Here is a 53538-nt window from a genome sequence, read left to right as displayed (position 1 = left end):
TGATCAGCGCGTCCTCGATGTCGTCGAGCTGCGCTTCTTCCAGCGTGGTCTTGCCGACGATGCCGGACAGGTTCTCGCTCAGGCGTTCGGTGGTCTTGCGAAAACCGCCGAACAGGCGGTCGGACCAGTCGCGTTCAGCCCCCAGAGTTTCAGGGTTCTGGCCGTCGGTACTCATGCTTCCAGTATTCCTTCGACTACCCTTGCGGGCGTGACGCGGACCAGCGTGCCGGCCGGAACGGATTCGGGCACGCGGACTTTCGCGTAGTTCTGCGCATGGCCGGTGCCGCCTCTTTCGGCAAGCACCGATAGCGGCTGGCCGATGAGACCGGCAAGCCAGCGTGCGCGGGTTTCGGCAATCGCCTCGCGCAGCTGCGCGGCGCGGCGGCGGATGGTGGCACCGTCCACCGCGGGCATGCGCGCGGCGGGGGTGCCGGGGCGCGGCGAATAAGGGAAGACATGGCCATGCACCACATCGAGTGCGCGCACGATGGACAGGTTTGCGGCGTGGGCCTCCTCGCTCTCGGTCGGGAAACCGGCGATGAGGTCGGCGCCGATCGCGATGTCCGGGCGGCGGGCCTTGAGGTTGCTGACCAGCGTCACGGCCTCGGCGCGGCTGTGGCGCCGCTTCATGCGCTTAAGGATCAGGTCGTCGCCGTGCTGGAGCGAGAGGTGGACATGCGGCATCAGCCGCGCTTCGCTGGCCAGCAGCTCGAACAGCCGGGCATCCACTTCCGCGCCGTCGATCGAGGAGAGGCGCAGGCGCGGCAGGGCAGGGAAGCGGGCGAGGATCGCCTCGCAGAGCGAGCCCAGGCGCGGCGCGCCGTCGAGGTCGCCGCCCCACGAGGTGAGGTCGACGCCGGTCAGCACGACTTCCTGTACGCCCTTGTCGGCATGGACGGCGATGTCGGCCAGCACTTCGGCGATGGTGCAGGAGCGGCTGGGGCCGCGCCCTTGCGGGATCACGCAGAAGGTGCAGGCATGGTCGCAGCCGTTCTGCACTTGCACGAAACCACGCGTATAGGCGCGGTGCTGGCGCACGGGCGGCGCGGCCGGCACGTTCCAGGCCCGCGGGTCCAGCTTGGCGGCATTGGCGACGATACCGTCCACTTCCGGCATCGCGCAGAGCATCTCGCGCTCGACTTCCGCCGCGCAGCCGGTGACGATGAGGCGCGCATCCGGCCGTTCCTTGCGCGCGCGGCGGATCGTCTGCCGCGTCTGGCGCACCGCTTCTGCCGTGACCGCGCAGGAATTGACGACCACGAGATCCCCAGCGGCTTCGGCCGCGCCGCCAAGCAGGCCGCGCAGGGTTTCGCTTTCGGAGATATTGAGGCGGCAGCCGAGCGAGTGGACTTCGACGGTCAAGCGGGGACCTTGTCCGGGATGCCGTAGTCGGCGGTTTCGAACGAGCCGCGGAACGATTCGGTGGCGGGGCCGGTCATCACGATCACATCGTCGCCGCGCCATTCGATGGTGAGCGGGCCGCCGGGCAGGGTTACGGTGACCTTGCGGTCGACAAGGCCGCGCTTCATCGCGCCGATGGCCGTTGCGCAGGCACCGGTGCCGCAGGCACGGGTAAGCCCGGCGCCGCGCTCCCAGACGCGCAGCGTGATGGCATCGCGCGCGGTCACGGCGGCAACATTGACGTTTACCCGCTCGGGGAAGATCGGGTCGTTCTCGACCAGCGGGCCGAGGCGGGCCATGTCGATGCGGTAGGGATCCTCGACGAAGAAGATCGCATGCGGATTGCCGACGTTGACGGCGATGGGATTGACCAGCTCCTCCCAGGCGACCGGCATGGCGTGGGTGTCCATCGCATAGCCGAGCGGGATGTCCTGCCAGCCGAAGCGCGGCTTGCCCATCTCGACGGAAATGCCGGTGTCGGTGGGGGTGGTCGAGACGATGCCGCCGAGCGTCTCGATCGTGGCGGGGCGTCCATGAAGCAGGCCGACCGCACGTGTGGCATTGCCGCAGGCTTCCACCTGGCTGCCGTCGGCATTGAAGATCAGCATCTGGAAGTCGCCGAGGTCGGACGGGGCCAGCACGATCAGCTGGTCGCAGCCGATGCCGGTGTGGCGGTCCGCCAGCGCCGCGGCAAAGGCCGCGTCGATCGGCGGCAGCGCGCCGGTGCGTCCATCGAGCACGACAAAGTCGTTGCCGAGCCCATGCATCTTGGTGAAGTCGATCCGCATGGGCGCGATGTATGCGTTCGGCGCCCTCAGGTCCAGTCTTGAGGGCGCTATCCGACGCTGGTCCTGGGCACTTGCTGGGCGATCGAGAACACTTCCTGCGCCACGTCGCCGTTGGCAACGATGCCGATCGTGCCGAGCCATTCGGCCAGCTCCGCGGCGGGGCGAGGGCGCCCGTAAAGATAGCCCTGGCCCTTGATCTTGTCGTACTTGAGCAAATGTTCGAGCACGTCGCCGGTCTCGATGCCCTCGGCGGTGATCGGCAGGTCCATGCCCTTGCCGAGCATGGCGATGGCATGGACGATGGCGGCGCTGTCCTTGTTCTCGGCAATGCTGGACACGAACGAGCGGTCGATCTTGATGCGGTCGAACGGCAGGCTGCGCAGCTGCGCTAGCGAGCTGTAGCCGGTGCCGAAATCGTCGAGGCTGATCGTGATCCCCTGGTTCTTGAGGCTGGTGATCAGCGAGCGGACTTGCGCCAGGTTCTGGTGCAGGCACGATTCGGTGATCTCGATTTCCAGCCGGTGCGGCGGGAAATTGGCTTCCAGCAGGATCTTGAGCAGCTTCTGCGCAAACCAGGGATCGCGCAGCTGGATCGGCGAGATGTTGACCGCCAGCGTCAGTTTCTGGTCCCAGGCCTTGGCGTCTTCCAGGGCCTGGGCGATCACGCTTTCGGAAAGCTCGGCGATCACGCCGATTTCCTCGGCGATGGGGATGAAGATGTCGGGCGAGACGATGCCGAACTGGGGGGAATCCCAGCGCGCGAGCATCTCGAAGCCGGTCAGTTCACCGGTCTGCAGGTCGATCTGCTGCTCGTAGAACGGCACGAATTCGCCGCGCGCCACGCCCTTGCGGATGCCGTATTCGAGTTCGTTGCGGAAACGCATCTCATCGGCCATCGGGGCTTCGAACCAGAAGTAGCTGTTCCGGCCCTGGCGCTTGGAGTGGTACATGGCGATGTCCGCCATCTCGAGCAGGGTGCGGGCGTCGGGCAGGGTGCCGCCGCGCGCGAGGCTGTCGCTGCGGGCGAGGCCGATCGAGGCGGTGACCTCGATGCTGATGGCGTTGATCGTCGCGCTCTGGGCGATGGCTTCGACCAGCGAGGCGGCGATGCCGTCGATGCGGTCTGCCCGGTTGCGGTCGAACTCCACGGCAACGGCGAACTCGTCGCCGCCGATGCGGCTGACCAGCGCCTGCGAGGGCAGGCAGCCGGTGATGCGTTTGGCGCATTCCTGGAGCAGCCGGTCGCCGGTGTTGTGGCCGTTGAAGTCGTTGACCTGCTTGAAATTGTCGAGGTCGATCATGATCAGCGTCACCGCGCGGTCGCCGGTGAGCGCGGCCTGGCGGACCATCGTGTCGACGGCGTCGTTGAAGCTGCGGCGGTTGAGGAAGCCGGTCAGCGGATCGGTTTCGGCCAGGCGCCGGGCCTGGCGCTCGGCCTTCTTGCGCAGCTGGATCTCTTCGCAGAGCTGGCGATAGCGGCTCCACCCGAAGATGATGATCGCCACGTTGAGCAGGAAGGCGTTGAGGATGAAATTGTCGGGGCCGGGGCCGTGGCCGAGCAGTGACTTGACGACGTCGGGGCCCACTTCGCTGCCGGTGGCGATGAAGAGAAGGATCGCGGCCGTGACGATGCCGAGTGCGATGATGTCGATCTGGCGGTCGCCATCGAAATCATCGCCGGCGTTATCCGGCTGTGCGACCAATGCAATCTTCACGGGATGTGTCCCCCCAGAACGGCTACCCATGGCCGGGGGATATCCGGTGGGGTTGAAGTTTTGGTTAAATTTTTCAACCCCGACGATCAGACAAAAGTCGTAAAACGGCGATGCCTCGCTGAAAGTTCCCGGTCATCTCCGTTTTGCGTCCCCCGGAGCCGGAGGGGCCCGGGGGACGTCCTGGCGACGTTCCCCTGGGGCACCGGTTTCAGGCCTTGAGGCCGATCTCGCGCAGGCGTTCCTGCAGATAGTCGTCAGCGGTGATGCTCACCGGGTAACGGTCCGGGTTTTCCGGAGTGATGCACTGTTCCAGCGTCTTGAACGGGAAGTCGCTGCGCAAGTGCAGGAAGAAGGGCATCGAGTAACGGCTGTGCGCGGCGCGTGCGCCTTCGGGATTGCGGACGCGGTGCGTGGTCGAGGGCAGCACGTGGTTGGTCAGGCGCTGCAGCATGTCGCCGATGTTGATGACCACGGCGCCTTCGGGCGGGGCGACCGACAGCCACTCGCCGTTTTTGCCGAGCAGTTCGAGCCCGGCTTCCTGGGCACCGAGCAGCAGGGTGATGAGGTTGATGTCCTCATGCGCGCCGGCGCGGATGGCGCCGCCCGCGCCTTCGCCCACCGGCGGGTAGTGCAGCAGGCGCATGACCGAGTTGCCGTCGTCGATCGCCGGATCGAACCAGCGTGCGTCGAGGCCGAGGTCGACCGCGATGGCGGAGAGGATTTCGGCGCCGGCCTTGTCGAACTGGGCGTAAAGTTCGGTGAAGGTCTCCTGGAAGCCTTCGATCTCGTTGGGCCAGATGTTCGGCGGCATCGAGGCGGCCAGCGGCGAGCCTGCGGGCAGGTCGCGGCCGACGTGCCAGAATTCCTTGAGGTCTTTCTCGGTCGCGCCCTTGGCGACTTCGGTGCGGAACGGGGTGTAGCCCCGCGCGCCGCCCTGGCCGGCGATGAAGTACTGGCGCTTCGTCTCGTCGGGCAGCGCGAAGAAGCGGGCGGTCAGGTCCCAGGCGCGGTCGATCAGCGCCTGGTCGATGCCATGGTCGCGGACCATGGCAAAACCGAAGGTGCGGAAGCTCTCGCCGATGCGCGCGGCAAATTCGGCGCGGTCGGATTCGAGGCTGAGGACGGGAATCTGGGCAAGGTTCATCATGGTCTTCCAAACAGGATTCGGTCGAAGTGCTTGAAGATCAACGACTGGCACGGGCCGAATCACTGGTGTTGTCTTCGCGGCTGCTATTGCTATGTCGCCCCATAAAAGTTTCTGTCCCAAATCAAAATTCGAAAGGCTCGCGATGGCGAAGCGCTACTGGCTGATGAAGTCCGAACCCGATGCCTACGGCTGGGCCGACCTCGTCAAGGAAGGCGAGGGCACCTGGGACGGCGTGCGCAACCACCGTGCGGCCAACAACCTGCGCGCCATGGAAGTGGGCGACGAGGCGTTCTTCTACCATTCCAACATCGGCAAGGAGATCGTCGGCATCGCCGTGATCAGCGTGTCGGGGCTCGCCGATCCCAGCGATGCGGAGGGCAAGTGGGCGGCGGTCAAGGTCAAGCCGGTGCGAAAGCTGCGGCGTCCGGTCACGCTAGCGCAGATCAAGGCCGATCCCCGGCTTGCCGAAATGGAGATGATCCGGCTCTCGCGTCTGTCGGTGGCGGAAGTGACGGCTGAGGAATGGGACTACATCCTGGCGCTCTCCGAACGCTGAACGCGCTCGCGGCACGGTTCGGCGCAGCGGCGGCAACCGAGCCGCGGGCCAATCGCTTTTCCCTTTGTGAACGCGGCGATAGTTTGCCGCGCCAGACCAAGGAGAACAGCCATGGGACAGCTCAAGGACACCATCAAGGGCCTCGGTAACGAGATCGCCGGTAATGCCAAGCAGGTCGCGGGCGATGTCCGCAATGACCCGGCGCAGAAGGCCGAGGGCAAGGTCCAGGAAAAGAAGGGCGAGCTTCAGCAGGGCCTCGGCAAGGTCAAGGGCGCGCTTGGCGACCGTATCTGACCGGCCTATCCTTCATCGACGTTCGAAAGGGCTGCCGAAAGGCGGCCCTTTCTTTTGAGAAATCCTTGGATGTTAAAGGTTTGAAAGCGCGATTTGCGGCGCGTCCGTCCCGATTTGGGATGTCCCGTTTCGGGTGTCTGGCAAGACGGTAAACAAAGTCTTAATCTTGCCGCCATGAGACGATTGCAACGCCGCACGCTTGTGCTCACCAGCGAATCCGCCCGGCATCCGTTCCGGCGCACGCTTTCTCCCCGCGTCTGCACGGCGCCGTTTCCGGCGGATGTCGAGGCGGCTGAAAACGAGCAGGCACGCTGTGCCTGGCGGCTCAGCGGCGCTGATTGGCGCGGCTTCCTGTCCGCCTATTGCGCTTCGCTGGTCGCGATCGTGGTCTTCATCGCCTGATTGCAGGTCGGCATCAGCCCCCGCAGTCATGCGGCGCGGTCAGCCCCCGCACTCAGGCCGTGTGGGCCGACTTCTCGGCGCGGAACAACAGGTAGCCGAGCCAGGCAGAGGCGCCGCAGGCAATCGCCACGACCATCATTTGCTGCACCACCGGCAGTCCCAGCCAGGTCATCACGCCGGTCACCAATGCGCCGACCACCATCGCGCCGGAGTTGACGATATTGTTCGCGGCAATCGTCCGCGCCGTCAGCGACTTGTCGACGAAGGTCGTCAGGAAGGCATAGAGCGGCACGACAAACATGCCGCCGCAGATCGCGATGCCCAGCAGCGTGCCGAGCAAGGCCAGTGCCAGCGGCTGGACCAGGAACGTGCTGACGTTCATCAGCGGGTCCGTGGCCAGATGGCCCGGCCAGATCGCGCAGACTTCCTGGAAGGCGATCAGGAAGGCGCCCATGCCGATCACCGAGATCGGCGACCAGCGCGCCGAAACGGTGCCCTTGAGCAGGGCATTGATCGCCATTGAGCCGATCGCCACGCCCACCGAGAAGATCACCAGGAACAGGCTGGCCACTTCCTTGCTGGCATTGAGGATGTTCTTGGTCAGCGGCGGGAACTGGATGAACAGCACGGTGCCGATCGCCCAGAAGAAGCTGATCGAGCAGACCGCGAGGAACACGCGGCGATCACTGAGCGTCGTGCGCACGAGCCGGATCGAGGCGCGCAGGACATGGAAATCGAGTGGTTCGGGCGTGCACATCGGCGGGGCGGAAGGCACCTTGCGGCCGGCGACATAGCCGAGGATCGCGATGATCACGACCAGGATGGCGGCGTGGTCGACGCTGATCCAGCCGGCAACGATGGTGCCGGCCAGCACCGCGATATAGGTTCCCGCCTCGACCAGCCCGGTGCCCGAAAGCACTTCGCCTTCGCGTAGGTGCTGGGGCAGGATCGCGTACTTGATCGGCCCGAAGAAGGTCGAATGCACGCCCATCGCGAAGAGCGCGAGCAGCATCAGCGGAATCGCCAGCGCGTCGAGCGCGACATGTTGCCAGGCCAGCGCGAGGCCGGTGCCGCCCACGACCATGATCGCGATTTCGCAGGCCTTGATGACGCGGATGATCTTCGCCTTGTCGCGCATGTCGGCCAGTTGCCCGGCGAGCGCGGAGAGCAGGAAGAACGGGATCACGAAAATGCCCGAGGCCAGTGCGCTGAAACGGGCTTCGGCGGCCTCGGAGTTGTAGACCCCATAGACCACGAAAAGCACCATGGCGTTCTTGAACAGGTTGTCGTTGAACGCCCCGAGCAACTGGGTGACGAACAGCGGCAGGAAACGCCTCGCGCGGATGAGTTTGGTCGTCGTGGTCATGTCGTTGGAAAAATCGGCGGCCTCACTCTTCGTGCCGGGACACTTAATGCCACAGGGCGAGCGCACAAGCCCTGATCGGCTTTTTCTTGGGTGCGGCAGGTCCATGGCAGCGGTGACGCGGGGGGAGGAGCCCCCCGCAACAATTCGCATTCCCCCGATTTCGTCCGAAAAACCGATGGCTCTTTTGTCACTCCTCCATTCTCAAACGCGCACATCGCCGCTATGGCTATGCGGCGATGCTTACCTTGCCGAATATCCTCACGCTCTCCCGCATTGTCGCGATGCCGCTTCTGGCCTTCCTGCTGTGGTGGCCGAAATGGGAATTCGGCTATGGTCTGGCTTTCGCGCTCTACTGCCTGATGGGCATTACCGACTATTTCGACGGCTATCTCGCCCGGTCGAGCGGGGCGGTGTCCAAGCTCGGCGTGTTCCTCGATCCGATCGCCGACAAGATCATGGTCGCGGCGGTGATCCTCGTGCTGACTGCGCAGGGTGTCCTCACCGGCCCTTACGTGGGCGACATGCATGTCATCGCCGGGCTGATCATTCTCGTGCGCGAGATCGCGGTTTCGGGGCTGCGTGAATTCCTCGGCGGATTGCAGGTTTCGGTGCCGGTCAGCCGGCTCGCCAAGTGGAAGACGACGTTCCAGATGATCTCGCTCGGTGCGCTGATTCTCGGCGCCGCGATGCCGTGGTGGAACCTCGATCTCGGCGCGCTGGCGATCAATGTGCCGCACACGGTGGGTCTGACCACCTTGTGGGGCGCGGCCGTGCTGACGCTGATCACCGGCTGGGACTACCTGCGGGTCGGCCTCAAGCACATGGATTGAGCGCGGCGATCGCGCCCTGCGAACATGAGCGGCTGGCTCCTCGCGGCAGGAGCGATGGCCCGCCTCTGGTTGCAAAAAACGCTATTCGGAGTGCGCTTGTTGCGTTTGGCTCAAGCGTTTGCCTGCGTCAGGTGGCTGCGCAGTCGGGGGACATCACTATCGCAAGGATGAATCCCATCACCGCCTCTCGTCGCCTGCTTGCCGCCCAGTTCCGCAATCCGGATCCGAAGCCTCGGAAATTCGGTCGCGCGCTGGTGTTCGCGCTGGCGGCCTCGGCGGGGCTGACGGTCGCCAACATCTATTACGGCCAGCCCATGCTCGGCCTGATGGAGCGTGATGTTCCCGGCGCCGCGATCACCTACGTGCCGACCGCCACGCAGCTGGGCTATGCGGCGGGCCTCGTGCTGCTGGTTCCCCTCGGCGATCTGGTCGAGCGCAAGCGGCTGATCGTCCTCCAGTGCATTGCCCTGGCGATCGGACTGGCGCTGGTCGCCGCGGCGCCGAGCGGGGCGATGGTGCTGGCGGCATCGCTGGTGGTCGGCCTGCTCGCCTCGGTGGCGCAGCAGATCGTGCCGCTTGCGGCGAACCTCGCGCCGGAGGACAAGCGCGGCTCGGTGGTCGGAACGGTCATGGCCGGGCTGCTCTGCGGCATCCTCCTGAGCCGCACCCTGGCCGGATTCGTGGGCGCCGAGTTCGGCTGGCGGGCGATGTTCGCGCTGGCGGTGCCGCTGGCGCTGGGAACTGCCGGGCTGCTCGCCTGGCAATTGCCGCGCAGCCAGCCCAAGCCTGCGGGCATGGGCTATGGCGGGCTGCTGGTCTCGCTCTGGGGGCTGTGGCGCGAATTTCCCGCGCTGCGCCTCGCCACCTTCACTCAGTGCACCCAGTTCGGCGTGTTCAGCGTGTTCTGGACGATCCTGGCACTGCATTTGCAGGAACCGCGCTTCGGGCTCGGGTCGGAAGTGGCCGGGCTGTTCGGTATTCTCGGTGCAGCCGGGGTGCTGGCCGCGCCGATCGCGGGCCGGATCGCCGATCGCCGGGGGCCGCACATGGTGATCGTGGCGGCAAGCGCGTTCACGCTGGCTTCCTGGCTGATCTTTGCATTCTGGACCTCGATCGCCGGGCTGGTGATCGGCGTCCTGGTGCTCGACTTCGCGATCCAGGCCAGCCAGATTTCCAACCAGAGCATCATCTATGCCCTGCGTCCCGAAGCGCGCTCGCGCATCAACACCGTCTACATGGGCACGATGTTCCTGGCCGGTGCGGTGAGTTCGGGCGCGGCGACGGTGGTCTGGCACCACTGGGGCTGGAGCGGGGTGACGATGCTGGGCATCGCCATCGCTTCGGTTGGCATGGCGCTGCAGGGGCTGCGCCGCCGGGGTTAGCGCGGTTTCGGGTTCATCAGGTGGAACCACCTGACGAACCGGAAACCGCCCAGACACAAAATCCTGGAGCAATTGACCCGACGGGGTCGGATCGGAAAACGCCCTAACCGGCGCGCAGTTCGTCCGCGAGCAGCCGGAATTCTTCCGCGCGCGGCGAATTGCGGCGCCAGACCAGCGCGATCTCGCGGTTGGCGTGGGGGGAATTGAGCGGGCGGGCGACCACATTGGTGCCGTTCAGGATACCGGCATCGATGGCCATTTCCGGCAGCATCGTCAGGCCGAGCCCGTTGTCGACCATCTGCACCAGGGTGTGCAGGCTGGTGCCGATCATCGTCGCCGAAGCGCGCAGTTCCGGGCGGTTGCAGGCCGCCAGTGCGTGGTCTTTCAGACAGTGCCCGTCTTCCAGCAGCAGCAGGCGATGCTCGTCGATGATGTCGGGGCCGACTTCCTCGGGCGGGTTGCGCGGATCGTCGCTGGGGAAAGCGACGTAGAAGGCATCCAGCTCGATGGTCTCCTTCTCCACTTCGCCGGTGGCGTAGGGCAGGGCGAGCAGCACGCAGTCGGCGCGGCCGTGGTGGAGCGATTCGATGGCGGCCTGGCTGGGTTCCTCGCGCAGGAACAGCTTGAGGTTCGGGCGCTCGCGGCGCAGGCGCGGCAGCATGCGGGGTAGCAGGAACGGCGCGATCGTCGGGATCACGCTCATGCGCACTTCGCCCGAGAGCGGCTTTCCACTCGACTGCACGAGATCGGACAGTTCCTCGGTCTCGCGCAGGATGCGGTGGGCTTTTTCGACGACGGCATTGCCCAGCGGGGTGAAGCGCACCGCGCGCTTGGTGCGTTCGACCAGGGTGACGCCGAGCAGCGCCTCCAGATCGCGCAGGCCCGCCGAAAGCGTGGACTGCGAGACGAAGCAGGCATCCGCGGCACGGCCGAAATGGCCATGCTCATGAAGCGAGACAAGGTACTGAAGCTGCTTGAGCGTGGGCTGATAGACGGTCACGCGCGGGCTATCGCACGAAGAGGGGCGCTTCGCCAACCATTTGCGCGCGGTCCGTGAATTGGGGGCAGGCCGGTCACTCGGTGACCGGCACCTCCTCCGCATCTTCGACACGAGTCATCTTCAGCTTGCCGTCGACGACCGCGAAGGCGAGCTTGCCCTCGACGAGGTCGAGCGCGTCATGGCCGAAGACTTCGTAGCGCCAGCCTTCCAGGATCGGCAGGTTCTTGCGCACGCCGGCGGCCAGCAGTTCGAGGTCTTCGCTGCGCGCCAGCAGGCGGGCGGCCACGTCGATCTCGCGCGCACGGATCTTGAGCAGCAGCTTGAGCAGGTCCGCCACCAGCGAGCCTTCCTTGCCGAGCGGCGCACCGCGCGGGGCGCGCGGCGGCATCTCGTCATCGGTCAGCGGCGACGACTTGGCGATGGTGTTCATCAGGCGCTTGCCGATGTCGTTGTCCTTCCAGCCCTGCGAGAGGCCGCGCACCTTGGCAAGGTCCGACTGCTGCTTGGGCGGGTGGCTGGCGAGGTCGGCCAGTGTCTCGTCGCGGGCGATGCGGCCGCGCGGGATGTTCTTGCCCTGCGCCTCGATCTCGCGCCATTCGGCGATGGCCTTGAGGCGGCCGAGCATGGCGGCGTTGCGGCCGGCGGCCTTGATGCGCTTCCACGCCTCGGTGGGATCGTTGCGGTAGTTGGCCGGATCGGCCAGCTTTTCCATTTCCTGGTCGAGCCACTGGCCGCGGCCGGTCTTCATCAGGCGCTTGAGGATCTTGGGGAAGATCTTGGCCAGATGGGTGACGTCGCCGATGGCGTATTCGATCTGGCGTTCGGTCAGCGGGCGGCGCGACCAGTCGGTGAAGCGGGCGCCCTTGTCGATGGTCAGGCCCTGCCACGATTCGACCAGGTTCGAATAGCCGATCTGCTCCGACTGGCTGATTGCCATCATCGCGATCTGCGTGTCGAAGATCGGGTGCGGGGTACGGCCGGTGAAGTTGTAGATGATTTCGACGTCCTGGCCGCCGGCGTGGAAGACCTTGAGCACGTCCTCGTTGTCGGTCAGCAGGTCGAGCAGCGGAGACAGGTCGAGCCCGTCCGCCTTCGGATCGACGGCGGCGGCTTCCTCGGTATTGGCGATCTGCACGAGGCAGAGTTCGGGCCAATAGGTGTTCTCGCGCATGAACTCGGTATCCACCGTCACGAAATCCGATTTCGCGAGGCGTTCGCACAGAGCGGAGAGCTCTTCCGTCTTTGTAATAAGCGGGTGAATGATCATTGCGACTGCGGCGTTACGCCGAACCGGGCGGGGGATCAATCTCCCCGACCGGTCCGACTCTCAGTTTTGTCGGAGAAATCCGGCGGCGACGCTATTTTTTGCCGAACAGGCGTTCGAGCAGGCTGCTTAACAGGCTGGCCGGACGCTCTTCCTCGATGGCGATGGTCTCGCGGTCGACGAAGCGGCGGCGCAGCTGGGTGCCGGTGACGTGGATGCCCGGCGGCGGCAGGTGCAGCGCTTCCTCGTCCTCATGGGCCGGCGCCGGTTCGCGTGCGGGTTCGAGAACCGGGAGAGGGGCCGCCGCAGGCGTGGCGGTCGCCGCCATGCGCAGGCCGTCGAGCGCGGCATAGTCGGTTGCGGCGTCGGTCGCGGCCAGCTCCTCCATTTCCTCGCTTTCGAGGTCATGGTGCTGTGTTTCGGCGGGCCAGTCGTCGAAGCCGGCTGCCTCGAAATCGGCGGCGCCAAAGTCGATCCGTTCCTGTGCCTGCGGGAACTGGCGGAACACGCTGGCGGGCGGCTCGTCGGTGGACGGGGGCTGCAGGGAGGCGCCGAACAGGGGCTGCGCGGTCTCGGTCGATGCCTCTTCCTGCGCCAGCGGCGGTGCGAAAGGCGCGCGGCCGGTGTCGAAGATCGGCGCCGGGAGTTCGGTGGGCTGCAGGTCGGACGGCAGCGGGTCGGGCCGCGCAAGATCCGAAGAGGCCAGATCCGAAGAGGTCAGGTCCGCAGAGGGCAGGTGTGGGCGCGGCGCGGGCATCGCGGCAAGATGCGCGCCCAGATCCAGCGGGCGGCGCTCCAGCACGGCGCCGATCCCGCGCGCGGTGGGCGCCGGTTCGGCCGACACGAAGCCATCGCGCGCGGTCGCGGCCGGGGCCTCGAACCAGGGATAGGCCTCGTTGCTGCCCACCAGCACTGCCATGGCGCGGGGAAGTCCCTCGGCGGCAACCTTGTCGCGCACGGCCTGGTGGACCAGCACGGCAAGATAACAGGCGCCGACCACGAAGCCGCGCTGTTCCTCCGGTGTTGCGCTGCCGCTGCGGCAATGGTTCTCAAGCGCGGCGATCACGGCGTTGAGATCGTCGAGCCCGGCTACCCGCAAGGTGTCGTCGAGATCCTCGAAAGCCCCCTGCCAGGCATTGGTCGTGCCGGTATAGCCGGCGCAGAGTCCGTCGCGGTCGGCGTGGGAGAAGCCCCAGGCCTGGTCGGTATAATATGTGGTCTCGAATGCGAGGGTGGGGGCGCCGCCGAAGCCCGCCTGCATTCCGCAGACATCGATGCCGATCGCGGTGATCGGGTCGCCGGGGCTGTCGAGTTCGCCGATCCGTTCGATCAGGCGGTCCCAGCCGGTGACTTCGAGTTCCGAGGCGGCGATGAACCGGAAGCGCGCGGGCAGGGGCTGACCCTGGCCGCACAAGTAGCCGAGTTCGGCCTTGAGCGCGCGGGCGGCCTGGTCGGCGTCGCCGGCGCGCAGCATGGACTCGATCGCGAGGCGGAACTGGCTTTCCGGCCTGCCGTCGACCGTGACGTCCGCAAGCATTATCTTTCTCCATGAGACCCTTTGATGCCGGGATAGCTCCGCAATGGTTGATACCGGGTTACCGTGCCCGCCTTCTGCGCCGCCCCGCGCGGGACAAACCCGGCGAATGCAAATCCCCATCTGGAAATAATCCGGCCACTCGACTAGGGGGCACGGCTTGCAACCTGTTTCAGATCAAGAGAAGCGCGAGCCCGCCATGACTCATCCCTATCGCTCCCACACCTGCGGCGCCCTGACCGCTGCCGAGGTCGGCCAGTCCGTCCGCCTCTCGGGCTGGGTGCATCGCAAGCGCGATCACGGCGGCGTCCTCTTCGTCGATCTGCGCGATCACTACGGTATCACCCAGATCGTCACCGACAGCGACAGCCCGGCGCTGGCCGTGCTCGATTCGCTGCGCGTCGAATCGGTGGTCACCATCGAAGGCGAAGTGAAGGCCCGCAGCGCCTCGACCGTGAACCCGAACCTGCCGACCGGCGAGATCGAGGTCTATGCCCGCGCCGTGACCGTCCAGGCGAAGGCCGAGGAACTGCCGATGCCGGTGGCCGGCGAGCAGGAATATCCCGAGGACATCCGCCTGCGCTATCGCTTCCTCGACCTGCGCCGCGAGACGCTGCACGCCAACATCGTCAAGCGCACCAAGATCATCTCGGACATGCGCCGCAAGATGGAAGGCATCGGCTTCACCGAATACGCGACGCCGATCCTCACCGCCTCCTCGCCCGAAGGCGCGCGCGACTTCCTGGTGCCCAGCCGCATCCACGCGGGCAAGTTCTATGCGCTGCCGCAGGCGCCGCAGCAGTACAAGCAGCTGCTGATGGTCGCCGGTTTCGACCGCTACTTCCAGATTGCCCCCTGCTTCCGCGACGAGGACCCGCGCGCCGACCGTCTGCCGGGCGAGTTCTACCAGCTCGACCTCGAAATGAGCTTCGTGACCCAGGAAGAGATCTGGGAAACCATGGAGCCGGTGCTGCAGAGCGTCTTTGCCGACTTCGCCGAAGGCAAGCCGGTCACCCCGGCAGGCAGCTTCCGCCGCATTCCGCACGCGCAGTCGATGCTGGACTACGGTTCGGACAAGCCTGATCTGCGCAACCCGCTGATCATCAAGGACGTGACCGGGCACTTCGTCGAATCGGGCTTCGGCATCTTCGCGGGCATCGTCGCAAACGGCGGCGTGATCCGCGCGATCCCGGCTCCGGGTGCGGGCGCGGGCAGCCGCAAGTTCTTCGACGACATGAACGTCTGGGCGCGCGGCGAGGGCTATTCGGGCCTTGGCTACATCAACATCAAGGACGGCGTCCCCGGCGGCCCGATCGCCAAGAACCACGGCGAGGAAAAGACCGCGGCGCTGATCGAGGCGCTGGGCCTTGGCCCGAACGACGGCGTGTTCTTCGCCGCCGGCAAGGAAGAGCAGGCTGCCAAGCTGGCCGGTCTTGCCCGCATCCGCACCGGCGAGCAGCTGGACCTCATCGACAAGGACCGCTTCGAGCTGTGCTGGATCGTCGACTTCCCGTTCTACGAATGGGACGAGGACAACAAGAAGGTCGACTTCGCGCACAACCCGTTCTCGATGCCGCAGGGCGGCATGGAAGCGCTGGAAGGCCAGGACCCGCTGACGATCAAGGCGTACCAGTACGACCTCGTCTGCAACGGCTTCGAAATCGCCTCGGGCTCGATCCGTAACCAGTCGCCGGAACTGATGGTCAAGGCCTTCGAGATGGTCGGCCTCACCAAGGCCGACGTCGAGGAGCGCTTCGGCGGCCTCTACCGCGCCTTCCAGTACGGCGCCCCGCCGCACGGCGGCATGGCGGCCGGTGTCGACCGCATCGTGATGCTGCTCTGCGGCGCGCAGAACCTGCGTGAAGTGGCGCTGTTCCCGATGAACCAGCGCGCCGAAGACCTGCTGATGGGCGCGCCGACCCCGGCCGAGCCCAAGCAACTGCGCGAACTGCACATGCGTGTGGTCGAGCCGCAGAAGCCGGCGGCCTGACGGCAGGCTGTTTGCCGCTAAGGGAAGGCCCCGGTTTTCCGGGGTCTTTTTCGCCGAGGCGGCGCAAGAATGGGCGATATGGGCTGGAAAAGCCCGGCGCAGGTCGATAAGGACGCCTGCGATGCCTCGCGCGACGGCACCAACTTGCGCGCGAGGCTTGCCAGCGCCCCGCCCAATCATTAGGGCGGCTGGCGAGATACAATACCGACCGATTTTTGAAGGGGTCTATTCACATGAGCGATACCGCCGATCGGGTTAAGAAGATCGTCGTCGAGCACCTCGGCGTGGAAGCCGACAAGGTCACCGAAGAAGCAAGCTTCATCGACGATCTGGGCGCTGACTCGCTCGACATCGTCGAGCTGGTCATGGCGTTCGAAGAAGAATTCGGCGTCGAGATCCCGGACGATGCAGCTGAAAAGATCAGCACCGTCTCCGATGCGATCAAGTACATCGAAGAGAACAAGGGCTGATCCGGCCTGCGGTCGCAATGGCGTTTCCGGTCTCGGCCGGGACGCCTTGTGTCCACTCACGGATTGAAATCGACAGGCTCGACCTCTAAGGGGGCGGGCCTGTTGCCGTTTCTGCCGGTGGAGTTTCCAGCGGTGCAACCACGGCCTATTTGAGTTTTGGAGAGCGTGAATGCGTCGCGTCGTCGTAACCGGTCTTGGTCTGGTCACCCCGCTCGGGGCTGATGTCGAGACCACCTGGGCCAACATCCTTGCTAGCAAGAGCGGTGCGGGTCCGATCACCAAGTTCGATGCTTCGGACCAGAAGTGCCAGATCGCCTGCGAAGTGAAGCCGGCCGATCATGAGTACGGGTTCGATGCCGGCAAGCGCGTCGATCACAAGATCCAGCGCCAGGTCGATCCCTTCATCGTCTTCGGCATCGATGCCGCAGGCCAGGCGCTCGAGGACGCCGGTCTCACCGACATGAGCGAGGAAGACAAGCTCATGGCCGGTTGCTCGATCGGTTCGGGCATCGGCGGTCTGCCGGGCATCGAAAGCGAATCGCTGGTCCTGGCCGAAAAGGGGCCGGGCCGTGTCTCGCCGCACTTCGTCCATGGCCGCCTGATCAACCTGATCTCGGGCCAGGTCTCGATCAAGTACGGCCTCAAGGGTCCGAACCACGCGGTCGTCACCGCCTGCTCGACCGGCGCCCACTCGATCGGCGATGCCGCTCGCATGATCAAGGACGGCGATGCCGACATCATGCTGGCAGGCGGCGCCGAATCGACCGTCTGCCCGATCGGCATTGCCGGTTTCGCGCAGGCCCGCGCGCTCAACTGCAGCTACAACGACCGCCCCGAACAGGCGAGCCGCCCCTACGACAAGGATCGTGACGGCTTCGTCATGGGCGAGGGTGCCGGCGTTCTCGTGCTCGAGGAGTACGAACACGCCAAGGCCCGCGGCGCGAAGATCTACTGCGAAGTGATCGGCTACGGCCTTTCGGGCGATGCCTTCCACGTCACCGCTCCGCACCCGGACGGCGACGGCGCCTACCGCTCGATGCAGATGGCGCTGAAGAAGGCGGGCATGACCCCGGCCGACATCGATTACATCAACGCCCACGGCACTTCGACCATGGCCGATACCATCGAACTGGGCGCCGTGCGCCGCCTGTTCGGCGATGCCATCGGCTCGGTCTCGATGAGCTCGACCAAGTCGGCCATCGGCCACCTGCTTGGCGGTGCCGGCGCGGTCGAATCGATCTTCTGCATCCTGGCGATGCGCGACCAGATCGTGCCGCCCACGCTCAATCTCGACACCCCGGACGAGGGCACCGAGGGCGTCGACCTGGTTCCGCATGTCGCGCGCAAGCGTGAAGTGCGCGCGGTGCTGAACAACTCGTTCGGCTTCGGCGGCACCAATGCCAGCCTGGTGATGCGCAAGATCGACTGATCGCGAAAGGCTGAAGAGGCGATGATGTCGCGGCGCAACTGGTTTATCGTCGCGGCCATCGGCCTGTCGGCGGTGATCGCCCTCTGGTCCTTCGTGGGCGGCTGGTACGGTTCCGGCCCGCTCGCGAAGGACACCCATTTCATTGTTCCCAACGGGGCGAGCCTCGCCTCGGTGGCCGAGCGGCTGGAAAAACAGGGCGCGATCCGCTCTGCCAGCGGCTTTGCGCTGCGCGCCCGCGTGTTCGGCGGCGGCGGCGCGATCAAGGCGGGCGAGTTCGCCATTCCCGCGCACGCCAGTTCCTCGCGCATTCTGGCGATCATCTCCAGCGACGATGTGATCCGCCGCTTTGTCACCGTGCCGGAGGGCATGCCCTCGATCATGGTGCAGGAACGGCTGATGGCGCAGAGCGGTCTGACCGGTGACATCGCCGTGCCGGACGAGGGCTCGATCCTGCCGGACAGCTACGCCTTCGGCAAAGGCGAGGCCCGCGAGGACGTGCTGCGCCGCATGCAGGCGGCCATGCGGCGGACCCTGGCCGAACTGTGGGACAAGCGCGACGAGGGGCTGGTCGTCAAGACGCCGGAGCAGGCCGTCATTCTCGCCTCGATCGTCGAGAAGGAAACCGGCAAGCCCTCCGAGCGGACGATGGTGGCCGGGCTCTATTCCAACCGCCTGCGCATCGGCATGCCGTTGCAGGCCGATCCCACGATCATCTACCCGATCACCCGGGGCAAGCCGCTCGGTCGCCGGATCCTCCAGTCGGAGATCCGCGCGGTCAACGACTACAATACCTACTCGATGCCCGGCCTGCCCAAGTACCCGATCACCAACCCGGGCAAGGCCTCTATCGAGGCGGTGTTGCATCCGGCCAAGACCGGGGCGCTCTACATGGTTGCCGACGGGACCGGTGGCCACGCATTTGCTTCGACGCTGGCCGAGCACAACGAGAACGTAAAGAAGTGGTTCGCGATCCGCCGCGCGCGCGGCGAGATCTGAGGCTCCGTTTGAAAGCTGCCGGATTAGGGCAGTTTGGGGGCGGGCTGATGCCGTGAAATTCGCCTTTTCCGAATTTCCAGACAGTCTCTGAGCAGGCTATCGAGGGGCAGGGGGCAGTCGCCCGCTGCCCCTACGTTTTTGTCCGCAGGGCGCGTCAATGGAGCGTGCCGTCTGCCCGCTTGCGCCGGGCATAGGCAACCGAGGCGGCGGCGATTACGAGGATCATCAGCGGAAAGATCGCCGCCGCCGGCCCCTTGGCGCCGAGCATTCCGAAATCGAGGAAGCTCCAGCCGAACTGCACGATCACCCCGGCAAGCGACAGGGCAAAGAACGCCCAGGCGCTGCCGCGACGCATCAGCAGCAGGAGCGCGCCCAGGGTTCCGCTCCATACGGCGATCGCATAGGCGCCCCAGGCCCAGGCGGGCATCTGCATGAAGGCCTGCGCGGCAACCGGGTCGGTTCGGGCCAGTTCGTCGAGATCGGTGCTGGCCTGCATGAAGTAGGCGGCATCGCCCAGCAGGTTCCACAACAGGATGCCGGAGGCGATGATCCAGAACCTGCGCATGTTGCTCTCCCTGGGGGCACCACCATAGGATAGGGCGATTCTGCCGCACGGGCTGCCCGCTGACAATCCGCTCGTGGTTGGAGCGGGAATCGTCCGCTATCGAGGAGGGGGAGACGGGAGCAGGCATGAACAGAGAGGGTGAGATCCTGGCAAGCGAGCGCCGACCCGGTGCGCCGTTGCTGGTTACCGCGGAGCTGCCCGCCGACGTGCTGGGCTGGGCCGATGGCCTGCGCCGGGCGCATTATCCCCCGGAGCGCAACCGGTTGCGGGCGCATGTCACGCTGTTTCACGCCTTGCCGCCGTCCGTGGAGGCCGAACTCATGGCGATTCTCGGCGAGCTTGCGCGCTCGGCGCCGCCGCCTGCACGGATTTCAGGGCTGATGAAGCTGGAGCGCGGCACGGCGCTGGCGGTTCATAGCCCGGCGATGGAAGACCTGCATGCGCGGATCGCCGATCGCATGCACGGCCTGCTCACGGTTCAGGACAGCCGAGCGCTGCGATTGCATGTGACGGTGCAGAACAAGGTATCCTCGGCGCAGGCGCAGGCCTTGCAGGCCCGATTGCAGGCGGAACTGGCGCCCGTTTCGTTCCGGTTCCGGGGCTTCGGGCTCTACGCGTGGGAGGAGGGGCTCTGGCGGGAAATTCGCATCGTAAAATTTCGCGGCTAAAGTGCTTTTTGGGTGTTGACCGCGGGCAACCTTCCCCTTAGAGGCACGCACCTGCCCGGGGCGCTCCCCGCGGCACCATGCAGAGCCACTCATGAAGTGGTCTTGGTATGGCGGAGTAGCTCAGCTGGTTAGAGCAGCGGAATCATAATCCGCGTGTCGGGGGTTCGAGTCCCTCCTCCGCTACCACTTGTAACATACCTTCACGCTCACGCGGGGTTTCGCCGGTTGCGAGGCCTACGATGTTTTCGAGCCTTCCTTCCAGATCGATATCCATTCCGCGGCCGTTTTCCTTGGGTGTGAGGACCACGGCGTCAATCAGCGTGCGCAGTGCTGCGCGCGCGGTGCGGGCCGATTCTTCGTCACCTTCCAGATGGCGCGTGATGTTCTCCACGGCGTTGCGGTACGCTTCGGCGATTGCCGGGTGGAGGCTGATGACCTGGGCGGCGTCGGCCGATCCGATCGCCTCGCTCAGCTGATCACGCTCGGCCCGGGCGCGCTGAAGGGCTGTCACGATTTCGGGCACGTCGCCGGCGCCGGCCGCGATCGCGCCGACTAGGTTGCCGATCTGCTTTTCCAGTTCCTCGATGCGCTTGCGGTTATGCGCCGCGGCTTCATGCGCTTCGCGATCGAGGCGGGTGCGGTGCTGGTGATATGCCTTCACGACGATGCTCACCCGTTCGGGGCTCAGCAGCTCGCGGCGCAGACCGGCGAGGACGCGGGATTCCAGAACATTGCTGTCGATCGTGCGGCGGTTCTTGCAGGTGCCGGAACGCCGGGTGTTCGAGCAGCCCCACTTTTCGCTGCCGATCACGACGACAGGGCCGCCGCACTGGCCGCATTTGACCAGGCCGGATAGCAGTCGCTTCGGGCGGCGCTGCTTGTTGAAGTCCCAGTTCTCGCGGTGGCTCTTGCGCCGGCGAACAGCATCCCAGCTTTCATCATCGACAATGCGCAGGTGCGGTACGGCCTGGCGCTGCCACTGTTCTGCGGGATTGACCCGGGGAACGCGCTTTCGCGTGTCCGGATCGCGGACCATCGTGGTGCGGTTGTACACCAGCTGGCCCATGTAGATTTCGTTGCACAGGATTCCGTTGCCGCGCACGGCATCGCCGTTGATGGCGCTGACGTTCCAGCTTCCACCGGACGGGGAGGGCACGCCTTCGGCATTCAGCCGGCGCGCGATCGCGAGCGGCGATTCGCCGGCGATGTATTCGGCGTAGATCCTCCGCACGATTTCGGCCTGGTCGGGATCGATCTCGCGCAGGCCGCGTTCCGCTTCACCGCGGGCGTCCAGGCGGTGCACTTTGCGGTAGCCATAGACGATGTTGCCCGGGGTGCGGCCGGCGGCCACGCGCCCGCCCTGGCCGCGCTTGATCTTGTCGGCCAGATCCTTGCGGAACAGGCTGGCCATCGTGCCCTTGAAGCCGATTTGCAGTTCGTCCACCTGTCCTTCGGACAGGGTGAAGATCCGCGCGCCAAGAAAGCGAATGCGCTTGTGAATGCCGGCGAGATCTTCCTGATCGCGTGAGAGCCGGTCGATCGCCTCAGCCATGACTTGTTCGGCGCCGCCGCCGCGAACATGCTCGATCAGGGCATTCAGGCCCGGTCGATCGCGCACGGCGCCCGAAATCGCATAGTCTGAAAAGACGGCCGTGACCGTCCAGCCCTCGCGCTCAGCGCGTTCCGTGCAGACGCGAACCTGATCCTCGATCGAGGAGTCCTTCTGCAACTGGCTGCTGAAACGGGCGTAAATCGCCGTGCGCATTCGTATTTCCCTTGGTCCGGATAGCCATCGATTCGGCATGGTGCTGCCGCGCCAGCGAGTGCGCAATGGCGATCGCGATCGCATCGAGGGCTTCCGACCGGTTCACAGTTCCCCGGAAGCCAGCTTGTAGCGCAAGCTTTCACCCTGTTCGGTCAGCCAGTAGCTGGAGCCGATCGGCATGCTGTCGTCACGGAGAACGGGGCCATAGGTGGCGTATCCGCCAGCGATCAGGCGCTTCAGAATGCGGTGCAGGCGCTCGACGGGCAGGTCGATGTCACGCGCAATTTCGCGGGCATACGGAATTTTCTCATCATGCCAGCATGGAAGCTCGCCCACGACGCGCCGCGAATCGGGATCGTTGACGACGTGCTGCATGATGACCAGGCCGGGATCACGCATCGGCTTTCTCCGCGAATTTGCCGACCTCATTGCCCCACGCGTCCCAGCCCTTGCGGGGGGTGCGGCTGAACATTTCGAGGCAGCGGATCTTTTCGGGCTCGCCGTAAAGGCGGGCGAGGCGGTCATATTGCTCGGCTGGCTTGCGGCTGTGTTCGGTCGGCGGCTCGATGATTACCTGCCGCACGTCGTGGTTCAGCACGGGCAGGCCCTTGCCGCGGCCGAACAGCCAGCAGGCCTCCGCCTGGTTGCGCGTGTGCCTGCCCATCGACATTTTCGGCGGGGGAATGTCGCCGGTGAACATGTCGATCTGGTTGGCGAACAGCAGCTTCTGCTTCAGCCAGATGAAAAGGTCGGTCCGAAACGTGAAGCCCCAGTGCCGTGCCAGTTCAAAGGCCTGGTCAAGATGGCTGCTGATCACCCACATGGCGATCAGCGAGTTTTTCGCCATGATCTCGCCGACTTCGAGCGCTTTCAGCTCGTCCAGCGTCATCGTCGGATAGTGATCCTCGCCGCGCTTCTGCGTGGGCGTGCGATCGGTGCCGTCGTAATTGCGCGTCGCCCAGGCGGGGTCCATCAGCGCCAGCTGATAGTCTTTGCGGGGGAGGGAGGCGAAGTGATGGGTCACGCCTTGCCCGCCTTTGCGGGATCCGCGAGATGGTGAGGGAGCGGAGCCCAGCCAATGGGCTTGCCTTTGCCGGCCACGTAATGATCGTGGCTCCAGCACCAGCCTGCGAATTCCCAGCCTTTGCCTTCGCCGTCGCCCACATTGTGATCGTTGTTATGGCCGATGGTGAGTGCCAGCGGTGCATCGTCCAGGGCGCGGCAACCGTCTGTGTAATCGACCAGCAAAAGCACCGTTTCGTCGCGACGATCCCATTGCTCCATCGGTCTCATCTGGATCGATAGGCCTAGGGCTTCCCCGGCGAACAGAGCGGCATCGCGGGCGATGTACCATTTTTCCCGGCTGTAGCTTGTCGAGCCTTCCGGCACTGTTACGTCGGCAGCGGCCTTGGCGACAAGGATTGTCTCGGGGCGTTCGCCACGATTAGGTTTGTAGCGAGGTTGCTCGGGACTGATCTTTTCGTCGCGTTGGTGGAGCATCATGGCGAAGTTGGCCACGTCGACCGGATCGCCCTTGCCGACGTGATCGCGCAGCATTCCCGATAGGCGTTCGGCGCTACACTCGTCCCGGTTCTGCCATCCGCCGCGACCTTCCGCGCGCTTCATGGCAAGTTTTGCCTTCATGGCAGCCGCGAACAGGTCAACCGCTACATCGTCGGGATGTTCGGCGGGGCGGGATTGCAGGGCGGCGATGGCGGCGCGGGCTCCTGCGCGCAGTTCGGCACATTCTGCTTCGGCGCGCTCGGCCCGGTTGCGCCAGTCGGCGGCGTTGGGGCGGTCTTCCGCCATGTCCGGGCGAGTCATGCGTCCGCCCCTTCGTCTTCGGCATCTTCTTCAGCCTGGGCAGCCGCTGCGGCGGCGGCTTCCTCGTCGATCAGGCGTTCGGCTTCCTCGCGGTTGGCTTCCACCCGCTCGGTCGGCACCCGTATCAGTACGGCAACGAACGTGAAGGCTTCGTCCGATCTATCGAGTTCGACGACATTCGGGTTGTAATCAGGCCAGAAAGCGTGTCCTTCCAGCGGAGTGCCGGTGAATTTGCCCAGTTCATATATGGCCAACCGAGCCGCTCTGCGCTTCACGGCATGGCTGCGCGAATTGGCAGCGCGTTCGGCCTCCCAATCTCGCTCCGGCTGCTGTTCTTTCACGGGGATTGGTCGGAAGTGGCCGAGCTTTGCGATGCCGGTTCCGTCGATCTCGATGCCGTATACCGCGATGCACTTCTTCAACTCGGCCTTGGTGGGATCCTTGTCCGCGTAATAGCGCTGGAAGCGTTCCATGCCTTCAGGGGCCTTGGGCCAACCGCCATAGACAGTTGCCAGCATGCCGGACTTGAAGCCGTCCTTTTTCGCCTGAGGGGCAACCATCGGTTCCGCCAGCTTGCGGGCCATTTCCTCGACCAGCTTGACGTCGGTTACGCGCTGTTCGCCATCGGTGCCCATGAACAGGTCGGTGATGATATGCCCGCCGGCCGCTAGATAGGCATCCAGTCCGACGAACTTCACCAGATCGTGGTCTATCGCCAGCGAGTGGCCGTTCAGCGCATCGCGCACGATGCTGGCGTGATGCGCCTTCCATTTCGATTTCTTCTGCGCCTCGAATACCTGCAGCTGAAGCTCGTGGTCCTCAACAGCGGCGTAGGCCTTGGCGCTTTCAAGGCCGATCTCGTCAGCCCGTAGCGCTGCGAGGATCTCGGGCGCGAGGTTCGCCAGGCGCAGGCGACCTTCGACGTAACGGACAGTTTTGCCGAAGCGCTTGGCGCAGATCTCGATCGCGGCATCGCTCGGGACCTTGGGGTTGCCGCTGTGACGGGCAACGATTTCGCGGTACGCATCGAGTTCGTCAGCCGGGTTCATGGTGACCCGTTCCTTGTTCTCGATGAGGGACGTTTCGCGCGCCTGGTCGCGGCTCTCCACCTTGCATGGGGTGGGGAAAGTTGCCGGCAGTCGATCTTGCTCGACCAGCAATTGCAGTGCCTGGAAGCGTCGGCCGCCAGCGATCACCTCGAATTTTCCGGCCCATCGATCGGCGCCGTTCCATTCCTCGTGAACCTCGCCAGTGCTGAAGTGCGCGGGTACCACGATCAGGTTCTGTTTCAGGCCGTGCGTGGCGATGCTTTCGGCAAGCCCAACGGTATCGGCGTCACGCTCGGTCTGGCGCACGTTGAGGCTGGAGAGCATGAGGCGATCAAGCGGGATGCTGCTGATCTGGCCTTCGGGGAATTCGGGCGTGTCTGTGCCTTCGGACATGGGATCAGTCCTTTCGATGATAATGGGTGGGTTCGTCGGGCAGCTGCTGCCCGCTGGTGAAAATCCAGTGGCCGCCGAGCCAGCGCACCAGCGCGTAGCGATCGCCCGCGAAAACCAGCTGGTAGCGACCGTTGCGGGCATCATCGTCGATCGGGACGATGTTGAGGGCGGCGGGCCTCATCGCCGCGCCTTCCGCTCGATCTCGGAAACGGTGCTGGCGATATCCTCCACCGTTTCCCAGTCGGTCAGCACCTGGTCGGGAATGTCGATCTGGAACGTCTCTTCCAGCTCGCTGCACAGGCACAGGCGATCGCGCCAGGACAGGGCCAGATCACCGACAAGGAAGGCGCGCGGATCGATCTGGTCGGCATCGACGAAAAGCGCCAGCACGCCGGTTACGCGGTCGACCGTTTCGGGCGATGGCGGCGGGGTCACTTCTCAACCGCCGGGAAATCGTGATGCAGGACGCCATCGAGTAGGCGGCCGGCCGCCTTCTTTCCGACACGGGCCATCAGCTGATGGTCGGGAAAGACATGGCAAAGATCGCCGCGCCTCAACCTAAGGTAAGCGGGAATATCTTCTTCCAGATGGTCGCCTGCGGGCACGTACTCGCCCCACTGCTTGAACAGGAAGGGGACGCCAGCAGCCGCACACTGATCGCGCAGCGAACGCGCCCAGTCAGGGTGCATCGGGCGCGCTCGAGGCCCGCTTTCGCCTCCGGCGATCACCCAATCCAGCGTTCGCACGTCGCACGTGACGGATGCGGGTTCGCCGTCGTCGGAATAAGGGCCATGATCCGTCACGATCTGTACAGCGCGATTCCAAGGGCATTGCTCTCCGCGCGGGACTTGGGTGCTGCTGCAACGATTGCCGTACCCTTCGCCGTCGTCACATCCCTGACAGGTCAGGTCCGGGTTCAGCCAAGGCTCGATGTTCACGTCGGCGAGCAGAGGTTCCATAGACAGGAAGCGAATGCGCGGCCCGTCGGTCTGGAGCAGCTTCGGGATATCCCGGTCTGCTTCGGGCTGGTTGACGATCGTCACACCCAGCCAGACATTGCCCGGAAGCCCGCCAGCAGCCTCGGCCATCTTCGCGGCATTGCCGATGCGCTTCGTTACCAGCAGCCAGTCTAGGTGCGGCGTCTCTCGGATCAGCTGGAACAGCTCGGCGCGCCACTCAGCCGGAACCTCGTTGTCGAACACGTCGGCCAGCGAGGCGCAGAACACGCGGTAGCGCACGCCAGCGGCTTCCGCCTTTCGGTTCCATGCGCGCGGCTGCTTCCACGTCGATGCGGCGGTGTGGCGACGCTCTGCGCCAGCACCCCACATCACACCGAGGCGCACCGTGGCGAGATCCGCAGCATAGCAGTTGTCGCAGCCGGGACCGACTTTGGTGCAGCCAATCCACGGGTTGAAGGTGTGGTGCGTCCACTCGATTGCGCTGTTCTCAGCCACGGTCGTTCGCTCCGAAAGGGTGGGTGGCCGCCGCCGCCCCGCAGGGGGTGGGAAAGGCGACGGCGGCCGGAGTGCCCCGGCGCTGGTACGTGCGCCGGGAGCGGGGGGTCTGATTGGTCAGATGCCGGACCAGTGCGTGCACTTCGCGAGCGCCAAGGCGAGGAACACGACGGACCAAAGGCCAGTGATGCCCAGGGCAACGCGGTTCCACGTGCGGCGGCTGGTGAGCGGGGTGGGAACGTGTTCCCATTCGCTGTGCACTCGCCCGTGGATGCGGCGGCGGTCTTCCTCGTTCATGAGGTTGCTGCCCAGAACACGAAGAACACGGCCGCGATCGTGGGGGTGGCAAGGAACAGGTCCACCACGTCCGCGCGCATGTCTGCCGGCGCAGTGCGCCAGAGTTCGGCAAAGGCCTTCACGCTGCTTTCCTTTCGGGAGCGGCGCCGCGCGGCGGGGCGCAGGAGGCGGCCGTAAGCGGCACGTCCAGCGCGGCGGCGAGGCGGCAGAGATTGCGGGCGCGGCGGATCGCGTCGGGCGTGATGGCCCGTGCCAGTGCGGCATCGCGCGCCTTGCAGAGCGTGGGGCCCCAAACGTTCGGGCCGCAGGTGCTGCTGGCGAGCAGTATGCGCGCGTCGTCTTCCGGGATCTTGTGCCCGTAGACGGCCGGTGCGCCATTGCCCGGGTAGTGCACGATGGTGGCCCGCGCTTCCTCGATCGGCAGCACGAGTTCCGGCACTTCCGCGCGGCTGAGCAGTGCGATCGCCGTCCACGGCGCCATGAGCTGGGTCGCGTGGGCCTGCGTGATCTCGCCGATAGCGATCTTGCGAAGCGCGGCTGCCATGCGCAGGCGGTATTCCTCGGCGCCGATCTGGGCGATGGTGGGTAGCGGCTCAGTCATCGGCCTGCCCTCCGCCGGGGAGAGGGGTTTCACTCTCCCCGGCTTCGGCTACCTTCGGGGAGATACGGGAACCCGAAGGAGATAGAAGTTGGCGATCCTGAAAGAGGGCGACATGGCCGTTGCGCGCCGTGCTGACGGACGCGTCCTGCTGCGCATCACGGGAGGCGAGCGCAAGCGGGACATTATCATGGAGCCGGATGCGGCGCAGACGGTCGGCACAAAGATCGCCAATGCGGGCCTCGACCAGACGGAGATGATCGGCCGGTATCCACGCATCATCGGCACACGCGTCATCGCAAACCGCAAAGAACCGGACCTTGTCCTCGAACTGCAGCTTGAGGCATTCGGCGGACCAGTCGTCGCACGGATCGAGCCCGACCTGCTGCTGCAATTGGTCGGTGCTGCCGGTGAAGCCCTCGGCTTGCTCAAGCCAGGCGATGACATTGCCGGACGGGCCGAGGACGGCTAGGCCACGGCGGGTTAAGCGTGCCGACCTCTCCATGAGGCGGCGGGCGTTGCCGAAGTCTGTCATCGGCAGCCAGGTCAGGTTTTCGTCAACCATCGCCGTTCCCCTCAAGCGCATAGCCCGTGAGGCTGATGATTTCGATGCGCTCCTGGGCGCACTGCAGGCAGACGTTGACCGTGCCCTTCGACATCTCGACAACGGGCGGCTTATGCGCGCCCATGGCATCGGCAATGGCCATGGCGGCGTTGGTGCCGCCCAGCATCATGCCGAGGCCGATGTGCTCGCGAACGGCGGCCTGATCGATGCCGCAATACTGCACCTTGATCCGATAGAAGATCGGCGTGGGCGTCTGCAGCATGGTGCGCTGACAGAACGGGCACGCGGCCAGCGCTTCCGCAGGCAGGCGCGGCAGGGCGCCCAGAGGTTCGGCGCCGCCGGAGGGGAGCGGCTCAGTCATCGGCCTGCCCTCCGCTTGCGAGCGCGGCGGGGCTTATTTCGGCGTCGGTGGCCAGTCGCAGATTGTTCCTGGAAACGAAGTGGCGGCCGATCCAGGCGGCGGGCACGTAGTCGATTTCGACGCAGCCCGCGTAGTCGGGATCGTTTTGAACGCAGGGATTGACGACACGGGCGAGCCGTTCTTGCGGCACCCAACTATCAGGCGTCCAAAGGTTGAAGCTGTCGATCACCATCTGCCCGACCTTGAGGTCGGGCAGCGGTTCGGCGCCGCCGGTGGCGCTTTGCGCGCTCACCGGCGGTTCGCCTTCTTCGCCTTCGGCTTGCGACCCGAAGCGGCGGCAGGAAACTCGGGCTTTTCGGTGGCGCGCAGACGCGCCAGATCGACCGTGCGGTTACCGCTGGCGATCTCGCGGGGATACCGACGGTTGGTCAGCGACACGAGAACGGTGCCGTCGCCATTGTTGCGCAGGATCCGCGCGGGCTCGACGACGGGGCGGTTCTGCTGGTCGACGTCGTCGAAGAAGCAGTGGGAACCGACCTGCGGGAATTCGGTGGCGACGGCCAGCATTCGCATCTCCATCAGGCTGGATGCCTGTTGGAGTGTTTTGTTTCATAAAACGAAACTTCAGGTCAAGCGAAAATGTTTCAGAAAATGAAACTTCGCGAAAAAGCGGCGTTAGTTGAACCTTCAGCCTTGTCGGCTTAATCTAAGTGTTCATACCTATCAGGGGGATTGTAGGAAAATGGAAAATCTGGCGCCGAACGCTGTCCCGGATGGGGTTGCGATGGTGAGCTGCCCGTTCTGTGCGGAGCCGATTCGGGCGGAAGCGCGGAAGTGTCGTTACTGCGGGGAAACCGTGGATGTGTCGATGCGCAAGGCTGAGGAGGCGCTGAGGGCCAGTGCGCGTCCGGTATATGTGAGGCATGCGAAGAGCAGGGGCGCGGCAATCCTGATCGCGCTATTCCTTGGGGGCATCGGTGGCCACAAGTTTTATCTCGGGCAGGCGGGCCTGGGGATCCTCTATCTGCTGTTCTGCTGGACGTTCATTCCGAGCATCATCGCGTTGATCGAGTTGATTATTTACGCGTGCATGTCCGAAGATGATTTCCACGCGAAGTACGGCTGACAGCCCTATTCGTTTACCGCAATATCAGGCCGGGGCGTTTTAGCCTCGGCCTCTCTATGAAACGGATTGCGGCTATCGGCGGCGATCCGTATCGCGTTTTCGCGCAGTCTGCGGAGCGCAAATGCATCGTCGGGGTGCATCAGTAGCTCGAACGGATCGATGCTCAGTGCCATTGCTGCCTCGTTGACGGTATCGCGCTTGTAGGGCTGTTTGCCATTCATCAGGTGGGAGGCCTTACGCTTGTCCCAGCCAGTTCGGCGCTCAAGCTCCGCCTGCGAGGTGCGGAGCGTCTCCACCCACTGCTTCAGAAACCAGTCGTTTGCCGGTGCGCTTGCCATGGTTCGATTATAGAAACTCGACGGAGTTGCGTCGTTTGCGCAATTCGAACCTGATCCACTTGACGAAACGTTTCGAAATATGAAACAAGGCCGGCATGACGATTGCTGACCTTCGCAAAGATCTGGGCCTGTCATTGGAGGCCTTTGCTCAACTGATCGGGCTTCAATCCCGAGGGCGGATGTCCGTCATCGAGCGCGAAAATCGCTGCTCGCTGTCGGTGGCTCTCAAGATCGAGGAGCTTTCTGAAGGCCGCCTTGATGCTGGTGAGTTGAGCGATGAAGTTCGTGCTGCGCGTCATGGGTTCAATGTTGCCGCAGTGCAGCAAGGTCGGTCTACCGGACAAATCAGTGACTTGTCCGGTAGCAACGGAGGTGTCGCATGACGCCAACGTTGGCGCGGATCAAGCGCAGGGTGCGCGAAGCGGTCGAGCTATGCGGTGGGGTAGACGGTGCAGGCGCCACCGCAGGGCGGCATCGCACTACGGCTGGCGATTGGGGAAACCGTAACCATCGTGCCTTTCCGCCGGTCGATTGTGCGCTCGCGCTGGATGAGGTTTGCATTTCCCTGGGCCAAGGCGCGCCAATCCTGTCCGCTCTGGCGGCTGAATTGGACCATGTCTGTGTCCGGCTGCCCGATGGTGCAGTGCAAAGCGCAGATTTGGGCGCGGCGCTGATAGATGCCAGCGCTGAGTTTGGCGACATTGCGGCCGAGATCCGTGAGGCGACGCGTGATCACAAGGTCTGCGCGCAGGACCGGGACCGCATTTCCCTTCAGATCGATGAGGCTTTGGCTTCGTTGGTTCGGCTGCGCTTCGTCGTCAATTCGATCGAGAAGGGAGAGGGTTGATGATCGTGGGGGGAGCCCAGCGCGAAAGCGCGCGCTATCGCATCGGGCCGCTGACGACGTTCGTCGATGCGGCCGATCTGGAAGAAGAATTTGAGGACGCTCCCGCTGGTGCCCAGTTCACCTATGCCATCGGGCCGACGCTGGCGCGCAATTCCAGCCATCCCACGGTGCTGCTGGTGCGTCGCCTTCATGACGAAGGCCGGGTTCACCTGAAGCAGAAGCCGGACGGGCAGGGCACGCGCTACCTGATCGAGAAGCGTCCCGAGGATCGCTCTGCAGGCGGCGCTGCGGCGCAGATCCGGCTGAGCGATTACGAGGCCCGGCTGTTCGACATTCTGCGCGGGCTGGCCAATCGGGCGGCACCGCTGCCCAGTCTGGACCTGCTGGCCGAACAGGTTGGTTTGCCGCACCGGCAGGCCGCCGATTACCGCCTTCGCGCGCTGATCAAGCGAGGGCTCATCCTGGTGAAGCCAGTCGGCTCTGCACGCTTTGTCGAGGTGATCGACGATATGAAGAACTTCCCGACATGATGCGCCGGTCCTGCAAGGCACGCGCACTGCAGGGCTGGCGAACACGACGGCAACTTCTCCGGTTACGCACCGAAGAGCGCCGAGACGTGCTCGCCTTCCTCGCACGTAAGCGGGCGAATGCCCTGACGATCGCGGCGCGAAGCCCTGATTTTGCCGACGAGGCGCGCTGGATCGTGCGCCAGATCGAGATCCTTTCCGACGATATCCGCGCCGGCCTGCACCTGGGCGAAGCCCTGCTGGAAGCCGAGCGCCGCGCCAACGAGGAGTTGTGACGATGGCCAAGCAAAAGGTTGACCGAATCAAGTTCAACCCGCCGTTGGGGCGGATGCCGGTGCTTCAGGTGCTGCCTCCCGGCGAACTGGAGATCGACGGTAGCTATCAGCGCTCGATCGAGGCGACGGATAGCCAGGCGCTGATCAAGCGCATTGCGCAACATTGGAACTGGGATCTGTGCCAGCCTCTGGTCGTTTCCCGACGCCGCGGTGAAGTGGGCGAGCCGGATCGGTTCTTCGTGATTGACGGTCAGCACCGCCTTGCCGGTGCGCGGATGCGCGGTGACATCGGCCAGCTGCCCTGCGTGGTGCTGGAGTTCGCCACGTCGGCGGACGAGGCTGCGAGCTTCGTCCATCTCAACCAGGCGCGCCGGCCGCTCAACAAGCTGCAGCTGTTCAAGGCGGCGGTGGCGAGTGGCGACGCGCAGGCTGTCGCGATCGTGGAGGCCATGTCCGATGCCGGTCTGACCGTCGCCGCGCAGACCAACATCAACTTCTGGAAGCCGGGGATGGTGTCCAATGTGGGTGGCATCGAAAGGGCGTGGGAACGGCAGGGCGAGAAGGTGACGCGCTACGCCCTGCGGGCCTTGGCCGAGGCGTTCTCGGGCCAGATCCTGCAATACGCGGGCACCATCTTCCCCGGCATCGTGGCTGTCTGCTCTGATGAAACGCTGCGCTGCAAAGTCGGGCCCGGGAAGTTCATCTTCGAAGAGGATCGATTCGAACGGTTCGTGACCATGTTGACGCTGCGCAGCCAGGCCGACTGGCGGGGCGACATAATGCGTCTGAACGCGGATCAGCCTGACCAGCGCGTCCTCGATGCGGCATCGGCCGTGCTTCGCGAGCGGTGGTCGATGAGCATGCCGGGCGCTGCATCGCCGGCGGCGCCCGTAGCCCGTGTGGCCACGCCGTCGATCAAGCCCGTCTCGGCTCCCACGCCGAAAATCACCGTTGCTCAGGATCCCAACGCGCCGTTCGTCGGCGTGAAGTGGTGCGACCAGTGCGACATGAACATCACCCATGCCCAGCTCAAGACCTGCAAGAGCCGCTGGTGCAGCCTGAGGAAATTGGGATGACCAAGGTGCAAGACCCTCGCGCGCAGAAGACGCGCGTGCAGGCCGCGAAGCTGCGCTCTGCCCTGAAGGACGTGAACGCCATCGTGGAGGGGCGCAACACGATCCCCATTCTGGATTGCGTGCTGCTGCGCGTGGAAGATCAGCGCATCACGGTGACGGCCACCGATCTGGACCACTGCGCCATTCGGGACTGCGCCAGCGACGATCGCGATGGGCCCGATTCGGCGAAATGGCTTGCGGGCATCCGCGGCTTTGCGGTCTGCCTGCCGGCGAAGCGCCTGGAAGCGGTGCTGGGCGAGTTCGACGGCGATGCCATGGTGACCGTTGAAATCGATCCGAAGTCGGCCGGGCGGGTGATCGTGAAGGCGGGGAGGGCGCGGTTCTCGCTGCCGACGCTGCCGATCGACGATTTTCCGCTGGTCGAGCATGTCGACACCGAGTCGGAATTCGAACTGTCCTGCAGTCAGCTGTCCGACGCGCTGGCCTGCGTGGATCACGCGATCTCCAGCGAGGAAACGCGGTACTATCTGAACGGCGTGTTTCTGCACCCGGTGGGCCTTGATCTGCGGTTCGCTACTACCGATGGATCGCGCCTGGCGCGGTGGCAGCTTGATGGGCCGGTCGGGTCGACCAGCTTCCCGGGCGTGATCGTCAGCCGCAAGTCGGTAGAGGTGCTGGAAAAGCTGCTGGCGAGCGCCATCAAGGCGAAGAAGGACGACCAGGGCGAGCCGCCGCATGTTCTGATCGAAGTTGGCGGGGAAGGGCGCTGGCTGCGTTTCTCCATGCCTGCCGAGGGCGGCGGTGACGTGGAGGTCGTTGCCAAGACGATAGACGGGCAGTTCCCCGACTATGATCGCGTTATACCACCGAGCCCGCCGCATTGCGCGGTGATCGACCGTTCGGCGTTGGCGGCCGCCGTGAAGCGCGTGGCGGTGCTGGTCGATGTGAAATCGCGAGCCGTGAGGTTCGGCTTCACCGAGGGGCTGTTGACCCTATCGGTGCACACGCCCGAGCTGGGCGAGGCGGTGGAGGAACTTCCCTGCCATTACCTGGGCCCGGACTTCGAACTGGGCCTCAACAGCAAGTTCGTGCGGGAGGCTTTGGGCGCGATCGGCAGCGACAACGTGGCGCTGCGGTTCGACGCGGATGCCGGCGCCGCGGTGCGCATCGTGGGGTGGGAGGACGAGGCCGAGGCCGGCGCCTTGCTCCAGATCCTGATGCCGGTGCGGGTATGAGCGCCTATTCCGAGCTGGGCCCGCAGCTGCCGCCGCGCATGGCGGTCTATCAGCTGGCATCGGAACTGGAGCGCATGGCGCGGCTTGCGCGTGAATGCTCGACGGCGGGACGGGGCGTGGATCTCGGCCGCGCGATGAAGACGCTGGACCGCATGCGCGAAGTCCTGAGCGTGGGGGCCGGCGATGCATAGTGCGCCAACGATCGAGGATCGAAAGGCGGAGGTTCGGCGCCGGCTGACGATCGGCGCCGTGATCGAGCAGCACGTGAAGCTGACCGGTTCCGGCCGCAGCGGGCGCCGCCGCGGCAAGTGTGAGTTCCATAACAGCACGTCGCTTAGCTTTTCCGTGAAGGATGCCGATTCGGGCGATGGCTTTGGCCATTGCTTCAACTGTGGCTGGCACGGCGACATGTTCCGGTTCGTGATGGACCTGAAGGGCTGGCCGTTCATGGAAGCACTGGCCGATCTGGAGCGGCTTGCCGGCATTTGCGACCAGGGCGGCGATGAAAGGGCAGCGCGCGGCATGATTGTGCGTGAACGATCCAACCATGTGCGGGTCAAGCGCGAACGCGAACCGGTCGAGTCGATCGATATGGGGCGCTGGATCTGGAAGCACGCGCGCCGCGATGATCGGGCCGTACGGCGATACTTTATGGGGCGCGGAGTTCCGGAAGAAATGATCGGCGCGGAGCGCCTCGCGCAATTTCGCTACATGTCGGAGTGTCCGTGCTTCAGTTGGCCGCAGGGTTCCGATCCCCGCAAGGTGCTGCACGCGCCTGCGGTGATCGCGCTGGTGCGTGAGCCGCGATTGATGGGCCCGGGGCCGACCCTCGAATGGGTGCCGGTGGGTGTGCACGTTACCTATCTGAACCCGGAAGGCATCGACACGATGCGCCGGCGCGCGCCCTGGGCGAAGCCGGACGATGAAAATCCGTGGTTGCCCAAGCGCCGCATGCTGGGCCCGACCGGACGGGGATGCGTGCTGCTGGGCGACTACCGGCCGGACGCGAAGCTCTGGATCGGCGAGGGCAATGAAACCGTGCTGTCCGGCATGGCGATCGGCGCGGCCGAAGCCGACGACGTGGGCATTGCGGCCCTCAGCCTGAACAACCTGCAGGGCGACTTGCGGAAGTACCGCAACGGTGCGTGGCCCATGTTCGATGTGCGGCCGGATCCCGAAAAGCCGTGCTTTCTCATCCCCCGCCATAGCGGCGCGGTGGTTGGCCTGGTCGACTCCGACATGAGCCCTCTGCGTGGCCAAAAGGATCGGCGCACCGGCAGGCCGCTGGGCGTTCCGGTGGTCGAGCGAAAATGGGGCCCGATCGTCAACCGCGCGATCACCGGCGCCGAGCGCGCGCGGATCTGCGGCGAGCTGTTCGTGAAGGGCTGGCGCGCCGTGGGGTGCCACGCCGAAGCGGTGCGCGCGCCGGCGGGCATGGATTTCAACGATGCAATTCAGGAGGGGCTGTGAGCGATAGCCGACTGCGCGGTCTGATCGATCGTATCCGCCGCTTGTACGCCGATCGGGCGGACATCAACAAGGATATCAGCGAGGTGTTCACAGAGGGTAAGGCCCTCGGCTATGACACCAAGATCATGCGCCAGCTGCTGAAGCGGATGGGCATGAAGGCCGAGGATCGCGACGCGGCCGACGAAATGCTTGAGCGGTATGAAGCGGACGTCGGGATCGCCGGCAGCGCAACGCCGCACGTCGACATGGCGCCGCCGCCCAAGCGCGAAGCCTTCACCGCTCCGCCGAATGCCAGCAGCGAGGATCGGCTTCGCGCGATCATCAGCCAGGTGCTGACGATGCGGGCAGAGCGCGTGGAGATGACGCAGACGATCGGCCTTGAACTGAAGAAAGCAAGGGCGGCCGGGTTCGATCCGCGCAAGATCACCGAGGCCTGCATGTGGCTTGAGCGGTGCGACAAGCACGGACGCGACCAGATGCTGGCCAGTGAAGAGCTGTTCCAGATCTACCGCGAGATCGGCGACGGGCCGAAACCGGAGGTGAAGGTGGAGGGCGACAGCAAGCTGGTCGCCATGTTCGCCGGCGACCAGCAGCAGGTCGAGAAGAAAGCGCCGACGCTGAAGCAACGGCAAGTGAGCGACGCGATCGCGTACGCCCAAATCAGCAGAAAAATGAGGGGTTTGAAGTGAGTAAGCCCATGATCCCGATCGAGGTCGATGATCCGCTGGAACTCGCCTGGTTCGAGTTGAACGATTACGGCAATGCACGGCGCCTGGAAGTGCTGGCCAAGGGCATGCTGAAGTTCGTAGACGACAAATACTGGGTCGCCTTCGATGGTAAGCGCTGGTCCGAGCGAGAGGGCGGATTCCGGGCGCGCTCGATCGCGCACGAGGTCGCGCAGCATATCCATGACGAAGCCTATGCCCTGGGCCAGCTGGTTGGCAGCGTGAAGGATCCGGATGGCGAGGCCCTGAAGGAGCGATATGGGGAATGGTGTACGCCGGAGCGGGCGATTGACCGGCTCACCATGCTGCACAAATGGGCGATGAAGTCTGGCAATGCGTCGCAAACGGGAGCGATGCTGACGCAGGCTCGCGACCTTCCCTCGATGCGTGCATGGGCAGAGGACTTCGATCTCGATCCGCTGACCTATAACGTGCAGAACGGGACGCTGCGGTTCGTCCAGCGGCAAATCGATGGCAAATGGGAGGCGTTGTTCCAGGACCATCACGAGCCGGGCGACATGCTGATGCAGATCGCGAACTTCGTGTACGATCCGGATGCGAAATGCCCGATGTGGCTCGATCGCCTCAACCTCGTGCAGCCGGAGCCGGAACAAAGGGCGGTGCTGGGGCGCATGTATGGGCAGACCCTGACGGGCCTGACGGACTGCGAAGAGTTCTACGTGCACAAGGGGGCTGGCGGTGACGGCAAGACCAAGACGCACGAGGTGATCTCGCACGGGCACGGTGATTACTATCGCCATGCCAAGGTGGCCACGTTCCTGAAGCCGGCAATGCAGAAGGCAGGCAGCGAGCATCGATCCGACCTGGTGCGCCTTGCCGGCGATATCCGCATGGTCATCTGTGACGAGCCTCCGCTGCACGCGACCTGGGACGGCGAAACGCTGAAGCAGGTGACCGGTGGTGGCAACGTTACCGCGCGCGGTTCGGGAGAGCGTTCCGAAATCACCTTCAAACCGCGATGGAAGCTGTTCGTGGAGGTCAACCCGACGCCGAACATGCCGGGTGACGACAAGGGCTTCAGGCGTCGTTTCCGCCTAGTACGGTGGCCGGTGGACCTTTCCAAGACCAAGGATGGGTTCGAGCCGCCCGCGCAGCTGTTCAAGCGCTTGACCAGCGAATTGAGCGGCATCTTCAACTGGATGATCGCGGGGTGCCTGGAGTGGCTTGGCGATCGGCGCGTGCCGGTGGCGCAGATCGAGTCCGACCAGTTGGCCGACTTCTGGGCCTCGTCGAGCCCGCTGGGTGAATGGCTGGCCGAACGGTGCGAGACTGGCGACCGAGAGGCGCAAACGCTGTCGAAAGCCCTGCTGGAAGATTTCAGGGCGTGGATGGAACGCAATGACGTCGACGAAGATCAGCGCAAGAAATGGACCACGACCAAGTTCGGTCGAGATCTGTCTCAGCGGACATTCATCGGCAAGAAGGACCGGCGCGGGAACAAGGTGCGCATCGGAATTCGCTTGCGCGGTCCTGATGACCTGATGGGCGCCAATGGGACGGGAGTACCCGATAGGCCACCTGAGCAGCCGGCGCAGCCGGCTCGCGATTTCTCGGCAGATCAGCAGGGTGCTGGCGGCGGAGATCCGTGGCTTGACGACGATTTCGAGGATGAACTGGGCGAGTGAAAAGGGGCCTGAAACCAAGGTGACGGACGGTGACGGAGGGTAGGGTCTCAACCGTCCGTCTCTTGCGGGGAGGGCAGCTGTCGCTACGCTGGTTAGGACAGCGATGATGCAGGTGACTGTGCCGCGCCGGAGAGTTTGACGGTCGGTTTGACGGATGGATTTTAGCCCGACCGTCCTTCGCTGAAATGCCCGGAATTGGCGGGCTTGGTGCGTGTGACGGATGGTGACGGACGGTTGCACGCATACCCATCACATTACATGCCCACATATGCGCGTGGACCATGGACCTATGTACGCCCTTACCGTCCGTCACTTCGTTTGATTGATTTCCATGTTGAAAAATAAGGGGTGAAGAAATGACGGTGGTTACCTGGCAGCAAGCGGAAGACACCCTGACCGCTGCGTTCGAGTACCTCGGCGCGATGCGTGATGCAGAGCGGGCCTTCCTCGCTGCCGGTTCGCGCACGGCATGGCCGGAGATCCTGCGGGAGACGCGGGCAGGTGACTATGCCGACGTGGAGGCAATGCCCTCGCCGAGGCTGACCCGCCAGTGTGCGAACCTGGTGGAGGTCATGCTTACCGGAGATCGCCCACTGGCAAACGTGATCGCGGAAGGGCACCGCGCGTTGGTCGGGCGGGTGATCGTGATGCAGCGTTGGCCCGGGCCCGATGGGTTTGGGTGGGACTTGGTCTGGTCGCGCATGGGCGGCGAGCTGTACAACCTCGCGCGACGCCAGATCCTGCCGGCCACCAGCGAGGCGATGCGCAAGGCGTACTCCCGCGCAATCGGCAAGGTGGCGGTCGCGATGGAGGCGAAGGGTGTGACGCAGCGGTGATCGCTGCGTCACACGTTACGAGGTACGATTACGCCACACGCAGGTGGTGGGACCACATTACGCTGCTGGATACGACAAGGATCTTGCCGTTGTACCAGAACCGAGCCCCGTCATTCATCACCATGGCAACGGCGTGACCTTCGGTGATCACATCGCCATTCTCCAAGCGGATCGCGGTGATGACTTCATTCTGTTCGGGACCGGAAACCTCGATGCCGGTTACGGTATATTCGGTGAAACTCATGCTGAGCCTTTCCGTGAAGTTTGCGATGAAAATCGCAACGGTTTGTGGATCAGCTGGAGTACATCGTTGACGGGATCGTCAACCTCGCGCAGGGTGCGTCTTGTTCAGGGAAGACACCTTGCTTGAGTTTCGTACTCCAGCTGGCGGCTTTCGGAGGGGGTTCGTGCGTTTGTGCGGGCCCCTTTTCCGTCGCCACACCCCATAGTGCCTTTTCTGGTGCCCAAGGCAAGTGGCCCCCCCCAACTTGTACGCAGCACTTCAGCAGCGGGTTGACGGTGCTTTTTGTCGCGACGCGCGGGAAGTCCTAGTGTCCGATGCGGCGCAAGGGCTTAAAATGAGCCGTCTTAAGAAAATTTTTGCACATAAAACGGCGACGAACCGAGTCCCCATTTGCGCCGATTCGCGACAGTATTCCGCATTTGTTCCATGGTGGAGGCCAAGGTCACTCAGTCTTCAACATATGATGCTGTGCTGATTGGACAGCGCGGAGAAGGAGAATCGTGCTCAACCCTATGTCCAATCGGTCAACCCACTTCGTTGTCCAACACGAAAATAATGGGTGTCCGTTTGGACACGAAATGGGGGTAGGCCTAGGGCACGCTGGAACCGGATCGCCAGCGTGACCTCTCACCTGGGGACTGCGGGCGGCAGCGGCTTCGGCCTCTGTCGCCCGCAGTCATTTTGGAGCCACGATGGGCCGCCTTAAGTCTATGCCCTCTCGCCTCGGCTCGATGCCGTCGCGGGTGGCAGCGATGCCGAAGGTGGCCGATAGGTTCTACCAGTCCCCCGAGTGGGCAGAGGCGCGCAGGCGCCAGCCCGACAAGTGGTGCGCCGTGTGCGGCTCGACCAAGCGGCTGATCCTCGATCACAAGCAGGAACGGAAGGACGGCGGTGCCGACCTCGACCCTGCGAACCTCGAATGGCTCTGCCAGCCCCACCACAACGCCAAGACGGCCGAGGCGAGGGCGCGTCGGGCACGCGGCGGACGGTGACGCACAATCGATGCGATCTGACGCAACATTGTTACGTGGCAACGCCAAGACCGGGGGGTGGTCGAAAATCCAGAGGGCTGTCGGCCTCCTGACCGCCGCCCCCCGCATTCGGAGATTTTTTTCTCGTGTCGCAGAATTCTGACGATGTCCCGATGGTTGATGGGCTATTTGGCCCGCAGCCTGCTGTGCGGGTGCGTGGCCGTGGCCGCCCTGCGCACGCGTGGGATCGGCAGTTTTCCGTGCGTATTTGCAACTTGTTCGCATGTGGCCACACGATGGAGATGGTCGCGAGTGTCATGGGCATCTCGCAACCCACTCTGCGGAAGGTTTATTTTACAGAGGTTGCCGCTCGCGAAGTGATGGCCCTCAAGGTGAAGTCTGAGCAGCTCGCGCGCCTGACCGATGCTGCCATCGGCGGCAACGTTGCAGCGGAGAAGGCGTTGGCCGGAATGATCCAGGCTGAGCAGCTCCGCTCGGTCGGTGCGAAGATCAAGGAACGGGGGCGGGCCGAGCCTGCGCCGAGACTGGGCAAAAAGGAAGCGGCCAAGGAGGCTGCGGCGAAAGCCAGCGGCAAATACGCGAAGCGAAACCCGCCGCCCATGCTGCTAAACTGACGACATGGCCGGAGCGTTCAAGTGGTCTACCGCCTGCCTTGATTGGCGGGAGCGGATCGTTGCGCGCGAAAGCTTGGTTCCCTGTCCTCCGCTGTTCGCGGAGAAGGCCGAAGACGCGCTAGGCGCGTTCAAGTCTCTGCAGGTTGTCGATTTGCCAAAGGGGGCAAACGATCGTCATCCTACCCTGGGAGAAGTCTGCGACGAGTTCGTGTTCGATCTCGTTGCGGCCATCTTTGGTGCTGAGGATCCGGAGACCGGCAAGCGGCTGATCAAGGAGTTCATGCTCTTGATCAGCAAGAAAAATGGCAAGTCGATGATCGCCGCCGGCATCATGGTGACGGCACTTATCGTCAACTGGCGGCCGAATGCGATCTTGCAGATTTTGGCGCCGACGCTGGAAGTTGCGAACAACAGCTTCGAACCTGCGATGGGGATGGTTCGGGCGGATCCTGAATTGTCGATCGTGCTGAAGGTTGTTGAGCATCAGCGTCAGATCAAGCACCTGGGCACGGGTGCTGTGCTGAAAGTCATTGCTGCGGACAGCGACACGGTCGCAGGTGGCAAGGCGTCGATCACCTTGATCGAAGAACTCTGGCTTTTCGGGAAAAAGCCGAAGGCCGCGGCGATGCTGCGTGAGGCACTGGGGGGCGGCTCTGCTCGCCCTGAGGCGTTCACGCTATACATCACGACGCATTCTGATGAGCCGCCCAGTGGCGTGTTCAAGACAAAGCTGAGCTATTTCCGCGATGTGCGCGATGGCGTGATCGATGATCCGTCGGCAATGGCGATGCTGTACGAATGGCCGGAAAAAATGCTGGACGACGAGGCTTACCTCGATCCGGCGTTCTTCTACATCACCAACCCGCACATCGAGCGTTCGGTGACCGTAGAATGGCTGCAGGGCGAACTGAGGCGGGAACAGGTCGGGGAGGGCGAAGGCCTTCAGATCTTCCTTGCCAAGCACTTGAACGTGGAAATTGGCCTACGTCTCCGGCGGGATCGTTGGCGCGGCGCTGATTATTGGGAGCTGCGGGCCGACACGACCTTGACGCTGGCGGCACTGCTAGAGCGTTGCGAAGTCGCCGTGGTGGGTGTCGATGGCGGTGGCTTGGACGATCTGTATGGCCTGTGTGTCGCGGGGCGCGAGCGTAGCACCGGTCGATGGCTGTACTGGTTCAAGGCCTGGTGCTGGCCGGACGTTCTGAGCCGCCGGAAAGAGATCGCAACCATTCTGACCGACTATGCGAAGGATGGCGATCTTGTGATCTGCTCGGACGAGATGTTGGAAACGCTTGGTCTGGGTGAAGATGACGAAGACTATGAGCAACCGCAGGACATTCGCGAGATCGTCGCCGTCATCAAGACGGTGAAGGAAAGCGGGTTGCTACCAAAGGAAAACGCCGTGGGGCTCGACCCGCAAGGCGTCGGCGATCTGGTTGACGCACTCGCGAAAATTGGCCTTGAAGCGCCCCAGGTGGTCGCTATCGGTCAAGGCTTCCGGTTGATGTCGGCCATTGTTGGATTGGCTCGAAAATTGAAGTTCGGCGGGGCGCTCCATTGTGGTTCCCGCATGATGGCGTGGTGCGTCAGCAACGCCAAGGAAGAGCTTGGAAGGCAGACCGTGATGATCGTGAAAAATGTCCAGGGTACGGGGAAGATTGACCCGTTCATGGCTGGCCTGAACGCGACAAAGCTGCTCGAAATGAACCCTGTGGCGGCAAACGATAACCGCTCGCCTTACCACGACCGTGGCTTCCTGATCGTCTGATGGCTTGGTGGAGACAAATCCTTGGGCTGGAGCGGGATGGCTCCGGCGGTGTCATCGCGCCTACGCCGCGTGCTATGTCAGGTGGGTCGACAGAAATTACCATAACGTCTCCGCAAGATCTGGAAGAAGCGCTTCGCGGCGGTCCAATGTCCAGTTCGGGGCAGCCGGTCACGGAACGGACGGCGCTGAAGGTTGCGACTGTGTTTGCGTGCGTGCGCATTCGGACCGGCGCCATTGCGAATACGCCGCTCGGCATCAAGCGGCGCGTAGATGAGCGCACTCGCGAGGACGCGTCCGACAATCCGGTCTGGACGGTGCTGAATCGCCGCCCGAATGCCTGGCAAACGCCATCCCAGTTCAAGCGAATGATGGAAGCGCACCTGCTTCTGCGCGGAGAAGCTTATGCCGCGAAAGTGCGCGGTATCGGCGGTCGGGTGATCGGGTTGATCCCGCTCCATCCCGATCGCGTGCAAAAATGCCAGCGGGACGACAATGCGCTCGAATTTCTCTGGACGAAGAAGAACGGCGACCAAGTCCTGTTCCAGCAGCAGGATATCTTCCACCTCGTCGGTCTCTCGCTCGACGGTGTGAACGGTCTTTCTGTGCTGTCCTATGCTCGGGAGGCGATCGGCCTGTCGCTAGCGCAGGAGCAGCACGGCGGATCGGTATTCCGGAACGGCGCAAACGTAACGGGCGCGCTCACGATGCCGCAGGGCGAGTACCTGCCGGAAGACAAGCTTGAGCTGCTGCGCAGCCAGATGGATGAGTACAGGGCCGGCGGCGCCCGTGAAGGCAAGATCATCATCCTTGAGGGCGGCTTGACCTTCAAGCAGATGGCTCTGTCGGCCGAGGATGCGCAGTGGCTGGAAAGCCGCGAGTACGGCCGCACCGATGTCTGCATGTTCTTCGGCGTGATGCCGCACCTGGCCGGCGACACGATCTCGATGGGAGCCGGCGCCCAGCTCATGATCCACAACTCGTGGGGCGTTGTCGTCGGCAATCAGAACGATTTTCGTACCGCTGCCGATATCTTCGCCGGGTTCGATGGGTCGATGGCGGAGATCTACGAGGCCCGCACGGGCATGAAGCGGACTGAAATCGAAGCCCTGATGAACGCTGAGACGTTTATGGGGTCACCACCCAGAACGATCCGGACGGCGGATACCTCGTCCCGGAAGAGATGGATCGTACCATCACACGCGTTCTCGGCACCGTCTCGGCTCTTCGTGGCCTTGCCCGCGTTGTGACGATCTCGGCGCAGGAATATGCGGTGCTGGTCAGCCAGGGCGGCACGACTTCGGGCTGGGTTGGCGAAGAAGGCAAGCGCGCCGAAACGAAGGCCTCCACTCTCGCCAAGATCGTCATTAACAGCGGCGAGATCTACGCGAACCCGGCGGCCACCCAGCGCGCTCTGGACGATGCCTGGCTGGACGTTGCCCAGTGGCTGGCTGATGAAGTTGCCATCGAGTTCGCCGAGCAGGAGGGCGAGGCCTTCATTCTCGGCGATGGCAAGGACAAGCCGCGCGGCATCCTGACCTATCCCATGGTTGCGAACACCAGCTATGCATGGGGTAAGCTTGGTTTCGTCGCTTCCGGTGCGGCTGCTGGCTTCTCCACGACCGCCCCCGCTGACGCACTGATCGATCTCTACTACTCGCTGAAGAAGGGTTATCGCAACGGTGCGACGTTCCTGACCAGTGATCTGGTCCTCGGCAAGATCCGCAAGTTCAAGGACGGCGACGGCAACTACCTCTGGGCGCCGCCCACCGTGGACATGCCCGGTACGATCCTGGGCAAGCCGGTCGAAACCGATGACAACATGCCGGAACTGGCCGCCAATGCGTTCCCGGTGGCTTTCGGCAACTTCAAGCGCGCCTATCTGGTCGCCGATCGCCAGGGCGCCCGCGTCCTTCGCGATCCCTTCACCAACAAGCCGAACGTCCACTTCTACACCACGAAGCGCGTCGGCGGTGCGGTCGTGAACTATGAGGCCCTCATCCGCAGGACGCTGATCTGATGCCGGGCGCGGGCAAGCGGGACAAGCTGGTCAAGCTCCAGCGCTACACGGCGACTGAGGACGATTACGGCGAAGACAATCCGGCGACCTGGCCTGAGTTCGGTCAGGAGTGGGCCCGCATCATCTGGGGGCGTGGCTCCGAACGGCGCGAGGCGGCCCAGATGCAGGCTCAGCAGGCAGCAACGATCCAGGTGCTGGACAACAGCAACACGCGCAGCTTGCGCGCGAAGGATCGGTTCGCATGGAACGGCATGAACTTCGACATTGCCGCCTCGGGCGTGCCGGTGAACCGGGGCGAGCTTGAGTTCGTCGTGACGGCGCCGGTCTCGTGACGGTTCGGATCACCCGCGTTGGCTTTCGCGAACTGGAGCGCGCGCTGGCCGAGGAACTGCCGAAGGCCGTTGCGCGCAACGTGATGATCCGCACGGCGAAGGTCGCGATGGAGCCGGTCCGCAAGGGCATGGCGCAGCGCGCACCGAAGGATACCAGCGAACTGGCGGACGGCATGAAAACGCAGGTCGTCAAGGCCATCCTTGCGAGCGCGCTTGTTCCGCGCGTCATCTGGGGGCGCAAGGTTCCGCAGGGCACACCCCGCCCTTATCTTCAGCTTCAGGTCATCAGCGATCCGAGGCCGGAACATCTCAAGGGCTACAACCGGGCCCGGGCCACGCGCGTGCAGGCTGACTGCTACGCCGGTTCCTACGCCGAGGCGAAGGTCATGGCGGAAGGGCTGGTGCCGTTGCTCAGTACCCCGGCGACCATCGACGGCATCAAATTTGGCCACACCAAGGCCGAAGGGCCGCAGGACCTCGGCGAGGACACTGCGGACGGATTCATTCACCGGATGAGCTTGGACCTGCTCGTCTGGCATCGATCGCCATAGGTCCAGGAGAAATCGAAATGGCCGAAACGCAGGACGCCGCCGTTGGCTACGGTGGCGAATTCCACCTGGGCAACCCGACGACCTTGTACGAGTGCCAGCAGGTCACGGGCTTCGACATCCCGGGCGAGGGCGCTCGCGAGCAGACCGAGAAGACCCACCTCAAGTCGCCGGGCTGGCGCCGCGAGTATCTGAGCACCTTCTACGAGGACTCGGACTTCGAGGTGACGCTGAACAGCCGCCCGCTTTCGGACACGGACACGCTGCTTTCGACGGCGAACAAGACCGGTGATGTGCGTCCGTTCAAGGCGGTAATCCCGGAAGACGGCGTGCCTGTTGCCCAGATCACCGGTACGGCCAAGTGCATCGGCTACACGCGAGGCACTTTGTCGGCCGATGGCGTTACCGAGGCAACGGCAACGTTCCGGGTTGTCACCGTCGATGACGTCGAAGAATACGAGGAACCGACCCCGTAATGGCGAATTTCCTCAAAGGCGATCCCGCAGCAACAGATGGTCTTCTACATGGAGAGCATCGCCGATGAAGGCTCTGCGCTGATCCCGATCCTGCAGGACAATGGCAAGGCCTTGAAGGAGCTTGGCGGCCGGGCTGCAATCATCTCCGAAGATGATGCCAAGAGCCTGGAAGACTACACGGTTGCGCAGACCGCCCTTGCCAATGCCTTCACCAAGCTGAAGGTGGCGATCGCCAACACCGGCATCGTCAATCTGGTGACCGTGATGGTCAACAAGTTCGCCAGCCTGGTGGATTGGTTCTCCGAACTGCCGCAGCCGATCCAGCAGGTCGGCGTGGCGATCGGGGCATTCGTGCTGGCGCTGGGGCCGTTGCTGGTTGCTGTCGGCACGGTCATTTCGGCCTCTGCGCCGGTGATAGCTGCCTTGAAATCCATTGGTGCTTCGATGGCATCCACGGGCTCGCTTTCCGGTGCCCTGCAGGTTGCCTTTGCAGCTTTACGCGGGGCTGTCGGGGCATTGATCACGGCGCTTGGGCCGCTTGCGGTCCCCTTGGCGGTGGCCGTGGCCGCCTTCGTCCTGTTCAGGGATCAGATCACCGAGGCGCTGTCGAAAGTGTTCCAGGCCGCGAGCAGCTATCTCGGGCCGAAGCTTGAAGCGCTATTCGATCGGTTGTCGGCCGTGGTCGGAGCGATCATTTCCGGTTTCGAAGCATTTGCGCGCAGCCCCATCATCCAGTTCCTTGGCGATCTGATCGGCAAGCTGATCGAAGTGGGCGGCATCGCGGTTGTGCAGGCGATCGGTGATACCATCGATATCATCAATGGCTTGCTTGACGTCATCACGAGAACAGCCGCCGCGGTGAAAGCGATCATCAGCGGGGACTGGAAGACCGCCTGGACGCTGGCCGGCTCCTCAGTCGAAAGCTCTGTGAAGACGATCATCCGTTCCATGGCGACGCTGTTTCCACCGCTGCGCCTGCTGATCGAGCTGCTGGAGCGGGCTGGCCTGATCGAGAAGTCCAGCAAGTACGATCCGGTGGCCGGGCATCTGAAGAAGATGCAGTCGATCACGCCGGAGGAACTGGCAGCCGGGGTCGCGTCCGGATCGGGCACGAAGCCGACCACGACGAACGTCAATCCAGCGATCCCCACGAAGGGCTCGAAGGGCAATGGAGCGAAGAAGTCCGCATCATCGACCACGGCGACGGCGGCTGAGCAGCAGCGCGAATTGGACCGGCTTGCCGATGAAGAGCTGTCCGCAAAGCTGGCGCTGACGACGGATGCGGATGAGCGCGCTGACATCTCGCGCGAGCTGCTAACCAACGAGAAGATGCAGCGCATCGCGGAAATCCAGTCGAACAAGGATTTCACGGCCGAACAGAAGAAGGCCCAACTGGCCTATATCGAGCGGCTCTATGGTGGCACGTCGACCAACGATCAGATCGTGGTCGACAATGCGCTCTACACGCAGAAGCTCAACCGCGAGATTGCGGAGGAACAGGCCCGCCAGGCGAACGATATGCTCAGCCGGCAGGCCGAAACCCTGCAGGCGTGGGCCGGGCTGGCGCTCAACACCAAGGAACGCGCACGCCTTGAAGGCGAAGCGTTGCTGATCCAGCAGCAGATCCAGCGCAACCTGCTGGAACAGCAGATCGCGTCGGGTGAGATCGCGAAGGCCGACGCTGATCAGGCGCGTGCGCAGCTCGCAAGCCAGCAGGCGGCTGACCGGGAGGGCTTCGATCGCCAGAATGCGTCGCCGCTTCAGCAGTATTCTCTCGGCTTGAAAACCGCCGTGGCCAACATCAACGATGCGATGGAAGGAATCCAGGTCACTGCGATGCAGAGCCTGACGGACGGGATCGCAGGGGCCATCGCGGGTGCCCAGAAACTTGGAGATGTCTTCAAGAACGTGGCGCAGCAGATCATCGCAGACCTGGTGCGGATCCAGTTGCAGAAGGCCGTTGTTGGTGCACTGGGCAATCTGCTTGGCGGCGGCAGTGGCGGACCGCTGAGCGGTTTCAGCTTCGAAAGCTCATGGTTCAATGATCCCACGGCGGTGGTCAAACTGAGCGGAGCTTACGCGTCCGGTACCAGCAATGCTGCTCGCGGTCTTGCATTGGTAGGCGAGCGCGGGCCCGAACTGGTTAAGTTCCGTGGCGGCGAGCAGGTCTACAACAACGCAGATTCCAAGGCGTTGATGGATGGCCGGGCGGGCAATAGCGGCGGGGATATCTACTACATCGGTCCTGGTGCCGAAGAATTCTGGGGCAAGGTGAACGGTGTCGCGGCCAGTAATGCCAATCAGGCTGTGGTCACCAACAAGCAGCGCGACACGCGCCGGGCAGCGCGAAAGCTGGGCCGCTGATGATTGACCTGTCTGATCTGCGCTGCAACGGCGCGACGCCTACGTTGCTCGACTGGTCGGCACTTATGGAGCCGGCCCTCGGCGGTGTTACGCAGCGGGTAGGGCGCTTGGGCGCACGTTTCTCGATCGAGTACAGCACGCCTGTTACCTTGATCGAGTCTGAGGGAAGGCGATGGATTGCCCGCCTACAGCGCGCGCAGCGTGAGGGTGGCCGGGTCGAATTCCCACAGGTCGATTTTGACGTGGGCACGCCCGGCATGCCGACCGTCGACGGGGCGCATACCGGCGGGATGGCCTTGAACATTACCGGTGCTTCGCCGCACTATGGCGTGCGCGAGGGGCAGGCTCTCAATCTCACTGTAGCCGGGCGCATGTATCTCTATTTCGCCGCAGAAACCGCCATCCTCGATGCAGGCGGGGCGGGGACGATCGAACTGACTTCGCCCATGCGGACTTTCCTTTCTGGCGGAGAGGCCGTCGAACTTGCCAAGCCCATGGTTGAAGGATGGCTCGACGGTACTGAGCGCAGCTGGACGATAGACCTCGCCCGCACTGTCGGCCTGCAATTCACGATTACGGAACGCGCGTGATGACCGCCTTTTCCCCGGCACTGGATGCCGAACTATCGAAGGACAATGTCACGTTCTTCGGTGCGCTGACGTTCACCGTCGGTGCCGACACGGTGCGCCTGCTCGATGGGTCTGCCCACATGATGCTGAACGGCAATCTCTACACCGGCGAGGATGAAACCTACGGCACCTGGGCGAGCATGGAGGCATTCGAAGACGGCAGCGGCGACGAGGCGCCGGGTCTTTCGATCACGATCCTGCCGGCAGACGACGCGGCCGTGCTTGCGCTTTCCGGACCGGCCATGCAGGGCGAGGCGATCCAGCTGCACATCGGCGCCCGCAATGATGCGACCGGATCTGTCGTAAGTCCGTGCCCGAGATTTATGGCTTCCCGGACACCGATCTCGTCGGCCTCTGGCTTCCCACCGAAGAGGGTCTCACCCTCGGCGCCAACGTTTCCACGCTCGCCGACCTGTCGGGCAATGGCAACAACGTTTCTCTCCACCTTGGCGCGCAGGTCCCGGTGGCAACCGCCACGAGCCTGCAAACCACGGTGGCCGGTGCGGGCTTCATGTTCGACACGGACATCCCGTGGGGTCAGGAGTTCTCCATCGTCCTGGCGACGCGCTTCTCGCACGCGGTGGCCAGCGGCACTTACCCCGTCATCCATCAGTCCACGTCAGGATTCCAGTCGGGCGGCATGGGTGTCAGCAACCCCGAGACCGGCGTGACCATCAACGTGGACCACGGCGCCGCCGCGGCCAATATCCAGCCCGCGATGTTCGCAAATGCCGGTGGCGGCGTTAACTTCGGCGGCTCGCCGCGCAAAGGCGTGACGATTGACGCGGCCAGCCACAACGCATGGTTCATCACCGCATGGTCCTACAAGCCGTCGACTGACCAGTTCACGTTTCGCGCGAAAGCCTCCGGGGCCATTCTCGGCACGTCGTCGACTGACGGCCCGACCGCCGCGTACATGGAGGCGTTCGGCGGCCTGCATGCGTTCGGCCTGGGGCGGTACCTCACGAACAACGTCTCCGGCGAGTTCCACGGCACGGCCATGTACAGCACGGCGAAGGACGCCGATGGCCTAGACGCTCTCATCACCTCGATGAAGAACCACATGAATGCCGTCGGGATCGACACCGTATGATCCGCGTCGTCTGCTTGGCTTTCGCGACCGGCAGTTCGCTTTCTGGGGGCGTCCGGCATGTCTGAAGCCGGCCCCCGCCAAGCCGCCTTCGACGCAGTTAGGGCGATCTCTCGCCCCGGTCTGTTCAACGATCCGGGCAACATCCTCGCCCTCGACAACCTCCTCGACGCTTTCGGAGCACCACGCATGACTACGACCCAACAGCTTGGACCCGATGGCGAAGCGCTCATCAAGAAGTGGGAGGGGTACAAGAAAGACCTCGGTGACGGCCGCGTGCAGGCATATCCCGACCCGGCGACCGGTGGCGCCCCGTGGACGATCGGCTGGGGCAGCACGGGGCCTGACATCAAGAAGGGCACCATCTGGACGAAGGCGCAGGCACAGCAGCGATTCACGGCGCACATCGAGGAAGAGGCCGCCCCCGCTGTCCGCAAGGGCATCGGCAGCACTCCGACCACACAGCGCCAGTTCGATGCGATGGTCTCGCTGGCCTACAACATCGGCGTCACCGCCTTTCTCCAGTCCACGCTGCTGAAGAAGCATGTCGCGGGCGACTATGCCGCCGCTGCCGCGCAGTTCGGCGTCTGGAACAAGGCAGCCGGCAAGGTGATGCAGGGCCTCGTCAACCGCCGCGCCGAAGAGGCCGCGCTCTACCGCAGCAAGGCCTGAGGCATCAGGGGGCACATGGAACACTTTTCCCTTTCCGACTGGCTCACGTCGCTTGGCTACGGCCTGCTTGCCGGGATCGCCGGCGGCCTCGGCTACGTCATGCGCGAAAACGACAAGGGCAACCCGCTGAATGGCTGGCGCGCCCTGACGGAAATCGCGTCCTCCGGCCTCGTCGGTTTTCTGGTCATGCTCCTGTGCCAGGCCATGAAGATCGACCCGCTGTGGACCGGCTTCATCGTCGGCATCTTCGGATGGCTGGGAGCCAACGTCTCGATCCGGCTGCTGGAGCGCATCGTTTACGAACGCCTCGGCATCAAGCTGCGCGCGAACACCGACAAGCGCGTGGAAGCCGCGAAGGCTCAAGAGGAGGATCGCCTGTGAAGTGGCTTCTCACCCTGCTCGCCCCGTTCAAGTCCGAACTGTTCGCCATGGTGGGCGTGCTGGCCGTATGCGGCGTAGGTGCCACCGTGGCGGGCTATCTGCACATCCAGCGGCAGAACGATCAGATCGAGGCGAAAGACGCACGCATCGGCGAGTTGCTCAACACGAACAAGCAGTGGGCGGCCCATTCAGCCGAGCAGGACCGCCTCCGCGCGCTGGAGCAGCGAAACACCCTTCTCTTACAGGACAAGCTGGCCCTGATCGAGCAGCAGAACGTCGCGGCCTCGGCGCAGCTCAAGGAACTGGAGACAAGCAATGCGGAAGTTCGCGAACTCATGGGCCGTCGCCTGCCTGATGACCTGCGCCGCCTGCTCGAACAGCAGCGATAAGGTCGCCTTGGCCCCACCGCCGGTCTACCTCGGGATCCCGGCCGGGCTCATGGAGCGCTGCACGGTGCATGACGTGCCGCAGGAAACGGTGGCTTCGATCATCGAAAGCCGGAGCATCTACATCAAGGCGTTCAATCTGTGCACGGCCAAGGTCGATGCGATCAGGAAGTTTGACGCGGAAGCGCGTAGCAACGCATCCACGCGCCCTGCGAATTAGCTGGCGGTCTACCCGGAATTATTCGGAGTTTTTCACATCGCTGGGACAGGCGTGGATTGGGAAATTGTCTATGTTTTGATCTGCGGGGATTTGAATTAAATTGCAATCGATGGCAGAGCGTATTGTAAATTGCCCTTTTACGGCAGATTCCATCCAAGAACCATTGATTGGTGAGTCAATATAAGGCCACCAGAGACTTAAGTAAGATCTTGGATCATCATGGTCATCCGAGGAAGAAAGCACCCCCAAGAGAGCGCCATGTGAATCAAAAGCCGGACCGCCACTCATGCTTCCTACAGTTTTACAGTGAACCGCCACACATGGTCCTGGCAACATGCATCTATCCCTGCCCTCTAGGAACAAGTCTGTAATAATCCCCACACTGACCTTTGTGGAGATTAGCATAGGTTCATTCTCTAGTTCGGTCGCCTGTCCTGTTCCTCTCGCCCCAACGAACAATACTTCGTCGCCGATATTTGGAATGGAAATAGAGAGAAGTGCAGCTCGAATGGCATTCATTTCATTGAAGTTGAAATGCGGAATCAGTGCAAGTATAGCGAGATCACCTGGCTCTTTTATAGAAATACCTTTAACTACCCATGTTATAACCCCGCCATGCCAAACCGAATTGGCGAATATAACGCACCGCTCAGCCATAACATCGTCCAAGTGCTCCCTTATTATGTGCATGGCAGAAAGTGCTACACCAGGACCTATGAGTACCGCCGATCCGTAGGCAGTCGCCCGCCCGCCTTCAAAAATCGTGATATTCAACAAGAGGGTTCCAAGGCAGTCATAATTTAATACATCTGCATGTAGTGGTCGAGTTCCTGTAATGCCGCTAGGCTTAACTTCCTGAAACTCAAAATTAATTGCTGCCCCTCCGGCAGGCTTAACTGGCTGCCCGTGCACATAACCGCTTCGTTCGGTTCCATTTATCGGTAGGTTCATGTCGATTCCGATATTTGCTCGATGCCCAATGTTCGCGAGGCGAGATTTACGCTCCCATATGATACCGTCAACGCAACTCTCAAAATTTCCTATTAATTTGAGCTTCCAGCTTAAACTCGTACATGCCTCAATGTACTCTCCAAGCCAGAGCGCTCCTCCGCTACCATTGATCCCCCTGATAGATGCAGAAGGGATCGCCGGAGCGCCGATAAGGCTTTCAAGCTTGCCCAAAATTTCGATCTGCGGCGGCGGCGTCCACCGATGCTTAGCCTCTCCCGTGGGGGTGAGCGTCACACTGTCTATGACCGCGCGCAGCAGCTTTGCAGCCTCGCTCTGACCATCACTCGCAAGCGCATTCCTCAGCGTGTCGATGGCGGCCAGATTCGACGCCAACGCAGTCGGATGGAGGGCGATCACTGGGGCGGGCTGTTCGATGCAGGCAAGTTTATCCTTGAGAGCAACTATCTCGGCCTCGATATGGCGCAATTTCTGCTCGGCCCGTTCACCCGAAACAACTCCTGCCGCCAACAGGTCGAATGACCGCCTAGCTTCGCCATCCAGCGTTGCAATTCGTCGCTCGATACCGTCGCGCTCGGATCGTATGGTTGCAGTGAGAGCCTTGGTCTCGCGCTGATACTCGTCGATATAAGCCTGGATGACGCGAGGCGAGCGGAACTCGCCAGCTATTCGCGCTATAACGTCTGCCTCGATATCATCGAGATAATATGAGCGAGGGTTCGGACAGTCGCCCGATTCAGCGTGTCGGGTGCAGTGAATGCGCGTCCTACCTGTCCTGTCCCGCCCCTTGCTGCCCATTCCGCCGCCGCAGGCGCCACATTTAAGGAGGCCAGACAGGAGGCGCTTGGGCGCTCGCACCGCATGGCCCGGTTTATGCTCGCCAACCGCGCGATCCGATTTTACTGCCTGGACGCGGTCCCAAAGGTCATCGGATATAACCCTGATGGTTTCATCCAGGTCGGATGTCTGCCAATCCGCCGCATCGTTCGACCTCGACACGCGCCTGCCAGTGTCAGGGTCTTTGACCATCCGGACCCGATTCCAAGTCCGAACACCCCGATAGAGGCTATTAGCCAATATGCCTGACCCGCGCTTGCCGTTTCCGTTCATGGTATTTGCAGCCCAACGGTTGCCGCGTGGCGCTGCGACGCCGCGAGCGTTAAGATCAGCCGCGATCTGACGAGGCGTCTCGCCATTCGCATATCGCGTGTAAATCTCCGTAATGATTGCCGCTTCGGCCGGTATGATTTCGAGGCCGCCAGTCTCACGCGGATGGGGCTGATATCCATATGCACGGCCACCCGCACTCTTGCCATTCGATATCAGGCCAGCCATCCCACGCCGAACCTTCTTGGCGTTGTCCTCCCGATGCATCTCGGCCACGATTGCCTTCATCCCCACAGTCAAAGCGTTGGCTTCGCCGCCATGCACTTCAACCAGCTTCACGCCATGATGCTTCAGTCGCTTGTAGACGTGATGCGTATCCTCCTGGTCGCGAGAAAGCCGATCCTGATGCTCCACAATGATGGCATCATATTTTCCCGCATACGCTGCCACCAGCATGTCTTGGAGGCCGTAGCGGCCCATGATGGACGCGCCGGATTTCGCCGCGTCGTGATGCTCGCCCACGAC

The 53538-nt window shown here is 63.7% G+C and carries 66 protein-coding genes, 1 tRNA gene and 1 pseudogene (1 of these 68 only partly in view); 41 read left to right on the top strand and 27 right to left on the bottom strand.

Annotation, left to right across the window (positions count from 1 at the left end):
• The 5 genes from ftsY to OKA11_RS18895 form a co-directional block, all read right to left on the bottom strand.
• On the bottom strand, positions 1–175 hold the beginning of the coding sequence (ftsY, locus tag OKA11_RS18915; RefSeq protein WP_267223197.1) for a signal recognition particle-docking protein FtsY. The gene continues 782 nt to the left of window position 1, outside the view; the window shows 175 of its 957 coding nt (coding positions 1–175); it begins with the start codon at positions 173–175; its stop codon lies off the left edge, out of view.
• Positions 172–1362, bottom strand: coding sequence for a MiaB/RimO family radical SAM methylthiotransferase (locus OKA11_RS18910; protein ID WP_267223195.1), 1191 nt, complete (start codon positions 1360–1362; stop codon positions 172–174). Before OKA11_RS18910 ends, ftsY begins: the two co-directional genes overlap by 4 nt.
• A complete protein-coding gene (gene dapF, locus OKA11_RS18905; protein ID WP_267223193.1) occupies positions 1359–2189 on the bottom strand; it encodes a diaminopimelate epimerase in 831 nt (276 codons plus the stop codon). Before dapF ends, OKA11_RS18910 begins: the two co-directional genes overlap by 4 nt.
• Positions 2190–2236: 47 nt before the next feature.
• Positions 2237–3904, bottom strand: a complete 1668-nt coding sequence (locus tag OKA11_RS18900) for a putative bifunctional diguanylate cyclase/phosphodiesterase (RefSeq protein ID WP_267223190.1) — start codon at positions 3902–3904, stop codon at positions 2237–2239.
• A gap of 208 nt (positions 3905–4112) precedes the next feature.
• A complete protein-coding gene (locus tag OKA11_RS18895) occupies positions 4113–5048 on the bottom strand; it encodes an isopenicillin N synthase family dioxygenase (RefSeq protein WP_267223188.1) in 936 nt (311 codons plus the stop codon).
• 145 nt (positions 5049–5193) lie between these two features.
• On the opposite strand from OKA11_RS18895, the gene OKA11_RS18890 reads away from it, so the two are divergent.
• The 3 genes from OKA11_RS18890 (at position 5194) to OKA11_RS18880 (ending at position 6303) form a co-directional block, all read left to right on the top strand.
• The gene (locus tag OKA11_RS18890) at positions 5194–5607 is read left to right on the top strand and encodes an EVE domain-containing protein (RefSeq protein ID WP_267223186.1); all 414 of its coding nucleotides are present in this window, start codon (positions 5194–5196) and stop codon (positions 5605–5607) included.
• Between the two features lie 111 nt (positions 5608–5718).
• Positions 5719–5901: a CsbD family protein gene (locus OKA11_RS18885; RefSeq protein ID WP_267223184.1), complete on the top strand. Its 183-nt coding sequence runs from the start codon at positions 5719–5721 to the stop codon at positions 5899–5901.
• A 174-nt stretch (positions 5902–6075) separates the two neighbouring features.
• Complete coding sequence (locus tag OKA11_RS18880; protein WP_267223182.1) at positions 6076–6303, top strand: hypothetical protein; 228 nt, start codon at positions 6076–6078, stop codon at positions 6301–6303.
• Positions 6304–6355: 52 nt separating this feature from the next.
• Here OKA11_RS18880 and OKA11_RS18875 read toward each other — a convergent pair whose 3' ends face one another.
• Positions 6356–7669, bottom strand: a complete 1314-nt coding sequence (locus OKA11_RS18875; RefSeq protein WP_267223180.1) for an MFS transporter — start codon at positions 7667–7669, stop codon at positions 6356–6358.
• Between the two features lie 236 nt (positions 7670–7905).
• On the opposite strand from OKA11_RS18875, the gene pgsA reads away from it, so the two are divergent.
• Together pgsA and OKA11_RS18865 are read left to right on the top strand one after the other, a co-directional pair.
• Positions 7906–8499 (top strand): CDP-diacylglycerol--glycerol-3-phosphate 3-phosphatidyltransferase, encoded by a 594-nt coding sequence (gene pgsA / locus OKA11_RS18870; protein WP_267223178.1) that lies wholly within the window; start codon positions 7906–7908, stop codon positions 8497–8499.
• A gap of 167 nt (positions 8500–8666) precedes the next feature.
• Positions 8667–9881, top strand: coding sequence for an MFS transporter (locus OKA11_RS18865; RefSeq protein WP_267223176.1), 1215 nt, complete (start codon positions 8667–8669; stop codon positions 9879–9881).
• A 103-nt stretch (positions 9882–9984) separates the two neighbouring features.
• On the opposite strand, the gene OKA11_RS18860 is transcribed toward OKA11_RS18865, so the two are convergent.
• From OKA11_RS18860 to OKA11_RS18850, 3 genes are all read right to left on the bottom strand, one after another.
• On the bottom strand, positions 9985–10881 hold the full coding sequence (locus OKA11_RS18860) for a hydrogen peroxide-inducible genes activator (protein WP_267223175.1): 897 nt from the start codon (positions 10879–10881) through the stop codon (positions 9985–9987).
• A 73-nt stretch (positions 10882–10954) separates the two neighbouring features.
• Positions 10955–12148: a ribonuclease D gene (gene rnd / locus OKA11_RS18855; protein WP_267223173.1), complete on the bottom strand. Its 1194-nt coding sequence runs from the start codon at positions 12146–12148 to the stop codon at positions 10955–10957.
• Positions 12149–12239: 91 nt separating this feature from the next.
• Positions 12240–13682: a hypothetical protein gene (locus OKA11_RS18850; protein WP_267223171.1), complete on the bottom strand. Its 1443-nt coding sequence runs from the start codon at positions 13680–13682 to the stop codon at positions 12240–12242.
• A 196-nt stretch (positions 13683–13878) separates the two neighbouring features.
• Here OKA11_RS18850 and aspS point away from each other — a divergent pair, with 196 nt between their 5' ends.
• The 4 genes from aspS to mltG all read left to right on the top strand — a co-directional run bounded on the left by aspS (position 13879) and on the right by mltG (position 18564).
• Positions 13879–15669 (top strand): aspartate--tRNA ligase, encoded by a 1791-nt coding sequence (aspS, locus tag OKA11_RS18845; RefSeq protein ID WP_267223170.1) that lies wholly within the window; start codon positions 13879–13881, stop codon positions 15667–15669.
• A 233-nt stretch (positions 15670–15902) separates the two neighbouring features.
• Positions 15903–16139: an acyl carrier protein gene (locus OKA11_RS18840; protein ID WP_007013838.1), complete on the top strand. Its 237-nt coding sequence runs from the start codon at positions 15903–15905 to the stop codon at positions 16137–16139.
• A gap of 169 nt (positions 16140–16308) precedes the next feature.
• Complete coding sequence (gene fabF / locus OKA11_RS18835) at positions 16309–17568, top strand: beta-ketoacyl-ACP synthase II (RefSeq protein ID WP_267223160.1); 1260 nt, start codon at positions 16309–16311, stop codon at positions 17566–17568.
• A gap of 21 nt (positions 17569–17589) precedes the next feature.
• Positions 17590–18564: an endolytic transglycosylase MltG gene (mltG, locus tag OKA11_RS18830; protein WP_267223158.1), complete on the top strand. Its 975-nt coding sequence runs from the start codon at positions 17590–17592 to the stop codon at positions 18562–18564.
• Between the two features lie 154 nt (positions 18565–18718).
• Here mltG and OKA11_RS18825 read toward each other — a convergent pair whose 3' ends face one another.
• Positions 18719–19129 carry a sugar transporter gene (locus tag OKA11_RS18825; RefSeq protein WP_267223156.1) on the bottom strand — a complete coding sequence of 137 codons (411 nt, stop codon included), beginning with the start codon at positions 19127–19129 and terminating at the stop codon, positions 18719–18721.
• A 77-nt stretch (positions 19130–19206) separates the two neighbouring features.
• Between OKA11_RS18825 and OKA11_RS18820 the strand changes: the two genes are divergently transcribed.
• The 4 genes from OKA11_RS18820 to OKA11_RS18805 all read left to right on the top strand — a co-directional run bounded on the left by OKA11_RS18820 (position 19207) and on the right by OKA11_RS18805 (position 20653).
• On the top strand, positions 19207–19797 hold the full coding sequence (locus tag OKA11_RS18820; RefSeq protein WP_267223155.1) for a 2'-5' RNA ligase family protein: 591 nt from the start codon (positions 19207–19209) through the stop codon (positions 19795–19797).
• Positions 19798–19906: 109 nt separating this feature from the next.
• Positions 19907–19983: transfer RNA gene (locus OKA11_RS18815), tRNA-Met, on the top strand.
• Between the two features lie 184 nt (positions 19984–20167).
• Positions 20168–20353, top strand: coding sequence for a hypothetical protein (locus OKA11_RS18810; RefSeq protein ID WP_267223152.1), 186 nt, complete (start codon positions 20168–20170; stop codon positions 20351–20353).
• 57 nt (positions 20354–20410) lie between these two features.
• The gene (locus OKA11_RS18805; RefSeq protein ID WP_267223150.1) at positions 20411–20653 is read left to right on the top strand and encodes a hypothetical protein; all 243 of its coding nucleotides are present in this window, start codon (positions 20411–20413) and stop codon (positions 20651–20653) included.
• Here OKA11_RS18805 and OKA11_RS24700 read toward each other — a convergent pair.
• From OKA11_RS24700 to OKA11_RS18750, 11 genes and pseudogenes are all read right to left on the bottom strand, one after another.
• Positions 20555–21562, bottom strand: a pseudogene (locus OKA11_RS24700) (recombinase family protein); the annotation flags it as partial. The gene OKA11_RS18805 and the pseudogene OKA11_RS24700 overlap by 99 nt on opposite strands.
• 102 nt (positions 21563–21664) lie before the next feature.
• Complete coding sequence (locus OKA11_RS18795; protein WP_267223146.1) at positions 21665–21961, bottom strand: hypothetical protein; 297 nt, start codon at positions 21959–21961, stop codon at positions 21665–21667.
• Positions 21954–22586 carry an MT-A70 family methyltransferase gene (locus tag OKA11_RS18790; protein ID WP_267223145.1) on the bottom strand — a complete coding sequence of 211 codons (633 nt, stop codon included), beginning with the start codon at positions 22584–22586 and terminating at the stop codon, positions 21954–21956. Before OKA11_RS18790 ends, OKA11_RS18795 begins: the two co-directional genes overlap by 8 nt.
• The gene (locus OKA11_RS18785; RefSeq protein ID WP_267223144.1) at positions 22583–23386 is read right to left on the bottom strand and encodes a hypothetical protein; all 804 of its coding nucleotides are present in this window, start codon (positions 23384–23386) and stop codon (positions 22583–22585) included. Before OKA11_RS18785 ends, OKA11_RS18790 begins: the two co-directional genes overlap by 4 nt.
• Entirely contained in the window at positions 23383–24828 is a 1446-nt protein-coding gene (locus OKA11_RS18780; protein WP_267223142.1) for a ParB/RepB/Spo0J family partition protein, read from the bottom strand. Before OKA11_RS18780 ends, OKA11_RS18785 begins: the two co-directional genes overlap by 4 nt.
• A gap of 4 nt (positions 24829–24832) precedes the next feature.
• Positions 24833–25009 carry a hypothetical protein gene (locus OKA11_RS18775; protein WP_267223140.1) on the bottom strand — a complete coding sequence of 59 codons (177 nt, stop codon included), beginning with the start codon at positions 25007–25009 and terminating at the stop codon, positions 24833–24835.
• A complete protein-coding gene (locus OKA11_RS18770) occupies positions 25006–25263 on the bottom strand; it encodes an acyl carrier protein (RefSeq protein WP_267223138.1) in 258 nt (85 codons plus the stop codon). Before OKA11_RS18770 ends, OKA11_RS18775 begins: the two co-directional genes overlap by 4 nt.
• Positions 25260–26282 carry a phage Gp37/Gp68 family protein gene (locus OKA11_RS18765; RefSeq protein WP_267223136.1) on the bottom strand — a complete coding sequence of 341 codons (1023 nt, stop codon included), beginning with the start codon at positions 26280–26282 and terminating at the stop codon, positions 25260–25262. The genes OKA11_RS18770 and OKA11_RS18765 overlap by 4 nt, the downstream gene beginning before the upstream one ends.
• Positions 26283–26399: 117 nt before the next feature.
• The gene (locus OKA11_RS18760) at positions 26400–26579 is read right to left on the bottom strand and encodes a hypothetical protein (protein WP_267223134.1); all 180 of its coding nucleotides are present in this window, start codon (positions 26577–26579) and stop codon (positions 26400–26402) included.
• Positions 26576–26701 (bottom strand): hypothetical protein, encoded by a 126-nt coding sequence (locus tag OKA11_RS18755; protein WP_267223131.1) that lies wholly within the window; start codon positions 26699–26701, stop codon positions 26576–26578. Before OKA11_RS18755 ends, OKA11_RS18760 begins: the two co-directional genes overlap by 4 nt.
• Positions 26698–27180 (bottom strand): hypothetical protein, encoded by a 483-nt coding sequence (locus OKA11_RS18750; RefSeq protein WP_267223129.1) that lies wholly within the window; start codon positions 27178–27180, stop codon positions 26698–26700. The genes OKA11_RS18755 and OKA11_RS18750 overlap by 4 nt, the downstream gene beginning before the upstream one ends.
• Positions 27181–27268: 88 nt before the next feature.
• On the opposite strand from OKA11_RS18750, the gene OKA11_RS18745 reads away from it, so the two are divergent.
• Positions 27269–27649, top strand: coding sequence for a hypothetical protein (locus OKA11_RS18745; RefSeq protein WP_267223127.1), 381 nt, complete (start codon positions 27269–27271; stop codon positions 27647–27649).
• 85 nt (positions 27650–27734) lie between these two features.
• On the opposite strand, the gene OKA11_RS18740 is transcribed toward OKA11_RS18745, so the two are convergent.
• The 3 genes from OKA11_RS18740 to OKA11_RS18730 are packed head-to-tail and all read right to left on the bottom strand — an operon-like array spanning position 27735 to position 28670.
• Positions 27735–28103, bottom strand: a complete 369-nt coding sequence (locus OKA11_RS18740) for a hypothetical protein (protein WP_267223126.1) — start codon at positions 28101–28103, stop codon at positions 27735–27737.
• Positions 28096–28395, bottom strand: a complete 300-nt coding sequence (locus tag OKA11_RS18735; RefSeq protein ID WP_267223123.1) for a hypothetical protein — start codon at positions 28393–28395, stop codon at positions 28096–28098. The genes OKA11_RS18740 and OKA11_RS18735 overlap by 8 nt, the downstream gene beginning before the upstream one ends.
• Positions 28392–28670 carry a hypothetical protein gene (locus OKA11_RS18730; RefSeq protein ID WP_267223121.1) on the bottom strand — a complete coding sequence of 93 codons (279 nt, stop codon included), beginning with the start codon at positions 28668–28670 and terminating at the stop codon, positions 28392–28394. Before OKA11_RS18730 ends, OKA11_RS18735 begins: the two co-directional genes overlap by 4 nt.
• A 175-nt stretch (positions 28671–28845) precedes the next feature.
• Between OKA11_RS18730 and OKA11_RS18725 the strand changes: the two genes are divergently transcribed.
• Entirely contained in the window at positions 28846–29229 is a 384-nt protein-coding gene (locus OKA11_RS18725) for a TM2 domain-containing protein (RefSeq protein WP_267223119.1), read from the top strand.
• 5 nt (positions 29230–29234) lie between these two features.
• On the opposite strand, the gene OKA11_RS18720 is transcribed toward OKA11_RS18725, so the two are convergent.
• Positions 29235–29567: a helix-turn-helix domain-containing protein gene (locus OKA11_RS18720; RefSeq protein ID WP_267223117.1), complete on the bottom strand. Its 333-nt coding sequence runs from the start codon at positions 29565–29567 to the stop codon at positions 29235–29237.
• Positions 29568–29662: 95 nt separating this feature from the next.
• Between OKA11_RS18720 and OKA11_RS18715 the strand changes: the two genes are divergently transcribed.
• The 11 genes from OKA11_RS18715 to OKA11_RS18665 all read left to right on the top strand — a co-directional run bounded on the left by OKA11_RS18715 (position 29663) and on the right by OKA11_RS18665 (position 38204).
• Positions 29663–29950 (top strand): helix-turn-helix domain-containing protein, encoded by a 288-nt coding sequence (locus tag OKA11_RS18715; protein ID WP_267223114.1) that lies wholly within the window; start codon positions 29663–29665, stop codon positions 29948–29950.
• The gene (locus tag OKA11_RS18710) at positions 29947–30414 is read left to right on the top strand and encodes a phage regulatory CII family protein (RefSeq protein ID WP_267223112.1); all 468 of its coding nucleotides are present in this window, start codon (positions 29947–29949) and stop codon (positions 30412–30414) included. The genes OKA11_RS18715 and OKA11_RS18710 overlap by 4 nt, the downstream gene beginning before the upstream one ends.
• Complete coding sequence (locus OKA11_RS18705; RefSeq protein ID WP_267223110.1) at positions 30414–30944, top strand: hypothetical protein; 531 nt, start codon at positions 30414–30416, stop codon at positions 30942–30944. The genes OKA11_RS18710 and OKA11_RS18705 overlap by 1 nt, the downstream gene beginning before the upstream one ends.
• Positions 30941–31216, top strand: coding sequence for a hypothetical protein (locus OKA11_RS18700; RefSeq protein WP_267223108.1), 276 nt, complete (start codon positions 30941–30943; stop codon positions 31214–31216). Before OKA11_RS18705 ends, OKA11_RS18700 begins: the two co-directional genes overlap by 4 nt.
• A 2-nt stretch (positions 31217–31218) precedes the next feature.
• On the top strand, positions 31219–32292 hold the full coding sequence (locus tag OKA11_RS18695; protein ID WP_267223106.1) for a DUF6551 family protein: 1074 nt from the start codon (positions 31219–31221) through the stop codon (positions 32290–32292).
• A complete protein-coding gene (dnaN, locus tag OKA11_RS18690; RefSeq protein WP_267223104.1) occupies positions 32289–33527 on the top strand; it encodes a DNA polymerase III subunit beta in 1239 nt (412 codons plus the stop codon). The genes OKA11_RS18695 and dnaN overlap by 4 nt, the downstream gene beginning before the upstream one ends.
• A complete protein-coding gene (locus OKA11_RS18685) occupies positions 33524–33718 on the top strand; it encodes a hypothetical protein (RefSeq protein ID WP_267223102.1) in 195 nt (64 codons plus the stop codon). The genes dnaN and OKA11_RS18685 overlap by 4 nt, the downstream gene beginning before the upstream one ends.
• On the top strand, positions 33711–34997 hold the full coding sequence (locus OKA11_RS18680; RefSeq protein ID WP_267223099.1) for a CHC2 zinc finger domain-containing protein: 1287 nt from the start codon (positions 33711–33713) through the stop codon (positions 34995–34997). Before OKA11_RS18685 ends, OKA11_RS18680 begins: the two co-directional genes overlap by 8 nt.
• Entirely contained in the window at positions 34994–35686 is a 693-nt protein-coding gene (locus OKA11_RS18675) for a GapR family DNA-binding domain-containing protein (RefSeq protein WP_267223097.1), read from the top strand. Before OKA11_RS18680 ends, OKA11_RS18675 begins: the two co-directional genes overlap by 4 nt.
• Before the next feature lie 8 nt (positions 35687–35694).
• Entirely contained in the window at positions 35695–37368 is a 1674-nt protein-coding gene (locus OKA11_RS18670) for a DNA primase family protein (protein WP_267223094.1), read from the top strand.
• Positions 37369–37724: 356 nt separating this feature from the next.
• The gene (locus OKA11_RS18665; RefSeq protein WP_267223093.1) at positions 37725–38204 is read left to right on the top strand and encodes a hypothetical protein; all 480 of its coding nucleotides are present in this window, start codon (positions 37725–37727) and stop codon (positions 38202–38204) included.
• 28 nt (positions 38205–38232) lie between these two features.
• Here OKA11_RS18665 and OKA11_RS18660 read toward each other — a convergent pair whose 3' ends face one another.
• Positions 38233–38448 (bottom strand): hypothetical protein, encoded by a 216-nt coding sequence (locus OKA11_RS18660; protein ID WP_267223091.1) that lies wholly within the window; start codon positions 38446–38448, stop codon positions 38233–38235.
• A gap of 761 nt (positions 38449–39209) precedes the next feature.
• On the opposite strand from OKA11_RS18660, the gene OKA11_RS18655 reads away from it, so the two are divergent.
• The 15 genes from OKA11_RS18655 to lysC all read left to right on the top strand — a co-directional run bounded on the left by OKA11_RS18655 (position 39210) and on the right by lysC (position 50937).
• The gene (locus OKA11_RS18655) at positions 39210–39440 is read left to right on the top strand and encodes an HNH endonuclease signature motif containing protein (RefSeq protein WP_267223089.1); all 231 of its coding nucleotides are present in this window, start codon (positions 39210–39212) and stop codon (positions 39438–39440) included.
• A 275-nt stretch (positions 39441–39715) separates the two neighbouring features.
• On the top strand, positions 39716–40054 hold the full coding sequence (locus tag OKA11_RS18650) for a hypothetical protein (RefSeq protein WP_267223087.1): 339 nt from the start codon (positions 39716–39718) through the stop codon (positions 40052–40054).
• A 4-nt stretch (positions 40055–40058) separates the two neighbouring features.
• On the top strand, positions 40059–41822 hold the full coding sequence (locus tag OKA11_RS18645) for a terminase large subunit domain-containing protein (RefSeq protein ID WP_267223085.1): 1764 nt from the start codon (positions 40059–40061) through the stop codon (positions 41820–41822).
• Positions 41823–41968: 146 nt separating this feature from the next.
• A complete protein-coding gene (locus OKA11_RS18640) occupies positions 41969–43069 on the top strand; it encodes a phage portal protein (RefSeq protein ID WP_267223084.1) in 1101 nt (366 codons plus the stop codon).
• Positions 43003–43839: a phage major capsid protein gene (locus OKA11_RS18635; RefSeq protein WP_267223082.1), complete on the top strand. Its 837-nt coding sequence runs from the start codon at positions 43003–43005 to the stop codon at positions 43837–43839. The genes OKA11_RS18640 and OKA11_RS18635 overlap by 67 nt, the downstream gene beginning before the upstream one ends.
• Complete coding sequence (locus tag OKA11_RS18630; protein ID WP_267223080.1) at positions 43839–44171, top strand: phage head completion protein; 333 nt, start codon at positions 43839–43841, stop codon at positions 44169–44171. Before OKA11_RS18635 ends, OKA11_RS18630 begins: the two co-directional genes overlap by 1 nt.
• Positions 44168–44722, top strand: coding sequence for a hypothetical protein (locus tag OKA11_RS18625; RefSeq protein WP_267223078.1), 555 nt, complete (start codon positions 44168–44170; stop codon positions 44720–44722). The genes OKA11_RS18630 and OKA11_RS18625 overlap by 4 nt, the downstream gene beginning before the upstream one ends.
• 17 nt (positions 44723–44739) lie before the next feature.
• Positions 44740–45195 carry a phage tail protein gene (locus OKA11_RS18620; RefSeq protein ID WP_267223077.1) on the top strand — a complete coding sequence of 152 codons (456 nt, stop codon included), beginning with the start codon at positions 44740–44742 and terminating at the stop codon, positions 45193–45195.
• A 36-nt stretch (positions 45196–45231) separates the two neighbouring features.
• Entirely contained in the window at positions 45232–47559 is a 2328-nt protein-coding gene (locus OKA11_RS18615) for a phage tail tape measure protein (RefSeq protein ID WP_267223075.1), read from the top strand.
• Positions 47559–48149: a hypothetical protein gene (locus OKA11_RS18610; protein ID WP_267223073.1), complete on the top strand. Its 591-nt coding sequence runs from the start codon at positions 47559–47561 to the stop codon at positions 48147–48149. Before OKA11_RS18615 ends, OKA11_RS18610 begins: the two co-directional genes overlap by 1 nt.
• A gap of 349 nt (positions 48150–48498) precedes the next feature.
• Positions 48499–49281, top strand: coding sequence for a hypothetical protein (locus tag OKA11_RS18605; protein WP_267223071.1), 783 nt, complete (start codon positions 48499–48501; stop codon positions 49279–49281).
• Positions 49282–49467: 186 nt separating this feature from the next.
• Positions 49468–49950 (top strand): lysozyme, encoded by a 483-nt coding sequence (locus OKA11_RS18600; protein WP_267223070.1) that lies wholly within the window; start codon positions 49468–49470, stop codon positions 49948–49950.
• A 15-nt stretch (positions 49951–49965) separates the two neighbouring features.
• Positions 49966–50331 carry a phage holin family protein gene (locus OKA11_RS18595; RefSeq protein WP_267223068.1) on the top strand — a complete coding sequence of 122 codons (366 nt, stop codon included), beginning with the start codon at positions 49966–49968 and terminating at the stop codon, positions 50329–50331.
• Complete coding sequence (locus OKA11_RS18590; RefSeq protein WP_267223066.1) at positions 50328–50720, top strand: hypothetical protein; 393 nt, start codon at positions 50328–50330, stop codon at positions 50718–50720. Before OKA11_RS18595 ends, OKA11_RS18590 begins: the two co-directional genes overlap by 4 nt.
• Complete coding sequence (lysC, locus tag OKA11_RS18585; protein ID WP_267223065.1) at positions 50686–50937, top strand: Rz1-like lysis system protein LysC; 252 nt, start codon at positions 50686–50688, stop codon at positions 50935–50937. The genes OKA11_RS18590 and lysC overlap by 35 nt, the downstream gene beginning before the upstream one ends.
• 18 nt (positions 50938–50955) lie before the next feature.
• On the opposite strand, the gene OKA11_RS18580 is transcribed toward lysC, so the two are convergent.
• A partial coding sequence (locus OKA11_RS18580) for a recombinase family protein (protein ID WP_267223057.1) occupies positions 50956–53538 on the bottom strand: 2583 nt, incomplete at its 5' end.

Source organism: Novosphingobium clariflavum, assembly GCF_026420865.1.
Lineage (GTDB): Bacteria > Pseudomonadota > Alphaproteobacteria > Sphingomonadales > Sphingomonadaceae > Novosphingobium > Novosphingobium clariflavum.
This window is presented reverse-complemented; position numbering and strand designations above follow the sequence as displayed.

What these genes read in the sequence shown, in the direction of transcription:
- OKA11_RS18630 (WP_267223080.1), top strand. Translation starts at nt 43,839, where the DNA reads ATGCCGGGCGCGGGCAAGCGGGACAAGCTGGTCAAGCTCCAGCGCTAC.
- OKA11_RS18595 (WP_267223068.1), top strand. Translation starts at nt 49,966, where the DNA reads ATGGAACACTTTTCCCTTTCCGACTGGCTCACGTCGCTTGGCTACGGC.
- lysC (WP_267223065.1), top strand. Translation starts at nt 50,686, where the DNA reads ATGACCTGCGCCGCCTGCTCGAACAGCAGCGATAAGGTCGCCTTGGCC.
- mltG (WP_267223158.1), top strand. Translation starts at nt 17,590, where the DNA reads ATGATGTCGCGGCGCAACTGGTTTATCGTCGCGGCCATCGGCCTGTCG.
- dapF (WP_267223193.1), bottom strand. Translation starts at nt 2,189, where the DNA reads ATGCGGATCGACTTCACCAAGATGCATGGGCTCGGCAACGACTTTGTC.
- OKA11_RS18695 (WP_267223106.1), top strand. Translation starts at nt 31,219, where the DNA reads ATGGCCAAGCAAAAGGTTGACCGAATCAAGTTCAACCCGCCGTTGGGG.
- OKA11_RS18600 (WP_267223070.1), top strand. Translation starts at nt 49,468, where the DNA reads ATGACTACGACCCAACAGCTTGGACCCGATGGCGAAGCGCTCATCAAG.
- OKA11_RS18705 (WP_267223110.1), top strand. Translation starts at nt 30,414, where the DNA reads ATGATCGTGGGGGGAGCCCAGCGCGAAAGCGCGCGCTATCGCATCGGG.
- OKA11_RS18740 (WP_267223126.1), bottom strand. Translation starts at nt 28,103, where the DNA reads ATGACTGAGCCGCTCCCCTCCGGCGGCGCCGAACCTCTGGGCGCCCTG.
- OKA11_RS18635 (WP_267223082.1), top strand. Translation starts at nt 43,003, where the DNA reads ATGGATCGTACCATCACACGCGTTCTCGGCACCGTCTCGGCTCTTCGT.
- OKA11_RS18660 (WP_267223091.1), bottom strand. Translation starts at nt 38,448, where the DNA reads ATGAGTTTCACCGAATATACCGTAACCGGCATCGAGGTTTCCGGTCCC.
- OKA11_RS18795 (WP_267223146.1), bottom strand. Translation starts at nt 21,961, where the DNA reads ATGCGTGATCCCGGCCTGGTCATCATGCAGCACGTCGTCAACGATCCC.
- pgsA (WP_267223178.1), top strand. Translation starts at nt 7,906, where the DNA reads ATGCTTACCTTGCCGAATATCCTCACGCTCTCCCGCATTGTCGCGATG.
- OKA11_RS18825 (WP_267223156.1), bottom strand. Translation starts at nt 19,129, where the DNA reads ATGCGCAGGTTCTGGATCATCGCCTCCGGCATCCTGTTGTGGAACCTG.
- OKA11_RS18805 (WP_267223150.1), top strand. Translation starts at nt 20,411, where the DNA reads ATGCGCTTCGCGATCGAGGCGGGTGCGGTGCTGGTGATATGCCTTCAC.
- OKA11_RS18720 (WP_267223117.1), bottom strand. Translation starts at nt 29,567, where the DNA reads ATGGCAAGCGCACCGGCAAACGACTGGTTTCTGAAGCAGTGGGTGGAG.
- OKA11_RS18895 (WP_267223188.1), bottom strand. Translation starts at nt 5,048, where the DNA reads ATGAACCTTGCCCAGATTCCCGTCCTCAGCCTCGAATCCGACCGCGCC.
- OKA11_RS18725 (WP_267223119.1), top strand. Translation starts at nt 28,846, where the DNA reads ATGGAAAATCTGGCGCCGAACGCTGTCCCGGATGGGGTTGCGATGGTG.
- OKA11_RS18680 (WP_267223099.1), top strand. Translation starts at nt 33,711, where the DNA reads ATGCATAGTGCGCCAACGATCGAGGATCGAAAGGCGGAGGTTCGGCGC.
- OKA11_RS18645 (WP_267223085.1), top strand. Translation starts at nt 40,059, where the DNA reads ATGGCCGGAGCGTTCAAGTGGTCTACCGCCTGCCTTGATTGGCGGGAG.
- OKA11_RS18840 (WP_007013838.1), top strand. Translation starts at nt 15,903, where the DNA reads ATGAGCGATACCGCCGATCGGGTTAAGAAGATCGTCGTCGAGCACCTC.
- OKA11_RS18685 (WP_267223102.1), top strand. Translation starts at nt 33,524, where the DNA reads ATGAGCGCCTATTCCGAGCTGGGCCCGCAGCTGCCGCCGCGCATGGCG.
- rnd (WP_267223173.1), bottom strand. Translation starts at nt 12,148, where the DNA reads ATGATCATTCACCCGCTTATTACAAAGACGGAAGAGCTCTCCGCTCTG.
- OKA11_RS18780 (WP_267223142.1), bottom strand. Translation starts at nt 24,828, where the DNA reads ATGTCCGAAGGCACAGACACGCCCGAATTCCCCGAAGGCCAGATCAGC.
- dnaN (WP_267223104.1), top strand. Translation starts at nt 32,289, where the DNA reads ATGACCAAGGTGCAAGACCCTCGCGCGCAGAAGACGCGCGTGCAGGCC.
- aspS (WP_267223170.1), top strand. Translation starts at nt 13,879, where the DNA reads ATGACTCATCCCTATCGCTCCCACACCTGCGGCGCCCTGACCGCTGCC.
- OKA11_RS18785 (WP_267223144.1), bottom strand. Translation starts at nt 23,386, where the DNA reads ATGACTCGCCCGGACATGGCGGAAGACCGCCCCAACGCCGCCGACTGG.
- OKA11_RS18875 (WP_267223180.1), bottom strand. Translation starts at nt 7,669, where the DNA reads ATGACCACGACGACCAAACTCATCCGCGCGAGGCGTTTCCTGCCGCTG.
- OKA11_RS18650 (WP_267223087.1), top strand. Translation starts at nt 39,716, where the DNA reads ATGGAGATGGTCGCGAGTGTCATGGGCATCTCGCAACCCACTCTGCGG.
- OKA11_RS18865 (WP_267223176.1), top strand. Translation starts at nt 8,667, where the DNA reads ATGAATCCCATCACCGCCTCTCGTCGCCTGCTTGCCGCCCAGTTCCGC.
- OKA11_RS18885 (WP_267223184.1), top strand. Translation starts at nt 5,719, where the DNA reads ATGGGACAGCTCAAGGACACCATCAAGGGCCTCGGTAACGAGATCGCC.
- OKA11_RS18670 (WP_267223094.1), top strand. Translation starts at nt 35,695, where the DNA reads ATGATCCCGATCGAGGTCGATGATCCGCTGGAACTCGCCTGGTTCGAG.
- OKA11_RS18880 (WP_267223182.1), top strand. Translation starts at nt 6,076, where the DNA reads ATGAGACGATTGCAACGCCGCACGCTTGTGCTCACCAGCGAATCCGCC.
- OKA11_RS18610 (WP_267223073.1), top strand. Translation starts at nt 47,559, where the DNA reads ATGATTGACCTGTCTGATCTGCGCTGCAACGGCGCGACGCCTACGTTG.
- OKA11_RS18620 (WP_267223077.1), top strand. Translation starts at nt 44,740, where the DNA reads ATGGCCGAAACGCAGGACGCCGCCGTTGGCTACGGTGGCGAATTCCAC.
- fabF (WP_267223160.1), top strand. Translation starts at nt 16,309, where the DNA reads ATGCGTCGCGTCGTCGTAACCGGTCTTGGTCTGGTCACCCCGCTCGGG.
- OKA11_RS18665 (WP_267223093.1), top strand. Translation starts at nt 37,725, where the DNA reads ATGACGGTGGTTACCTGGCAGCAAGCGGAAGACACCCTGACCGCTGCG.
- OKA11_RS18715 (WP_267223114.1), top strand. Translation starts at nt 29,663, where the DNA reads ATGACGATTGCTGACCTTCGCAAAGATCTGGGCCTGTCATTGGAGGCC.
- OKA11_RS18775 (WP_267223140.1), bottom strand. Translation starts at nt 25,009, where the DNA reads ATGAGGCCCGCCGCCCTCAACATCGTCCCGATCGACGATGATGCCCGC.
- OKA11_RS18615 (WP_267223075.1), top strand. Translation starts at nt 45,232, where the DNA reads ATGGTCTTCTACATGGAGAGCATCGCCGATGAAGGCTCTGCGCTGATC.
- OKA11_RS18890 (WP_267223186.1), top strand. Translation starts at nt 5,194, where the DNA reads ATGGCGAAGCGCTACTGGCTGATGAAGTCCGAACCCGATGCCTACGGC.
- OKA11_RS18810 (WP_267223152.1), top strand. Translation starts at nt 20,168, where the DNA reads ATGGCGCGTGATGTTCTCCACGGCGTTGCGGTACGCTTCGGCGATTGC.
- OKA11_RS18760 (WP_267223134.1), bottom strand. Translation starts at nt 26,579, where the DNA reads ATGAACGAGGAAGACCGCCGCCGCATCCACGGGCGAGTGCACAGCGAA.
- OKA11_RS18730 (WP_267223121.1), bottom strand. Translation starts at nt 28,670, where the DNA reads ATGCTGGCCGTCGCCACCGAATTCCCGCAGGTCGGTTCCCACTGCTTC.
- OKA11_RS18640 (WP_267223084.1), top strand. Translation starts at nt 41,969, where the DNA reads ATGTCCAGTTCGGGGCAGCCGGTCACGGAACGGACGGCGCTGAAGGTT.
- OKA11_RS18750 (WP_267223129.1), bottom strand. Translation starts at nt 27,180, where the DNA reads ATGACTGAGCCGCTACCCACCATCGCCCAGATCGGCGCCGAGGAATAC.
- OKA11_RS18700 (WP_267223108.1), top strand. Translation starts at nt 30,941, where the DNA reads ATGATGCGCCGGTCCTGCAAGGCACGCGCACTGCAGGGCTGGCGAACA.
- OKA11_RS18710 (WP_267223112.1), top strand. Translation starts at nt 29,947, where the DNA reads ATGACGCCAACGTTGGCGCGGATCAAGCGCAGGGTGCGCGAAGCGGTC.
- OKA11_RS18850 (WP_267223171.1), bottom strand. Translation starts at nt 13,682, where the DNA reads ATGCTTGCGGACGTCACGGTCGACGGCAGGCCGGAAAGCCAGTTCCGC.